The sequence below is a fragment of the Paenibacillus sp. UNC451MF genome (assembly GCF_000686845.1).
Classification (GTDB): Bacteria; Bacillota; Bacilli; order Paenibacillales; family NBRC-103111; genus Paenibacillus_S.
In genome coordinates, this window is record NZ_JMLS01000004.1 from 115344 (window position 1) to 173014 (window position 57671).

Below are 57671 nucleotides of genomic sequence, written 5' to 3' on the forward strand. Positions count from 1 at the left end.
CAGTGTGGGTCGTACTGGAGCTTATATTGAAATGTATGGAGCGATTGGATTCCGAGTATAGCAGCTACGATTAATCGACTTTAAGGAGGTCCACAATCAGATCCGTTTTGGTTATAGACACCGCTTGTTTTCCGGTTGATTTACGCTGTTCAATCGGTGTGTTTTCCGATGAGAAGGACATCCGTTCGCCGCTTTGTAGAACAGCGGTAAGAAGTACTTCCTCTTTTACGGCATAAGCTTTCACCAGTGCTGAACCGTTAGGCTTGACTCGTTTTCCATCCTTGAATTCAAACGTAATGATTCCTTTACCGCCCCTGCCTTGAACCGGATAATCCAAAATCAGTGAACGCTTGGCGTATCCCAGATCGGTGACGACGAGCAATTCGCCCTCTTCCCCATCAATCCACTCAGCGCTGATGACTTCATCATCATCCTTTAACTGAATTCCGCGAACCCCGGCTGCGGCGCGTCCCATCGGGTTCACTTCATCCTCCCGGAACCTTATGGACATTCCCTGCTTAGTCACAAGCATGATGTCTTTATCATTCGTACTGAGTCGAACATCAAGAATGGCATCATTCTCTCCAACCTTGCTCGCTACAATACCAATAGAGCGATTGGTCATGTAATCCTTCAGCTCCGTACGCTTCACTTGCCCTCTTTTGCTGATAAAGACAAGTGATTTACCCGGCTCTTCAAAGTCGCGCACCGGAATGACATTGACAATTCGGTCCTCTTTAGGAGTAGGAATGACGTTAACGATAGCCGTTCCGTTTTCTTTCCACTTGTATTCTGGAACCTGATGAACCGGCAGCAAGTAGTACTGGCCTTTTTGAGTGAAAATAAGCAGATTGTCCAGCGTATTCACTTCAAGAAGGTGACGTACATAATCGCCTTCCTTCAAGCCCGTTTTCTCCAATTCTCCACCTGAGCGGGTAAAAGAAAGCTTGCTTGTCCGTTTAATGTAACCCTCATTGGACAAGGTTACAAATACGTCCTCCGCTGAAACCATGACTTCGAGGTTGACCTTCAGTTCTTCTACCTCATTTTGAATATCCGAACGGCGATTAATGCCGTATTTATTACGAATTTCAGTCATCTCTTCTTTGATGACTGTCATTAGCTTCTTCTCGCTGCCTAAGATGCCGCGCAAATACGCGATTGTCTTTTGGACATCCTTCAATTCCTTCTCGATGGAATGAATCTCCAGATTCGTCAAACGATACAGCTGCAAGGTTAGAATTGAATCAGCTTGACGCTCCGTAAAACCAAACTGTGCCACCAAATTGTTTTGAGCGTCTTGGCGGTTTTTGGATGCTTTAATCGCAGCGATAACTTCATCCAATATATTCAGTGCCTTTGCCAGGCCTTCGAGCACATGGGCCCTGTCCTCTGCCTTGTCAAGCTCATATTGGGAGCGGTGGGTAACGACTTCCTTCTGATGCTCGATGTACGCCTTCAGAATTTCCATTACACCCATTTGTTTCGGCGTTTTATTAACAATGGCTACCATATTGAAATTATAAGTAACCTGCAGATCGGTCTTCTTGAATAAGTAAGCTAAGATGCCCTGAGCATCCGCGTCTTTCTTCAATTCCACAACGATACGCAGACCATTCCGACCGCTCTCGTCTCTTACGACTGAGATGCCCTCGATCTTTTTCTCCAAACGGATATTTTCCATTGCTGTAACTAGACGAGATTTTACCACCTGATATGGGATTTCCGTAATGACGATCTGTTGGACCCCACCACGCATGGTTTCAATCTCTGTACGTGATCTAAGATAAATACGGCCTTTACCTGTTCCAAATGCCTCACGGATTCCTTCAGAGCCCATAATAATGCCGCCTGTAGGGAAGTCCGGTCCTTTCATTATCTGCATCAGATCTTCAAGCTCGATGTCAGGGCGATCCATGGTCGCTATGCATGCGTCGATTACCTCACGAAGGTTGTGTGGAGGAATTTCCGTTGCAAATCCGGATGAAATCCCGCTTACCCCGTTTACGAGTAGATTCGGATAACGTGCGGGGAGCACCACAGGCTCCTTGGTTGTATTATCGAAGTTATCTTTGAACAGCACAGTGCGTTTCTCAATATCTCGCAATAACTCCATCGCGATTTCCGATAGGCGGGCCTCGGTGTAACGCATAGCAGCCGGAGGATCGTCATCGATCGAGCCCCAGTTACCGTGGCCGTCGACCAGCATATGTCCCATTTTCCAATGCTGTGCCATCCGTACCATACCTTCGTAGATTGGTGCGTCACCGTGAGGATGATAATTACCCATCACGTCTCCGACGGTCTTAGCCGACTTCCGGTACGGTTTATCCGGTGTATTGCTGGAATCATACATAGCATACAAAATACGGCGTTGTACCGGCTTCAAGCCGTCCCGCACATCGGGAATCGCGCGGTCCTGAATAATATATTTAGAGTAGCGACCGAATCGGTCGCCAACTACTTCTTCCAAATATGCGGGTAAAAAATTTTCCAATATCGTCACGATTCACCTACTCCTCGAACTCGGTAAAGTTGACATTCTCAACAATCCAACGCTTGCGCGGGTCTACTTTCTCCCCCATCAGCGTTGAAACGCGTCGTTCCGCTTTAGCCGCGTCCTCAATCTGTACCTGCAGCAGTGTGCGGGTAGCCGGGTCCATCGTCGTTTCCCACAATTGATCCGGATTCATTTCACCTAGTCCTTTATAGCGCTGTAGCTCGACGTTCTTACCCAGCTCCTTGGTCAAAGCCTGAAGCTGCTCGTCTGTCCAAGCATAGCGGATTGTCGAATTCTTCCCTGACTTTTTCGTCAGCTTATATAGCGGTGGTTGGGCTATAAATACTTTGCCTGAATCGATCAGCGGCTTCATATACCGATAGAAGAAAGTAAGCAGCAGCACCTGAATATGAGCGCCGTCTGTATCCGCGTCCGTCATTATAATGATCTTCGCGTAATTGCTTTCTGACGCATCGAATTCAGGACCTACTCCCGCTCCGATAGTCGCAATGATCGCTTTATATTCATCGTTCTTCATAATATCCAGAAGCTTGGCCTTTTCCGGATTCATCGGCTTGCCTTTCAAAGGCAATATAGCCTGATGCTTGGAATCGCGTCCCTGCTTAGCGGACCCGCCTGCCGAGTCACCTTCTACGATGAAGAGCTCATTACGGGTATAATCCTTGGATTGCGCAGGGGTAAGCTTACCACCAAGATTCGAGCTTTCGCTTCTGCCTTTCTTGCCGCTTCGGACTTCCTCGCGGGCTTTACGTGCCGCTTCCCTCGCCTTCGCGGATTGAACGGCTTTTCTCATGATCATTTGCGCAATTTGCGGATTTTCCTCCAAGAAAACGGCCATTTTGTCCGAAACGATCGAATCGACTACGCTCCGCGCAGATGCACTGCCTAGCTGATCTTTCGTCTGTCCGACAAATTCCACATCGCTCATCTTAATATTAATAACGGTCATCATACCTTCGCGCAAATCTTGACCGTCGAGGTTTTTATCCTTTTCCTTCAAAATTGCCGTTTTCCTAGCATAATCGTTCATCACACGGGTGTATGCCGTCTTGAAGCCCGTCTCATGCGTCCCACCGCCGCGGGTAGGAATGGAGTTGACGAACGAAACGATCGTTTCCGTATAACCGTCGTTATATTGCAGTGCAACTTCAACTTCAATATCGTCCTTTTCGCCGATAAAATGGACTACTTCATGAAGAACGTTTTTTTCTTCATTCAAAAATTGGACGAACTGGCTGGCTCCGCCTTCATACTGAAATGTTTCTTGCTTATCGAAGCGTTCATCCTTAATATTCACTTGCAGTCCTGAGTTCAAGAAGGCAATCTCTTGTAAGCGCTCCAGCAGCGTGTCATAGTTAACAGCCGTCCCGCCCTGAAACACCCTTTTATCTGGTTTAAACGTAACCTTCGTCCCTGTCTGCCGCGTGTTGCCAATGACCTCTAGTCCAGTCGTCGGCTCTCCGACATGTTCATTGCCCTTGTCGTCCACCCAATATTCAAAGCGTTGACGGTGTGTTTTACCTTCTCGATATATTGTAACTTCCAGCCACTCGGACAAAGCATTGGTTACCGATGCGCCAACGCCGTGCAAACCACCAGATTTCTTATATCCTCCGCCGCCGAATTTACCGCCGGCATGAAGAATGGTAAACACCACTTGTGGTGTAGGAATACCGGTTTTGTGCATCCCAGTGGGAATACCCCGACCATTATCCTGTACAGTAATCGATTGATCTTTATGAATCGTTACATCGATTTTATTGCAATGCTTGGCCAAATGCTCATCGACCGCATTGTCCACGATTTCCCATATCAGATGATGCAGACCCGACGTGCTCGTGCTGCCTATGTACATACCTGGTCTTTTACGGACCGCAACTAGTCCTTCCAGTACTTGTATATCGTCAGCGCCGTAATCCGAACGCTCGGTGGTTGTGTCGGTAAACAAATCTACCTGTTCCGTCATCGCAGCCCCCCCTTTACTCCTGAAGCTCTAGTTCTATTGTGCATTATAACATCTCGTTCCGTTAGTTCAATATATCTTTTTTCGTGAATACCGTAAAGGAGACAATGATAGATACAATGCCCCAAACGGTTAAAACACTTATAGAAAACGGCAAATCCATCCCTTTTATCGGTGGCAAACTGCCCGTCAAATAGTCAGTCAGCCGCAGATTGACCATGAATAAATATTTTGCCGTCTCCCAAGAGGATACCATATTTGTCAAGATGGTACCGGATATCAGCACGGCCAGCATAAGTCCCATTCCTGCAGCGGTGCTGCGGATGAGGACGGATACCATTAGTGACATCACGGCAACTATAATCGCAGCAAACCATACTAAGCCGAATTCCATAATTAAATACAACCATTGCTCAACCGGTCTAACAAACGAAGTATCTACTTCGGAGCCAACAATTTTAAATCCGAAGAACACCGGCATGTCCCAACCGCCATAGCCAAAAACAATACCAGAAATTAAATAACACAGCAGCGCAGTGCAGGTTACGATCAGCGATGTAAATAAGATTAAGCTGATCAGCTTACTCAGCAAGATTTTCCACCTTCCGACGGGCCTTGTCAAGAGCAGCTTTATCGTTCCCGTCGAATGCTCGGAGGAAACCAGGTCCGAAGCAATGACCATAACCATTAGGGGAATGAATAGTCCTACCGCGTTTTTGATGAATTCTCTAGTAAAGGTTACCCCGTTTGGAGCTGCCGGATTCACATCTTTATCCAAGTAGTATTGGGCGAGCATCACTTCAACGCGGCGGAATTGTTTCCACTCTTCCGGTACACGGGCGCTTCCAATGCTTCTTGTATAATCCACGATCTTCTGTCTTTGCTCCGCACGCCAATCCGAAGTACCGAACTGCTTAAGATTGTTTTGGGATACCTTCAATTGGGCATAAGTAAACATCGGAATAAGAGCGGCCAAAATAAGCAGCACGACAAGCAGCCGCTTCTTTTTAATTATTTTGATGCACTCGTTTTTGACTAAAGGATATACACTAACCAATGCGTTTCCCCTCCGTTAAGCCTAGGAATAAATCTTCCAGCGTAGGGCTTTTGGTTTCCACTCCGTACAGCTGCACGCCCGCTTCAACTAATTTTCGCGTCAACGCGGGAATGTCTTCCGGATTTAGCTGAGTAATAATATCATGAATGACAGCATCCTCTCCTGCTATCCCTTCATCCTCTTTCTGAACGACGTCCATCACCTCAATGCCGTCCTTAGCCTTCAGTAACTGGAGAGCTCTCTCTACAGGATCTACCCGCCAAATAACTCGGCTTGCCGAATCATCGATTAGCGATTCCACCGCACCAACTTTAATTACTTCACCATGAGTAATTATCGCTACCCTATTGCACATCTGTTGAATTTCGCTCAGCAAATGACTGGATACGAATAGGCTTAATCCGGTCTTCGCCAGCTTTTGTATAAATTCACGCATTTCTTTGATTCCTTGGGGATCAAGACCATTCGTAGGCTCGTCCAATATAAGCAGCTTCGGTCGATTCAACAACGCTTGCGCAATCCCTAGTCTTTGACGCATCCCAAGCGAATACGTCTTCACTTTATCATGAATTCGCGCATCCATGCCTACTATATCGACTACTTCTTGTATGCGGGTCTCATCGATTCCCGGCAGCATACGGGCAAAGTGCTCCAGGTTCTCCCATCCGCTTAAGTAAGAGTACAGCTCGGGATTTTCAACGATACAACCGACGTATTGAAGTGCTTCATCATGATTTTTGTGTACATCATACCCGCATATTGTGATTGATCCTTCTGTTGGAGTTATCAGGTCAACCAGCATACGAATCGTGGTCGTTTTACCTGAGCCGTTGGGGCCAAGAAACCCAAAAATTTCACCGGCAAACACCTCGAACGATATCCCTTTAATGATCTGCTTCTTCTTGATTGTTTTTTTTACATTTTTCACTGACAGGACGACTTCAGGCTGGCTTTCCATTGATCGCTTCTCTCCCTTACCTTATGGTCCGGTTATTCTCCAAAGTAAGCATTATTTAACTATTTGTGCAATCCGTTCGGCAATTCTCTCATATCCGTCTTGATTCGGGTGGAAATGGTCGGTATATAGATATTTGTTTAAATTCAGCTCGAACAAGTCCGCTGTAGGCACAACCACCATATGAGGGTATCGATTCGTGATTTCAAATGCCGCTTGGTTCCATTTTTGAATCAATAGCGATCCTTCTCTTTTTTCATCCAAGTCTAAGAAAGGATGATACAAGCCAACGTAACAAATCACTGCATTTGGATTTTGCTTGGCTAAGGTATCGAGAATTTGCCCTAAACGCTGTAGGGCCTCTGGCATTCGGTCAAGAGCTGCTTTAGGGTTGAATCCTTCATCTGATTGGCCTGAGAAGATCCCTTGTCCTCCTTCAAACAAATCATTGCCCCCCGCTGTCAACAGAATCAAATCCGCTTGGGCGATTGCACTACCCATATCTTTTTTCGCAGCCATATCCTTCAAGATATCACTTGTTTTAAACCCTGGTATGGCAAAATTATTGAGAATAAAAACCGGCTTGCCGAATTGCTTCTCCAGTTTTTCCTTCGTCTGTCCTACGTAGCCCCTGCCTGATAAGTCACCGGTTCCTGCACTCAATGAATCACCTATTGCGACGATTTGAATCTTATCCTTCGCAGCAAACGATGACTCTTTAGGCTTGACCGTCTCCTGTGGGGCTGCCGCTTCCGTCTGTTCCGTCTTACTCGGAAATATAATCTGGTTTATTGCATAAACAAAGCCAAATACACAAAGCAAAGTGGACAGCAATGCGGCCAAACCGACGGTCCGCCACAAAAATCGAGTGGATAGCAAGACAACTTCTCCCCTTTACCAACATTCGACATTTAAAGTCGCTTTCATTTTAGAGTAGCGGTTTATGAGAAGATTTGCAAATGTATACCGGATAGCCACTGTAGTCTCTTTTTTGAACAGCAAAAAAACCGGAGATTTACTTAACCCCGGCGGTATATTCAAATTATATCCTTTTCCTTTTCAGTTCAAACTTCTCTTAAATCAAGCGTAGCAGATATCAAGCCTATTTTAATCCGACAGCTTTCCTAAAAACTTTAACGGATTTTGCTGCGATTCACCCTTTCGAACTTCGAAATGAAGGTGGATCCCCGTAGCATTGCCTGTGCTACCCATGATTCCAATTTTTTCGCCTTTCTGCACCGTCTCGCCGTTACTGACTCCTATTTTGCTTAAATGACCGTATAACGTGCTGTAGCCATTCTGATGATCTATGATGATACAATTGCCATACCCCGTTTTCCAACCGGCAAACACAACTTTACCGTGGTCCGAGGCCAAGATCCCAGACTGCTCGGATACCATATCCGTGCCAGGATGAAACGATCCCCATCGCTGTCCATAATCGCTTGTCAACTTGGGCCTATATACAGGCCATGCGAAAATACCCGTTCCTTCACCGGGAATAATCTTTGTTCCTTTCTTCACTACAGCCTTCTTTGCTGGTTGAAGGACTTTTTCCTCTGATAAAGCTTCACTCACGAGCTCTCCGTTCATTTTTGTAACTAAGAAGCTTTTTTCCTCCAAACCGTTTTCTCCTGTTGTGATCGTCTCACTGCTTCCGGCCTTCATAGTATTATCGTCGATGTATTCAACACCAAAAGGCAGCTCAGCTGTCTCAATCCGTTTTTCCACCGTCTTAACCGAGAGCAAGGGCTGCTGTACGGTTAAATTCAATACTTCTCCGACGTGAATGACTGTATTTTTGATAAAAGGATTATTATCATAAATCGCTTTCTGACTGATATGAAATTTATATGCAATACAAGATATGCAGTCCCCGCGCTGCACTGTATACAAAAGGGGCTGAACGCCACCTGTTTCGATCGTTTTCAACATATCATCCCGATTTCCCACTTCATCGGGTTTAATCTCAAGCTTAGCAATATCCACTTTCTGAACAAACTCCACAGATTGCAGCTGAGTTTCAGGATTTACAAATTTATTCTTATATTGATCTAAAAGCTCTTTTACCGCCGCCTCATCTTTTAATACGCCAAGCGGTTTGCCATCAATACGGATTTGAACGCCGCTTGTACCAATAGTCGTTCTTTGCTCCAGCCTCTCCAGCACTTGAGCGTTGTCATAGGTGGCTTTATACTCTCTTTCTTGAATGTAATGAATATCTTTAACAAGCAGTTCCGTCTGAACGCCGGGATACTGGAGCTTGGCCTGTTCCTGCTTCCAACGCAGCCAATCCTGGATGACCCCCGTCGTATTGACGGCACCGATTCTTTCCGTTCCAACAAAAACTTGATAACGAGTAACCATATGGTTCATCATATAGACATAAGCAAAGGAAAAAAATACAACGAGTACCGTCATAAAACTCAAACCGACGACCAACCATCTATCCTTTTTCCAGCCTATTATGTAATCCACGTGTACCTCCCGCAATCAGGTTTTTGTAATGTCCACCTCCTTATCCTATTCTTACTGTTCCTCAAATAGCACAAAAAAGGCACCTCGTAAGGTGCCCTTCGAATCTAGCCTACTTCACGCAAAAATCGGTACTGCGCTTGGATTAAGCCGTGGTATATCCCTTTTTGCTTCATCAATTCCTCATGATTTCCCTGCTCCATAATGTTACCGTGATCCAGTACGACGATATGATCTGCATTACGGATTGTTGACAACCTATGGGCGATTATGAAGGAGGTTCTACCCGCGAGAAGCGTCTTCAACGCCTCTTGGATTTTGAGCTCAGTTTCCGTATCAATACTTGCTGTGGCTTCATCCAAGATCAAGACACGTGGATCGGCAAGCAGTGCTCTTGCGAACGAAATTAATTGCCTTTGACCCATTGACAGTACATTGCCTCGCTCCTGTACCTCGGTATCATAGCCTTGTGGCAAATTGACAATGAAATCATGCGCCCGGACCGCCTTGGCAACAAATTCAACTTCTTCATCTGTCGCATCGAGACGTCCGAAGCGAATATTGTCACGTATCGTTCCGGAGAAAATAAACGTATCCTGGAGCACAATACCAACCTGAGATCGGAGACTCGAAATCGCTACATCCCTTATGTCATGGCCATCAATTGTAATGGAACCGCTTGTGATGTCATAAAATCGGCAAAGCAGATTGATGATAGTACTCTTACCCGAGCCTGTGTGACCAACCAGAGCTATGGATTGCCCTGCTTTTACACTGAGATCGATTCCTTTTAATGCAAGTCTGCCCGGTTCATATTCGAATTCGACCTTTTTAAGCTCAATATCCCCTTTAACGCGAGGTAGTTCTTTAGCCTCATGCGCTTCCGCCACATTCGGCTTCTCATCGATGAACTCAAATATTCGCTCGGAGGAAGCCATTGCAATAAGCATCTGGGAATACATCTGTCCAAGTCGATTGATAGGTTCCCAGAAATGCCCGATATAGGTAGCAAAGGCAACCAGCAAACCAACCGTAATCTCACCCTGTTGAATCAAATGCGCGCCGAACCAAAATAAAATGCAATAGCCCACTGCACCCGTTACCTCAATAATCGGATTGAACGATTGGTTTAAAGTGGTCGCCCGATTCCATGACTTATGATTATCAAGGTTCATATTGTCGAAGAATGCGATATTTTCCTTTTCCTGTGTGAAGGCTTGAGTCACCTTGATTCCTTGAATACATTCGTTCAAATGTGCATTGATTCTCGACTGCTTCGTCTGCACTACTTGCCAGGAACGACGGATGTGTACCCGCAGCTTCGTGGAAATGATGAACATAATCGGAACTGTAACGATGATGGCCGTACCTAATTTAAAGTTATAAAATAAGAGAATGAGTATAATTCCGATAAGCTGAACACAGTCAATGAGTAAGTTGACAACCCCGTTAGTAAACAAATCTTGCAGGGAGTTTACATAGTTCGTAATCCTTACCAAGATCGACCCCGCCGGCCATTTATCAAAAAATTTGAACGAAAGCCTCTGTACATGACTGAACAAGTCGTGCCTAAGATCATAGATTACTTTTTGACCGATCATATTGGTGTAGCGGATCCGATAGTTGTTGGCTGCCCATTGAATTAAATATAAGGCGAGCATCCCACCCACGCACATTAGCAAAAGCTTCGTATTGCCTTCACGCAGCGCATGGTCAATCGCATATGCTATAAGAAGCGGATTGAGCAGCTTCGTAAGCGCGCCTACGATCATCATAGTTATAATAACCGGAAGTATTTGCTTGGAATAAGGCTTTATGTACTGACTGAGCCGCTTGATCTGCACCCAGTCGAATTCCTTATCCAGTTGTTCGTCGTCCTGATATACAAAACGTTGACCCTCCTGCCCAGTCGGGCTAGGCTTCCCGGTCGCCGTTTTTGCTGACTGGCTCACTGTGCGTACCCCCTCAACTTGACATGTCCTGCTGCTGCAACTTGATTCGCGGCTTGCTGCGGTTCAGGAGCGGCCTGCATGCCATTAGCTGTTAATGGTTCTTCTGTTTCATTAGGATGATCGGCGAATTGAATATGGTACGTATCCAAATAAGGACCTTCCTGTTGCATTAATTGATCGTGTGACCCTCTTTGAACGATGCGCCCTTGATCGAGAACTAGAATTTCATCCGCATGGCGCAAGGAGGATATACGGTGAGCTATAATGAAGGTCGTACGACCTTTCATCACTTCCTGGAAGCCTTGCTGAATTTCATGCTCTGTCTCCATATCTACCGCACTGGTTGCATCGTCGAGAATAAGAATTTTTGGATTTTTGAGCAGCGCTCGTGCAATAGCAATCCGCTGCTTCTGACCTCCAGAGAGACCTAGCCCGCGTTCTCCTACAATAGTGTCGTAGCCCAGCGGAAGCTCCATAATAAAATCATGGGCTTTCGCCAGCTTGGCGGCATGAATGATCTGATCCATTGATACATCCTTAACCCCGTAAGCAATATTATTGCGAATCGTGGACGAGAACAGGAATGTTTCCTGGAACACAATCGCCATCTGATCACGCAAGCTTTCTAGTGATACGTCACGAATATCATGGCCATCCACCGTAATTCGACCGTCCTTGACGTTATAAGCACGAAGCAGCAATTGAATCACCGTAGATTTACCCGAACCGGTTCCACCCAGCATACCTATAACGGATCCGGCCGGGGCATCCAGCTCAAAATCATACAAGGCAGGCTGCTTATCCGTATAAGCAAACGTTACTTTATCGAAACGAATGTGCCCTCTTACTTGCTCAGAGTGTAATTGAGTGGCATTATCCTTATCCTTTACATGAACATATTGATGTAAAATTTCGAGAATACGTTCCCCGGCTGCCTTGGATTGGGTGAAGTTATTAATATGAAACCCAATCCCCCACATCGGACCGATAATATACCAAATTAAACTGAAGCAAGCGACGAGTTCACCAAGAGATATCGACTTGTTAATAACCATATAACCGCCAATCCCAAGCAGTAGGACGACACTCATATTAGCAAATAACTCCATTAGCGGAAAATAACGCGCCCAAATTCCAGAAGTCGTTACGTTGTTAACCTTATAGTCCTCGTTCCGTTCGGAAAATTTATTGATCTCATGCGGCTCGCGCGCAAAAGATTTAACCGTACGAACACCTGTAATGTTTTCCTGAACCGAAGTCGTCATAGAACTCATCGATTTACGGATCGAACGAAATGCCGGATGAATTTTACTTTCAAACCGAATCGCCGTAAATACAAGGAAAGGCATGAATATCATCGTAATCAGCGTCAGCTTCCAGTTGATTGTCATCATCATGATCGTGCCGAAAGTAAACATCATGAAAACGTTTAATATTTGTACAAAACCGAATCCGATAAAATCCCTCACGGCCTGCAAATCTGCGGTCAGACGAGACATCAGATCCCCTGTACGGGCTTTATCGTAGTACTGAAACGACAAATACTGCAATTTTTTGTACAGCGCATTTCTTAGATTGAATGCAGTTTTGTTACCCAGTTTCCCGCTGCTTATTCCATGCAGGAATTGAAACAGCGCTTTACAGCTAACGACCCCAACCACTAGTAACGCTAAGTACGGCACCACGGAAAAATTTTGTTTCGCAATCACATCATCAATCAAATAGCGCAGCAGATTCGGATACACCAAACCTAATGCCGTTGCGGTCATCAGCGAGAAAATCGATGCGAACAAATACTTTTTCTCTGACCAGTAAAACTCCTTTAACTGCCTAAAGACTTCCATGGTGTCCCCCTCCATTAGCAGCCCAAAAGACCGCTTTAAGCAAAAATTGCTTTCGAAGCAGATGGGACTGCGTTCGAAAGCGTTCGCTTTTTTGAATATTATCATCATCCCTAGGGTGCAGCAACATCCAATGCTGTCATAAATCTCCTTTACGGGAGAAATAAGCGCATTTAATCACAAAATGCCAGCAGAATCCACCTATATCACATGAATAATGGCAAATCTCGCCAAATGAAAACCCTTTCAATAAAACTAATAAAATCGGCTGTCCTGGCTTGGACAACCGACTCTGCAAATAATGTGAAAAAAAGATAAAGTTTGATTAAAACCATATTTTACTTTAGAAATTGCTGCATACGATCTAGCTTCATTTGAAGCTCTCCAATATCGATTTGCATTTCCAATGCAGCCAGCTGACCCTCAGCATACTCTCTTAGCTCCTGCTGAAGCTGTTCGGATAAATCCGTGTACCACCCTTGCAGCTGTTGTCGATAGACAAGCTCCAATCGATCGGATTGCTGCTGCGCATAAACGGTTAACGGATCAATTACCCTCGCCTCAAGCTCGTTCCGCAGTTTCTGTTTACCGTCACCTTCAAAGAAATGTTTAGCGTTTTTATAAAAGCCTGTGAGCCATTTCACGGTAACAGCTTCTTCTGCTTTGAATGGCTCCGTCTCCTGAAGAGGTGTAAACGCATGCGGCTCATAGGAAGCCGGTTGGAAATCCGCTAGATCCGCGCCAAAAGACTGCATCCATTGCTCTCTTCGTTTTTTGGCCGTCTTATTGATCGAATTCTCCACTCGTAAAGTGGTTGCGAGTATTTCCTGAGATAAGTCAAAGGAAATCATTCGTCGCAAATCATCCCAAGCCGATTGTATCAAGCTTTTTACATCTTTCCCCTCTTCGGCAAAGACGGATGGATTGAATGCCAAGTTGAACAGCTCGCCGAACCGGTACACTTCACGCTGTTTTACATAATAGAGCAGCTCATCAATCTCCTTGCGCAGCTCCCGCTCCTCAGGCTCAGTTGAGATGCCTTTTAACAACTGGATTGCCTCGTCTAAAGCTTGACGAATGGCACGAGCCTTATTTTGACGCTCCGATTCGTCTGATTGCGCACTAGTTATCCACTGTTTGAGTACATCGGCCGCGCGCGTTAGATCGCTATGACCGGAGCGTATCGCAATCTCGGTAAGCTCTTCTAAGGAAAAGCGTACAAAATCCGTTTCAAATGAAGCGATCCCCGATGCCTGAATGGTTTCACCATCGTCTGCTAGCTTACCTTCCAGAGCGTAATAACTGGATAATGGATAAATACGCGGGTGTCGTATTCCGTGATGCTGTAAATTGGTTTCTACATGGCTGACGACGCCCTCCAGCTCCTCGGCTGACGATGCCAAGTCAGCAGCATTGACGATAAAAAACATTTTATCCAGCTCAAAGCTGTCCTTCACACGTCCCAGTTGGAGTAAGAACTCTTTATCCGCATGGGAAAATGCATGATTGTAGTAAGTAACGAACAATATAGCATCTGCGTTCTTAATATAGTTAAAGGCCACGCCCGTATGACGAGCATTAATAGAATCCGCTCCCGGCGTGTCAACCAGTACGATTCCTTGATCGGTTAATGGGTTGGAATAGTACAGCTCTATGAGATCAACGAAGCAGGATTTTGCTTCATCCGCAGCATATAGCCCGAATTGCTCAGCATTGACTCGCAGCTCACCTCCGATATCGTGCTCTACAGCTGACCAGCCGCGTTCTACGGCTTTCAGAAATGTATAGTGAGGCTTTCCCTTAGCAGATACTTGTTCAGCCGACAAACGGCGTATAGCGCTTAGTCCTTCTTGAAAATTGGCTGCGGCAATACCGAGTACTTCAAGCGAATAAAGGACATCATCGGTCAATCGCTCCATCGATTTCATTTTTACTTTGGCTGTACCATGCGGCCATCCGTTTTCCGGCTCCGGCGGCATAATCTTGTTAATCGCTGCCGTAGTAGGATTTGGGGAAACCGGTAAGATCCGCTCACCTATCAGCGCATTGGCAAACGATGATTTACCTGCGCTAAACGCGCCAAACAACGCAATGGTGAAGCGGTTGTTCTCCAGCCGTTCCGCTTTCTCCTGCAAGGAGCGGCAAATGCTTTGCAGCTGTGCAAGGCCCGCAAGCTCGCTTGCACCAGCGGCGAGCTTGCCTGCAGCATCGCGCAGGCGGGCGCGATGCCCGCCTTGCGCCAGCGGCGCTGCGCCTGTGCGCGCGGTGCGGCTCGCAGCGGCGGATACCGCCGCGAGAGCTTCACGCGCAGCATCGCCGGCGGTGCTTGCGCTAGCCTGCGGTGCTGTGCTGCTGGCTGCACCGCCAGCTACGGCTGCGGGATCCGGCAGCACCGGCGCAGTCACGTGCAGCGCGGCTAGAGGCGCCTGCAGCTGAGAGGCGTAAGCCGCCTCCGCTGCTGCGAGCCGCTCCAGCTCCCGCAGGCTGCCGAGCTGTCCCTCGAGCTGCGCAAGCTGCTCTTTTAGACTGCTGATCCGCGGCTCCAACACCTTAGCAACTGCTTCGCTAAGCTCATCAATGAGCTCGAAAGCGCGTTTGCGGTAAAGAAGCTTCACTTCAGCAGCAACCTGCTTAGTGTAATTCAATGTGTAGTCGCCTCCAAAACCAGCCGACTCGTTTACTTGCTCTGCAAGCCATTCAGGTTCAACAGCGATATGCAATCGTTCGACGGTTTCCCTGACAAGATCAGCATGGAGCAAGGCTGTTTCATCCAACGATTTGGACACTGTTTGCTGTAAATGTCGTTCTATCTGTGTAGCCACCTGTCCAGCAAAATCACTATGAAATGCAGCCAAACGCCGTTCCACTTCTTTTGCGGTTTTTGCAGCTCCAGCAAAAAATCCGACTTTAAAACCAGGTTTACGGCTTTGTAAGTATTCATGTGCCAAATCACGTGTTACAGCTGGAGTAATATTGGCATTATCCAGTATCGCCCCAGTCTCTTTGCGCAGTGCCGTACGAAGCACTTCAGACTTGGCTTGCGCATCTGCAAACGCTTTGCTTGTCTCCGCCCATTGAAGCTTCGCCGTTTCGGACTCCTCATCGGCAGCCAATTGTGCCCTCAGCTGCTCCTTGATGGGCTCATTGCGCTCAGCTAACTTATTGGCATGTGCAGCTGCTAGATGCTTAGCCGATTTCTCTAGGCTTAAAGCTGATAGCGGCTCACGACCTTCAATCAGCTTGCCGAGCAGCCAATCTAGCTTCCCCCACTCGCTATGAGGATGGTTAGGAACCTTGACAGAAGTATACAAGATCCCATCCGGCTGGATATGCCAGTTCGCGAACGCTTCCTTCACTCCTGCCTTATACGTCTCAAACGACAACTCCTGATCCCTATGCTTATCTACTTGATTAATGAGTAAATAGAGCGGCTTACCCCACTCTTTCATTTTCTTGGTAAAGGCAAAATTAATTTCTGATTGTACATGATTGTAATCCATAACGTAGAATACGACATCTGCCAAATGAAGTGCGGATTCCGTAGCAAGCTGATGAGCATCGTCCGTAGAGTCAATTCCGGGAGTATCGAGCAAAGCAGCATGCTCTCCTAGAAAAGGTATCGGATAACGGAGGTTTACCGTTTCAATAGCTTCTCCATTTTTACAATAAGCGGCCAGCTCCTCTAAGGGTACGGTTTGAACTTTCGGCTCAGCCATATCACCCTCCACACGGTGAACCACTCTTGCACCAGATTCCCCATTGCTGATGCTCACAATATTTGCGCTAGTTGGAATCGGACTCGAAGGAAGAAGCTGATGACCGCACAGCTTATTAATCAGACTTGATTTGCCAGCTGAGAAATGACCACAAAATGCAATATAAAAACTGCCGCTTTGCGCTTTTTGCAGCAGCTGTTTGATTTTCTTCCCGTTTTCTCCATCTTTTTCTTTCTCCACTTGTTCAAGCAATGAATGAATAGTGCTTTCCATCGTTTCCCCAAGAACCGTCAAGTTGCTCATCCCAATCTCCCCGTATCTCTATAATGATATCTTCACAGGATATTTCAATTTTCTGGCTAAGGTTCGCCGGAAAACAATCCCGTTCAACAAAAAAAACCGAATTTCTTCGGTTTTTAGTGTACCACACTTTCATTAACAGGGATAAAAATTTCGAACAAATTGCGATGCTGTAAAATCGTAATATCTTTATCTTTTACTTTCATAACGACAACTTCAGGCTTTGTTTTCATACGGTCTAAATAATTGTCAGGCACATCTCCGGATTCCATGACCGTTACACCTTCTACTTGCTTTTCTTCATTTTCAGCCAACGGCGTTTTCAAAATTTCTTCATAAATATCTGAGAACACTTCGAAGTTGCTGGTATAAACCGATATACATTTCATAATAATCCCATCCTTATTGTTTGCTGTGGTAAAGTTTGCTACTGTATAGGTTTCCTACGACTACCGGATTTCATACGTTTTTTTCCTTCACGGCACGATTCAGCCAGCGGACAGCTTTCGCATTGCGGGTTCTGGGCTTTGCAGTGATAACGCCCGAAGAAAATGAGCCTGTGATGCGTCAGTGTCCATTCCTCTTTAGGAACAAGCTTCATCAGCTTCTTCTCCACTTCGAGAACGCTATCTTTCCAATTCGTCATGCCTAATCGCTTAGAGACACGTTCAACATGTGTATCAACTGCAATTGCTGGAACACCAAAAGCATTGGAAACAACGACGTTAGCTGTTTTACGGCCGACGCCAGGAAGCTCGACTAATTGTTCATGCTGCTCGGGTATTTCCCCGCCGTACTTGTCCAATAAAATGGCGCACAACGCCTGAATGTTTTTCGCCTTATTTCGGAACAACCCGATTCTGCGAATATCCTGCTCAAGTTCCTCCAATGGAACGGCAAGATAGTCTTCGGGCCGCTTGTACTTTTGAAACAACGAAGCAGTCACTTTATTTACGGTTTCATCCGTACATTGCGCCGACAACAACACGGCGATAGTCAGCTCAAATGGATTGGAGTGATTCAGCTCGCAATGGGCATCCGGGAACATCTCTCCGATCGTATCAAGAATGCTGCGAACCTGCTTCTTGTTCATAGGCACAAGCTACCTCTTTCTAGTAGTATAAAAATCAGTTTAACGAATCATGACAAAGGAATCAATGACTTCATCCGACAAAATGCGAACTTTTCTAGAAATTTTTCAAAAAAAATATTTTATAAGATGAAAAAACCGTCTAAAGGAAGATAAAAATCCTCTTCTCATTAGACGGTGTTCACTTATTCAATGTTTCTTGATCTCAAAAATAAAATTTTATTTTTCCATCTCATAAATTTTATCGTCAAGAACAAAGATCGTTACATCGTCGTTTTCAGTAAAAGCACCTGGTGCAATGGTTGTCGCTCCTTGATGTAAATAAGCTTTTGCATAAAAATTAAATGTTGTTTTATCGGCAGATCCACCTGGCTTTAACTGCATGATATTAAGAACTGAATCATATGAGGCAACTTTACGTTTGGTTGCAGTTGCTTTCGAAATAATCAACTGCTCATTGGCATCCTTAATGATCTCTACCCGATCATCAACCTTAAGCGAATTCAAATCGGCCGAAGTTGTTCCATTTTGCTTAATGACAAATTTCTTGCCGACTGGCAATACTTGTACACCGGTATAATAGTCTTGGACAGTGATAGTCCCTGCTCCAGAATCTACCCCAGTTACTTTTCCGCGAACCGTGTTCAACATTTCAACACTTTCCAACTTCTTACCAGTATAGGCTACTTTAATATACTCATCAACTAGGATATCTTCGAAACTATGTGTTGCTTTACCTGGATTTACGATTTTATCATTGTTATCAATCTCGAATACGAGCAATCCGCCGCTTTCGTCTTTAACACTCAATTGCCGTTCTGTTGTATTGGATATGAGTGTTTTGTAAACTGACGTTCTCTTTACTTGAATAAGGGTAATGAGATCCTGATCACGGTTTAACGTACCCACGATATTGTCGCCAATCTTTAAGTCACTTAAAGTCGCTCCTGGTTTAGCCAAGGTATCTACGCCAATGGAAGTCATCAAGCCAAAGGTAACATTTTGACCTCCAGGAGCACGAAGCGTAATTTGGTTGGCTGGAGCGTTGATTTGTGTCACAGTACCCTCTGCATTCATCGCATACTTGATGCTTACAACTTTATCCTTGGAAACTTTGATATCGACTTTTGTACCTTTAGTCTTAACGAATTTGTCTGCAAAATCGGTCAAATTCATAGGTGCATCCCAATAGCTGATTCCTGTTGCTTCCGTCATTTTATAGGCGTAGGGGGAACCGTTATCGTCCGTGACCGTCAGAAGCTTTGATTCTGCATCGTAGTTAACAATCTTGGCAAATGCCAGCTGTTTGATTGAACGACTAGTTACGGAAACTTTAACGATTTTCTCATTCACCATATCAATTTTCAGTTGATCGCCTACTTCGAGATCGAAGAAACCTGCATTACCTAACCCGTCTATCGCTACGATCGCGTTATCCGCAATATAATAGGCACCCAGTGTATTATCCGCTTTATTGATGGTTAATATTTTCTTATCGTCGCTTACACTCGTTAATGTGCCTTCAACCGAGCTTCCTACATCCGCTTGTTGGCTAACTTTGATACCAACGACCTCATTATTTTTAATTTCATAGGATACTACGTCACCGACACGTACCTTGGACAAATCTCCTGCTGCTCCACTGGCTAAAGTGATGGCAAGCTTAACTCCAAAAGGAAACGACTCGTTTTGACCTGTCTTTTTATCCATGAAAGTTATGGTGTTCGCATTCTTGTCAATACTCACTACCGCTCCTTCAGCCGTTTTGCTAATCGGAACTTGTTTCACTATGATTTTCGAGTATTTGGCATTAGGAATAAGAAGATTGCGTTTAAGCTCTACAATACTTCCGATTGGAATAGAGCCCAGGCTGAGACCACCGCCGTCTTTATCGGTAACCGTTACATTTTGTTCTAACTCTTTTAGGTCTTTATTGCCGCCTTGAGCTACGGATACCATCATTTTTGGAACATAGATTTGATCCAAAATGCCTTCATATGATTCCATTTGCTCAGCATCATTGGTTAACTCAACATATCCAGCTGTACCAGCGGATTGAATAACATATACTTCGTTCGTCTCTTTCAACTGAGTTGAAGGAATTCGACTGTCATCCTTCGCGTTATAGAAAGCAGTGTCAGAGGTAACTGTATATTCTGTCGTTTTACCTTGTTTATCGAGAATCGTCATTTTACGATCCTTTAATCCCATCATATATCCAATAACAACACGTTCAGATCGAGTAGTCAGCTCTTTATCCGCTCTGCTCAGGAAGGTTGCCATTTGAGCGCGGGTGACATTCCCTTTAGGCTGGAAGTTATTATCGTCCACACCATTAACAATATTCAAGCTCACTGCCGCATTAATATAACCAACTGCCCAAGAGGACATATCTTTCGCGTCGCTGAAAATGGAAGGATCAGCATTTTTTTGTTTCGCTAAGTCTTGTTTGTTAATAGCACGAATAACTAGCTTGGCAACCCACTCACGGGTTGCAGGACGAGAGCCCCAAGCGGTTTTTGAATTAGCGCTTGATGCGTCCGTTTCTTCTTTCACATCCAGTAAATCTTTATCGAAAGCGTAGGCTATGTATTGTTTGGCATAACTTTGATCAAGTGTAACAGGCAAGATGGTCTCAGTCTTATTTTTCAAAGCTTCATTTTCAAGTCCCATCATACGAATTGCCATGATGACAACATCTTGTTGGGATACTTGTGTGTCAGGGCTGAATTTACCTTTCTCCACCCCTTGAATAATTCCTAACGCAGCCAACTTCGTAATATGCTTAATGGCCCAATGGTCGTTGCTAACGTCCGTGAAGCCTGAGCTTGCATTGTTGGTAACCGTTGTTCCGTTCGTTTTCACAGTCTCGGCAGCGTACACAGGACTACTGACTAGTACGGATAGTGCTATTAATCCAGCGGCCATTTTTTTAGTATGTTTTTGCTTGTTGCTCATTTCATTGCCCCTCCCGGTTAACTGATATTGCGAAGCCCCCAAAAAAGCGCGGTTAACCGCGCTTGATCGGATGAGGGAGCTCCATATGTCCCATTAAACTATCAACGGCTTTGCCATCCAGCAAAATATTTAAATTTTGAATCTCTGAAAATTGAAATACTGTTTTTTTCATAGCCTGAAGCATCAAGTCTTCTCCACCGGCACCTAATCTGGATTCAGGGGCCATCGACAAATCTACGGTTAAAGTTTGATCTTTTAGCGTCACGGTATTGAAAGTAAACCCTTTTAGCAATGCTATTCTTTTGCTATCAGGACTTGTTGTCAGAGCCTTCAACGCCGAAGCATATTTCTCATTATCTTCTTTATAGGAGATCGTGCTTTCCTGTTCAACTAATCTCTCACCGTTTTCGTCTCCGAAATAGACTTTAATCTTCAATTGCTTATTCTCGGCCCCGGCTGCCGGAGTCTGCGCAACTGTGCCAGGTTTTGGCTCTCCTGATGCATTTGGGGCTTGTTTGGCCTGTCCGCAGCCTGTTGCTAGTACGACAAGTGTAAGACCGATTATTGCGCCGTTAATGAGCCGTCTTTGCATCGCTATCCTCTCCTTAGTCGATATTCAACTGCTGTTTGATAGCAGCAACGATAGACGCGGCAACTTGATCCTGAAATGAATCCTGAAACATAGCTGCTTCTTCGGATCGATTCGTCAAAAATCCGATTTCCAGCAAAAGCGAAGGCATTGTCGTATTTTTGACGACGTAGAAATTATTTTGTTTCACTTTGCGGTCCGGAAATTGTGTAGATTTCAACAATTGCTCGTGCATAATTTGTGCAAACGGTAAGCTTTGCTCGGTATAATAATAGGTTTCCACACCTGCAACAGACTCTTTTCCCGTAGAATTGCCATGAATAGCAACGAATAAGTCAGCCTTCATCTCATTGGCAAAAGATGCCCGATCGGCAAGCTCCACGAACGTATCATCATCTCGTGTCATGACCGGCTCGATTCTAGGCTCCTTCTCCAACAGCTTATACACCTTCGTTCCAAGAGCTAATACGAAGTCTTTCTCATAACGTTTCGTTATGGACACAGCTCCGGTATCCTTACCTCCATGTCCAGGATCAATGACGACCTTGAACTGCTCCTTAGCAGGAGAGAACGTCCATATCAACTGGTTCGGCGTCTTAGCAGAAGACAGTTTGAAATCTACTTTTTTAGATAAATCTATTATTATTCTAACGATAGACGATTCTTTTGAAAATAGCAAATATCGTATTTGAGAGACATTATTCTGATTACCCTTCACTGTACCTTCACCTTTATCGTTCACTTTCAAGGAAGGATCCAATTGACTATATGGAATATCGATTACAATCCGATTCGCTTCGGATAGCTTAGATACATTCGGCTTGCTCTCGGCACCTGTAGTTTTAACTATCAACTGCTCCCCTTCAAGGGAAATAGAGCGGATAGTCGTAACCGGCTCTTTCACTTTATCTCCTGGCTTCGTCTGCTGACCTTTTTGGTCTCCCCCTGCTTCGGTTTTCCCTGGTGTCGTGCTTGTTGAGCCTGTTTCTTTATTTGGAGATGTAGTGTCGTTCTTATCTTTATCCGGTTTATCAGCAGGCTTATCTGTACTTGCTCCATTTGAATCTGATGGTTTAACCGATGGTTTATCTGTTGGAGTCGTAGGCTGTTTACCTGAAGACGTGTTGTCTTCTTTCGAAGTCTCCGAAGCTGCTGCTCCTGTATTTCCCTCCTGCTTGCCCTCTTCCCCTGCGATCGGGGATGACACGTCTTCCTTGACATCTCCGTCTGTCTGAAACAAGAATACCGAACGTGTCAGCTCGTCCCAAGTCACTTTTACTCCCAACTGCTCACTGACAAAGCGCAATGGCAGCATGGTATTGCCATCTATAATTGCTGGTGCCGTTTCAAGTTTAACGCTCTTATTGTTGACTAGAGCATCCTGCTTGTCGATAAACAGCTGAATGCTCATCCCTGACTTGTCTACGGTGACTTTGCGATTTTTCCCGTCCCACTGAACTTTGGCTCCTGTGGATTCCGCAATGATCCGTACAGGTACAACAGTATTTTCTTTAATGATTCTGGGGGCCACCTCGGCAGCCAATTGCTTGCCGTTTAAATAAAGCTGGATTTGCGGCACCGCGGCAAAAGCCATCATCGGAAATACTAACAGTGAAACCAGCAAAAAAGAAATCAACGTAGTAACAACTCTCATTTTACACCTCAGATTATGTATTTGAATTTTGTAATGATGAATACTATTATGACATAAACTATCTCTTAATGGCGAAACTTACCAATATAATAGACTCAAAAAATACGAAAAAGTTGCGAAAAATGATAAGTTTCCCTCTCATCCGCCTCCATTTTCATAGATTATGCACCCTTTTTGAAAGCGTTTCAATTTTTAAGCAAAAAAAGCTCAAAGCGACAGGCTGACACCTGCTTGCTTCAAGCTCTTAAGTTTCAACTTATACGGGTTGTAATCGAGAATTCTCCAACAGCTCGCGGAATTGATCGCCCGATAGAACCTCTTCTTTGACCAAAATGTAGAGCGATTGTTCAAATACAATGCGATGCTGTTCAAGCAATTCGCGGGTTCTCAACGTTAGTTGTTCGAGAATAACCGCGTTTTCTCTCATCAGCTCTTCCTTCGTAACCATTTGTCGATCCATAATTCCTAAGCTAGTCAAGCCAGAATCCATCATCGTACGGACCAAATGCAGCGCCTGTTCGAAATCGTTACGCGAACCGGTACTGCGGCCGCCGTAGAACATTTCCTCTGCTACAGCTCCGCCCAGAGCAATAATAATCTGTTCTTCGAGCTGTTCTTTCGTATACAAATACTGATCCTGCTGCGGATTATGACGTACATAACCAAGAGCTTTCCCCCGTGGGCTTAAAGCTACTTGGGATACCGAGCCAGGACGAACCACTTCGGCTGCTATAGCATGTCCTAATTCATGGAGCGCAACACGATCACGTTCTTCTTTTGTGGACTCGCGATCTGTTTTTTCACCGATCATTACTTTATCCACTGCTTGGGACAAATGACTTTGACCGATAAGGAGCGCTTCCTCACGCATAGCGTAAATCGCCGCCTCATTCATCACACTTTCAAGCTGGGCTCCAGAAAATTGGAACGTTTCCTCTGCAACCAGCTCCAAATTCACTTCGGGTGCCAAAGGTTTATTTTTGCTGTGGATGTTCAAAATATGCATGCGGCCTTTTTTGTCTGGTAAATCCACTTCGATATGGCGATCAAACCGACCAGGACGAAGCAGGGCGCTATCAAGCATTTCTTTACGGTTTGTTGCTGCCATAATTAGAATACGTGGGCTTTCAGATGTGTGAATCCCATCCATTTCAGTTAACAACTGATTCAATGTCTGATCATATTCCCGATGCTGTCCCCCGTCCCTTTTGCCGCCTATAACATCAATTTCATCAATAAATACAATAGCACTATCTTTGTTTTCCTTTACTGCACGATTGCGTGCTTCTTTGAACATATCGCGGATTCGGCTAGCACCGACACCAACATACATCTCTACAAATTCACTACCAGCAGCAGCCATAAAAACAGAATTCGTATAATGTGCAGCTGCTTTTGCCAACAAAGTTTTACCTGTTCCAGGAGGTCCTTCGAGCAAAATCCCTTTTAAAGGACGAATACCAAGCTTCCGAATTTCTTCATGTTTAATAAGAAAATCCAGCGCTTCCTTCAACTCGGTCTTTGCACGCTGCTGACCACCGATATCGTCAAAGGTCAAATAGCTTGGAGCCTGCTGTCTACGCGATTTACCAGACCCGCCAAAGCCGGCACTGGCACTGCGCATTTGGTTCATATAGAAAATAGTACCTAAAATTACTGCCATGAACACTAACGGTAACGCATTAACACCGATAAAGAATAGAAAAATAATAACTACAGGTATGACACCTATAAATATTTCTTTATAAATTTTACTCATTCGGCCACACCCCCATTTTCTCTGGAGTACGAGGCAGCATCACAAATTTACTTTTGTCACCATCTGTCATCGTGATAAAGACAAACTTATCATTCATCTCGGTAGAAATCTTCATATTCGACGAGTTCTCAACACGCGATTGGAGTGTAGCAGGGATTTGTGCATAGTGCTTCGTTTCCATTGCCTGAGCCACATCAAACAAGGCAGATGACCACCATTGATCCAACTGCTGTGACGAATCATTCACTACTTTAAGCTTCAATTCTTTTTTTCCTAAAATGGCGGAGCCTTTGCTTTCGATATTGTCATATACCTCACGCAAGCTGGTAGATGGTTGAAGCTTCAGCTCGATTTCGGCATCATTAGTATTTATTCGAGTATTCACCAGTTCCACACCTGGCGTAGTTTCAACGATACTTGCCAACGGATTCTCCATTGCAAAGCTTTGATATGCAAACCAACCGCCAAATAACACGGTAGCAGAAATAGCAACACTCAATACTACTGGTAAGAGACGCAACTTCATAAGCCGACGTCCCCCTTTCTAAGTTGATATATCAAAAAGTATACGTTGAGTATATCACATGATATATCAAATAGTCCGATGTAATGTGTGGTAATGCTCCCTAAATTATTAAGTGAATGAAAAAAGAGGCCTCCGCTGGCTCATGGATTTGCTCCAAAAACCAGCGTCAGCCCCGCTTTTATTGAATACTTAAACGCCATGTATCCAAATAAGTACCTTCATTGAAAGAATAATAGTCGTAATAATACTTTTCACTTCCGGTTTCATCTGCCGGTAGCTTGTATAATACTTCCCATATCAACTTGCCGCCCAGAACTCCGGGCATCGTCCTTAATATATCTGCGTTCGCTTGTTTGGTGTGTACAAGGGTATTTACCTTATCTGCCGATACACCGTCCGCAGCCATTTGAGAATAAATTTCATCATCCCCAACCCAAACAATTACCTGTTGGCCGATCTTATCTTCTCCATAAATCACTGTATAAGATTTATCTCCAACGTACCGCTCCACTTTCACGGCTTTTGTTAACAACGTTTTTTGATAAGCCGTTTGTACTGCGCTTCGTTGAATTTTCCATTCATCCTCTTGTACCGCATTTATGAATCGGCCACCAAAAAACAAAATAAGGGCAACTGCAGCTATCGCAACAATTGTTATTTTGATTTTCATGGGGGAATCCTCCTACAAGCTCATACTAACTAAAGCTAATGGCATGAGCGTTACGTTATTCGCTAGTGAGTCGCTCAAAGCAGCGCTGCGCTTCGAACAGTACTTTTTCTTCATCCAATGTAAGACACTCACCATTCTTCACGATCAAATTTCCATCAACCCACACATCGGCCACGTCCTTAGCAGATGCAGAATAAACAACGTGTGAAATATAGTTGGTTTTCGGGAAAAAGTGTGGTTGATTCAAGTCCAAAGCAATGAAGTCAGCCTTCATTCCAGGTTGAAGTGCACCCACATCGTCAAGCCATATCGATTGAGCTCCATCTAGAGTTCCCATTCGAATAGCGGCTTCCGCTGGTACAGCAACCGGGTCGCCGGATACAGCTTTGTGAATCAGTGCCGCCAAGCGCATTTCCTCGAACATATCCAAGTTGTTATTGCTTGCTGCACCATCTGTACCAAGGGATACTTTTACACCTTGCTTCAATAATTCTGGTACTCGCGCTACTCCGCTAGCCAGCTTCAGGTTACTTCCCGGATTATGAGAAACACGGACATCGTATTTTTTCAATATTTGTATTTCATCATCTGTTAAGTGAACCGCATGTGCCACTAGAGCAGGTCTTGAAAATAAACCGAGTTTCTCCAAATGTGCAACAGGCCTTGCCCCATATTGATCCACGTTGTCTTGTACTTCTCGTGCAGTCTCTGACATATGAGTATGCAATGGAAGATTCAAATCATGAGCAGCTTGAACGATGCGTTCAATATAATCTGGAGGACAAGTATAAGGAGCATGAGGTGACATCATGGTTGTGATACGGCCTCCAGCTTTGCCATGCCAATCACGGGCGAATTGGGTTGCTTCCTGCAATTTGGCGTCCTGCACTTCCGGAGGACATAGTCCAATAACACCGCGAGTCAGACAAGCCCGCATGCCGCTCTCTTCAACAGCCAATGCAACTTCATTCATATGATCGTACATATCAACGAAAGTTGTCGTACCTCCTTTGAGCATTTCCAGGATCGACAGTTGAGTACCCCATTTTACATCGTGTGCTGTAAATTTTCCTTCAATTGGCCACATTTTTTCCTGAAGCCAGACTTGAAGAGCCAGATCGTCTCCATAGCCGCGAAGAAGGGACATGGCCGCGTGACAATGAGTATTAACAAGACCAGGCATATACAGCTTGTCCTTGCCATTGATTTGTTCGTCGTAGGTTTCGAGCGGTTGTGGTGCTTCTTCACCAATATATGTAATTTGATTGCCTTCCAAAACCATGCAACCTTGGATTACAGGCTTCTGATCGTTCATTGTTATAAATGTTCCGTTTGTAATAATCGTTTTTTTCATTATCACCGTATCCTTTCGAACAAATAGCATCAATCTTCACTGTACAACTTCACGGTATATAAATCAAGCTACCTTGTCCTTCCAGCTTAATGTGTCAACATAATAACAGATTCATGAACATATTCTGATTTGGATAAACTATGATTGCAAAGCATTAGTGTGTTGTGTTATTTTTATTTTTGTGTGAATTTTGTCGCTTTTTTCTACATAATTTGCGTTTTTTATATGAAGATTTCATTAAGATACATTTGAGGGAGGCTCTTTCATGCTTTTTGCTAAAAAGAACGACATCGATTTTTTGCTCTTGCTGATTAAAGCATCGGAGAACACACTACACGCGGCGCAAATATTCCGCAATGCCGTCATGGGAGATCAACCGCCAGCAGCATTCTGTCCTCAATTGAAAGACTTGGAGAACAAAGGGGATCAGATTACTCATCAAATCTTCAAAGGTTTGAACAAAGTATTTATTACTCCCTTGGAACGTGAAGATATCATGGAACTCGCTTCCAAAGTAGATGATGTTGTCGATGGTATTGAAGCGAGTATCGCCAGATTTGATTATTTGAACATAACAACTAGCGATAATTATATGAGGGAATTTTCCGCTGTACTTGTTGCTAGCTGCCAGCACATACTCGATGCCTTCAAGTTGCTATCCAAGAAGAAATACATGCAAATTACTGAACATACCGTACAAATCAACAGCTTGGAGAATGAAGCTGACCGTCTGATGCGAGAAGGCATTCGTGAAATTTTCATGAACCCGAAGGATCCTTACCATGATTTCAAATTGAAGGAGCTGTACGAGCGGCTCGAACAAACAACGGATGCCTGTGAGGACGTAGCGAATATTTTGGAAAGCGTCGTATTGCGTTATTCGTAAGCTGTTCGAACTCGGTAGGAGGTAATTATGTTAACCCTATTAATCATCATTGTTGCGCTAGCCCTTCTGTTTGACTTCATTAACGGCTTTCACGATACTGCCAACGCTATCGCAACGTCCATTTCAACCAAAGCGTTGTCACCTAAATTTGCTATATTTTATGCTGCTACTTTGAATTTCGTTGGAGCCATTTATTCTTCTGAAGTTGCCAAAACCGTTGGTGGTAAGGTAGCCAATCCTGCAACTATCGATAATGGAGTTCAAATTGTTATTGCAGCATTAATAACAGCCATCATTTGGAATCTTATTACATGGTATTATGCCATCCCTTCATCATCCTCCCATACGTTAATCGGTGCTTTGGCGGGTGCAGTCATTGCAGGAGCTGGTGCATCTTCCGTCAATTGGGCTGGTTTCAAAGAAATTATTATTATTTTAGTTGCCTCTCCTATCGTTGCGTTTGCAACTGGCTTCATCATTATGTGGATCATCCGACAGCTCATTTTTGCCAGTGGGAACCACTCCAGATCTAAACTGAATCGAATGTTCCGGATTTTTCAAATCTTTTCAGCAGGACTGCTGTCCTTATCCCACGGCGGTAATGATGCTCAAAAAGCAATGGGTATCATCGTATTCGGTATGGTTGCTTTAGGGTATCAAACGACCCTTGACGTTCCGTTATGGGTTAAATTATGTGCAGCAACAGCAATGGGATTAGGGACATCAATCGGCGGTTGGAAAATTATTAAAACGATGAGTAAAAAGCTTATCAAGATTGAACCTATTAACGGCTTTGCTTCCGACTTAAACTCATCTATCGTAATTCAAGTATCTACAGCCATGGGAATGCCTTTATCCACTACACATGTTATCTCCTCTTCCATTATCGGTACGGGTGCCGTCATGAGGTTTTATGATGTTAAGTGGGCAACCGTTACGAAAATGGTTATGACTTGGATTATTACCATTCCAATCAGTATGGTGCTATCCTTCTTAATTTACAAAATCGTATTTCATCTGACTACATAATAAAAAAAGCTACAAAAAAAGCCTACAGCTATGTAGGCTTTTTTAATTTCCGTTGTGATTATTAATCCAAATAATAGGCCAAGCTTTGAAGCTCCGTCGTAAAATCAGCATGATGTACGCGGATTTCATTCGGAACTTTAATAATTATCGGAGCAAAATTCAGGATAGCTTCCACACCAGCCTCCACGAATTTATTCGCGACATTCTGTGCTTCTGTTGCTGGCACTGTGATAATGCCTATACGAACATGCAGTGCTTGTATAGTCTCTTGCAGCTCATCCATAGGCTTAACCTTCAGATTGTTAATGGATTCGCCTATTTTTGACGTATGTGCGTCAAACACCGCAACGATTTTCATGTTGTCTTTTAAATAAGCATTATAATTGCACAGAGCTCGTCCCAAATTACCTGCACCTACAAGTGCTACGGGAATCACTTTATCGAGCTTTAAAATTTGACGTATTTTTTCGATTAAATATGCGACATCATATCCAATTCCCTTTTTACCGAACTCTCCGAAATAAGCGAGATCCTTACGGATCTGAGCAGGATTTAAATCAAGCTTTTGGCCCAAATCCTGCGAGGATACCGTATGAACACTTTTTTTACTCAATTCATTAAGAAACCGCAAATAAATCGGCAATCTACGAACTACCGCTTCAGATATTTTTAAAGTTTTCATGCACCGTTTTCCCCCATCCACTGCTTAATTCTTGAAACCAATTGATTGGTCGGCATGTGCTCGATTTTGGGGCCGGGCAGCGAGTACAAAAAGTACTTTCCATACGTCGTATCAATGACGCGAGTGTCATAAATGATAACAATGCCTTTATCATTGGCTGTACGAACCAATCTTCCAAAGCCTTGTTTGAAACGAATTACAGCCTGCGGTACAGATAGCTTCATGAAAGGATTTTGATTCAGCTTTTTTAGATTCTCCGTTTTCGCTTCCACTAGAGGATGATTAGGCGGTTGAAAAGGCAACCGGACTATCGCCAAACAAGTCAGCGCATCTCCAGGGATATCGACACCTTCCCAAAAGCTGCTCGTACCGAGCAATACGCTGGCCGGGTTATTTTGAAATAAACGTGTCAATTTACTGCGATTGCTGCTGTCCACACCTTGTCCCAGCACTTGAATGCCAAACGGGCTCAGAACGTCCTTCAAAGCGGCGTGAGTGAGCTTCAACATTCGGTTCGAGGTAAACAAGACAAGCATTCTTCCCTTAGTTTCCAATGCAACCTCAGCTAAAGATTGGGTCAAATGTTCTAGAAACTGCTTCTCACCCGAATTGCCGCGAATACTCGGAAAGTCTCTCGGTATCGCAACTAATGCCTGCTGCCGGTAATTGAACGGGGAAGGAAGCTGAACGGTTTTCAGCTTACTGTCGACTTCTTTAGTATCTAGTCCTAGCTGCTCGCAAGTATAATCAAAGGATTTGCCTACAGACAACGTGGCAGAAGTCAAAATAACGCTATCCTTCACATCAAAAAAATGCTGCTGAAGCATGGGACTTACATCTATTGGAACACACACCAATTGGAGCGACTTGCTTTTGTTAAATTGGCCTGCTTCTAACCAATATACATAATTATCATCCTTCATCGTCATGAAGAAATGCAGATTATCACGGTGTCTATACAGTTCTTTGACCGTCCCTGAAATATCGGTAACCATGCCTTGAAGGTCCAGCTCTTCCTGCATTTCTTTCATTTCCGAAAGCAATTTATCCAGTTTTTTAAGAACCTCAGTTGCGTTTAGAAATATGTTTTCCTCATGTACAAGCAGCTTGTCCCATACCGCAGGAGTATCGTCTTTCTTAATACGGTAGACTAGCTGGCCGCCTTCCATCTGGGAAGGATCTGAACGAGCAGCTAGCAGTTGATACAGCAGCTCTGCAAGCTCATCCCAATCTTCTTTAATCTTGACCAAAGTAGGAGTGATGCTGTCAATCGTCTCACACCAAGCCTGTGCTTTTTCCGAGGGCTCTCTTTGAAGTTTAGCATGAAGAGAAGACAGTTGTCCGCTTCGGCCATCTTTATATAGCCACCATAACGTATTCAAGAAAGAACCATAAAACAATTCTATGCCAAGATGCTTGCTGGCTACCTCTTCAAAGTGATGTGCTTCATCAATGACAAGGTGCTTATAACTTGGTAAAAGACGGTTTTCTGCTTTGGTATCTGTAAATAACATGGAGTGGTTTGTTATGATAACATCTGCCGTATTTGCTTCATGTTTGGCCCGATGATAAAAGCACTTCTTAAACCATGGACATGCTCTGTTTAAGCAAGAATCTGAATCGCTAGCTACCGAATGCCAGAACTGAACGCCTTTGTTGGCAAAATGAAGCTCTTCCTCATCCCCATTTTTCGTTTCACTTAGCCAAACCAGCATCTGTCCCGCGTTGATCCGATCTTCTTTTCCATTTTCAAAGTCCATCAGATTCATTTTATGTTCAAATTTGCGCAAGCACAAATAATGACTTCTGCCTTTCAAAACTGCCGCTCGAAAGCCTACAGGAAATAAACTGTGGAGCAAAGGAATATCCCTCTCGCGGATCTGCTCCTGCAAGTTAATTGTATGCGTGCTGACCAATACTTTCTTGTCCTTCTTTACTCCGTAGTACAAGGAGGGTATTAAGTAGCCGAGCGATTTACCGGTTCCCGTACCCGCTTCAACCATCAGATGCATGCCCTGTTCAAAAGCCAGCTCAACTTCTTCCAGCATTTTAACCTGCGCTTCTCTATCTTCATAAGACTCGAAACGGAGACGCAGCTGCTGCTTTAATTGCTCATAGAACTCAGAAAAATCATCAGGAATAGATAATAGTTCATCTTCTTCCCGAACAGGCTCTTCATCTCCCCAATCATTTACGTTAATTGCAAATTGGCGGAAATAACGTGCTGAATCTGTATCAACGGGAGAGAAGGTTTCTTTAAACATTCTCATCTCTTGAATAAACCAACCAAAATCCGTTGTTACTTCGTCAAAAATCATGGATAAACGCTGAAGTGCGAGTAACGGTAGTCCTTGAAAGCGCTCAATACAGCGCAGCCAAATAAGAGCCGTCACTTCCGCATCGCTATCTGCTTGATGAGGCCTCTCATGTACGATATTGAACGCATGGCATACCATCGAAAGCTGCAAGCTGGCTAACGAAGGAAACAGTACTCTCAGAGAGTCCATCGTGTCTAATACTTTACCGTCAAACGGAAAATAACCGTGCTCATCCAAAGCTCTTTGGAGAAAAGCCAGATCAAAAGCAATATTATGTCCGACAAGAACGGATTCTTGAAGTAAAGGTACTAGATGACTGATGACTGCATCGAGCTCAGGCGCATCCTTAACCATTTCATCGTCAATGCCCGTTAATGTTGTTATAGAAGAAGGTATACCTATCCCGGGATTAACCAGTGAAGTATACCTGTCCGTTATATGATCGTCTTGTATGATGACGAGACCTACCTGAATGATACGATCCGCAGGCTGACTCCCGGTCGTTTCAAAATCCAAAACCGCGAATTTCATTTACTTTATGTCAATCCCTTCATTCCCACTCTCTTCTTAGCATACCAATACTCTTGGGAAAAGGGAATAGTAAACTTATTCTCAGCTATCGATTTGGGTGTTGATAAAAATGGAGATGTCCTTTTCTTTCACTGCAAAGTCCCATCTCCACTAAAGGCTGCACGCTGGTCGGATCCGTCTGAAATGCGAGGTTAAAATATTCAAACGCTTTGTCCAAGTTTCGATGTTGTGCTTGAATACAACCCATCGCATTATAAGAAATAGCACGTATCTGGTTATTCTCTGTTAATTGAGAAGTGAATTGAAAATGGCTGTAGCTTTCAACAATATCTCCCTTACGCAAATAACTCATCGCCAAATAAATTCGAGCCAATGTAAAATCTGGATACTTGTTTACCATGCCGGAAAACTCTTGGATAGCCTCGTCATACATCAGGAGCTTATAGAAGCCTTGACCCCTCATAAATTCATCAGTACGCTTGCCACCTAATTCAGGATCCATGGTTTTAGATACTGCAGCTGCAGCAGCCTGATGATGCTGCTGGTGAAACAAGGCCAGCTTTTCCTCGAACAGCAGCCATTCTTCAATGAAAGTATCACTCATTGCCTTTAACACCCTTAGCTTCTCTTGAAGCTCTTTTTTCCTCGAACCTGTTGCGGCTGGGAACTGTGCTGTAATTTCATCAAGCATCTCATTCATGGAGGCAAATAAATGTTTGAACATGTACGCATCCCACCTTAAGCTGAGCATACCCTCATTTTTTGCCCCCACAGCGCTTTTCATTCGTTACATTACAGTGGAATGAATTTCTTCTTTAATAACGCTGATAACCTTATTATTTTCTCCCATTATTGCCACTTGAGGTTTATGATTGCGTGCTTCTTCATCTGTCAGCATAACGTAAGAAAGAATAATTACCGTATCTCCAACTTGAACCAATCTTGCAGCGGCTCCATTCAAACAGATGACGCCAGAGCCTCTAGGACCTGGAATAATGTATGTTTCAAGGCGCGCCCCATTGTTATTGTTGACGATTTGCACCTTTTCATTTGGCAGCATATCGATTAAATCGAGCAAATCTTCATCGATGGTGATACTTCCCACATAATTAAGATTGGCTTCTGTTACCGTAGCACGGTGAATTTTGGATTTAAGCATAGTTCTGAACATGGATGTGACCTCCTAAGAGTTTTGCGAAGCAAAACTGTCTTCATAAGCATAGACCTTGTTTCGCAATGCGAAACTGTCATCGTAAGCGTAAACTTTGTTTCGCGAAGCAAAACTGTCTTCGTAAGCATAGATTACCAGCGAATGATTGTATTATCAATGAGACGAGTTTTTCCAAATTTAACTGCAAGGGCAATAATAAATGCAGGAACGGACCGCAAATCGGTTACCTGCTCCAGCGAAGGATACGCTAAAATATCCGCATAATCAATTTCCGCTATAGAAGATTGAGCAATATGCCGCTTTACCGCTTCCTGAAGCTCTGCTGCTTGAAGGGAGCCCTCGTGCTCTTGAACAAACTTCTCAGCCATCTTCAATGCGGAAGACAACACCAAAGCCTGCTCCCGTTCCTCAGGCTGCAAGTAAACATTTCGGGAGCTTAAAGCAAGCCCGTCTTCTTCCCTAACAATTTTACATGGAACAATTTCTACTGGGTTATTCAAATCGTCCACCATTTGTTGAATAACAGCGATTTGTTGGGCATCCTTCATACCGAAGAACGCAAAATCTGGCTGAACGATATTAAATAATTTAGTAACCACTGTAGCAACTCCGTCAAAATGTCCGGGACGCGACGTACCACATAGACGTTCAGTTACTCCACTTACAGATACAATGGTTTTGGTCGGATTTGGATACATCTCTTGAACAGTGGGGAAAAATACGATATCCGTGCCAGTTGCTTTGGCAACAGCCAGGTCTCTCTCTTCATCCCTAGGATACCGAGACAAATCCTCATTAGGACCAAATTGAAGCGGATTGACGAAGATACTTAGTATAACCAGATCACATTGCTTACGAGCAGCTTCCAGCAAGCTGGCATGTCCTTGATGCAAATACCCCATAGTTGGAACGAAGCCTACTCGAAGCTCGCCGCGGGCATTTCTGGCTTCCTTAATTACTTGTCTAAGGTCTTTTATATGATGAATGATTTGCATAGGTTTACCCCCGTCTTATTTCTTGCTTCCATACAGAAATTCCGCTACTTCATCTTCCATTTGAAAAGAGTGTTCTTTTAAAGGAAATTGACGCTGTTTGACTTCATCCACATACTGCTTGATACCGTCTCGAATGATATTGCCAATGTTGGCGTATTCTTTAACAAATCGCTTTGGTACAATATCCGAACCATATCCTAACGCATCGTGGAACACCAATACCTGCCCATCACAGTGGGATCCTGCACCGATACCGATAGTGGGAATGGAGAGCTCTTTGCTAATATGAGCGGACAACTGATCCGTTACTAGCTCCAAGACAATGGCAAAAGCACCTGCTTGCTCTAAAGCCTTTGCATCTTCCAGCAGCTTTTGAGCTTGCGCTGAATTTTTGCCTTGAATTTTGTAGCCTCCGATTTGATGAATCGATTGTGGCGTTAATCCAATATGCCCCATGACTGGGATCCCCGATTGAGTTAATGTAGCGACAGCCTCGGCAATTTCCGCTCCACCTTCCATTTTCACCGCTTTGGCCGCTCCCTCTTGCATTAAACGAGCCGCGTTCCGGATGGTTTGGTCTATACTTCCATGATAAGTCATGAAGGACAAATCCGTAACGACAAAAGATGATTGAGCTGCTCTTGCTACTGCTCGAGAATGATAAATCATATCCTCAAGGGTGACCGGGATCGTCGAATCATAGCCCAATACTACATTACCCAAAGAATCTCCGACCAAAATAACATCAACGCCTGCTTCCTCCGCTAATTTGGCAGAAGGATAATCATACGCCGTGAGCATTGAGATCGGTACGCCATCATCTTTCATTTTTCTTAATTTTGCCGTTGTAATTGGTCTCCGTTTATCCATTTAAACCACACACCTTCCTTCAGCTTTTCGTGGATTACATTAGTATGAACAAAAAAACCTTTTAGCCTACGGGAGCTAAAAGGTTCACATGGCAAAAAAAATCATATGATCCTTCTGTCTCGGTCCATAAGGCTCAGAGCAGAATCCGACATATTCCAGATAAAGCTATGAAGTTGTAGCCTTGCCATTGTTCAATACAAGTGCAATTCACATGGATATCGCCTTGCATTAACATTATACCAGACTTTTCATATTTAGAATACACTTATTCGTCACATTTAATCAGCTACCGGGTTAGCGAATTGAATATCTCCAGAATACCACTGAGTCATACTTCCGTCTGGCAGACGAACAGTTAGAGCTCCAGAATCATCGATGCCCACTGCATATCCTTCTGAGACTCCCCGAGGTGTCTGGCATGTAATGGATCGATGCAGCGAGACGCTCAACGCTTCCCAGAGAAGCTTGATTGGCCCAAACCCTTGTTCGTGATACAAGGTATATACCAGCTCCAGCTCCCTTAGAAACTGGCATAAGATATCGGTTCTGTCCAGTTTTTTGCCTGCTTCAATCGACAAAGAAGTAGCTTTTGAACGCAATTCATCATCCGGGTAATCGTCTTGAGCTAAGTTTACACTTATTCCTATACCAGCAACGACATATTGTAAATTCTCATCTTCAGCGCTGGATTCTAACAAAATACCGCTAATCTTTTTTCCTTCAATTAAGAGATCGTTAGGCCATTTGATTCCGATGGATAACGAAGTTATCTGTCTAAGCGCGCGACATAACGCAACTGCTATAAGCAGTGTGAGTTGAGGTGTAAACTGTACTGGAATGCGTGGCTTCAATACCAGGCTCATCCAGAGACCTTTTCCTTTAGGAGAATGCCATCTCCGTCCCAAACGACCTCGGCCGGCAGTTTGAAGTTCAGCTATGACAAGTGTACCTTCCTCTGCTCCTTGTGTAATCAGTTCGCGAGCCACCGTTTGAGTGGAGTCCACTTCATCATAATAATGAATGCTTTTTCCCAGTGTGCTGGTCTCAAGACGCTGTAAAATTTCTTGTATATTCAGCTTCTCAGGTTTGGACATGAGCCGGTATCCTTTTCGTGAAACAGCTTCGAACTCGTAGCCCTCTTGCCTCAATCGCTCGATATGCTTCCAAATTGCCGTTCTGCTGCAGTTAAGCTTAGTGCTAAGCTCTTCACCTGAAAGGAATTGCTGTGGCCGTTCCTCAAACATTTGAATCAGTTGTTCGTTGATTGTCATTATTATCACATTCCTGCAGAGTAGTGGTCTTTATAGTAGTTCACAGCCCTATCAAGCAGTACTTCCTTTTCGTTGATAAGCATCCCTAGAGACGCTTCTCGCAGCAATTGCTGCAGTATGTTAGCAACCCAAGGACCCGCGGGTACTCCAATTCTGGCAATTAGCTCTCCGCCGCTGACATGAAGACCTGCGACCTTATCCACTGGCATTTCCTCTAACCATCGCAGCCCTTCTTTTGCATATAAAGCACCTACCTGAACCGACAGTCCTCTAAGCAGTGCAGCCCCAGGATCAAGTGATAAGATATGTGCCAATGCAAGCATTGACACTTTACCAAACTGAATTGCAGCAAGCTTCCATTGACGCTGCAGTTCAGACTCATCGATTTCGGTCAAATTATGGAGATTGCTTCCTATAATTGCTGCTGCAGCTATAGGAAGCCTCACTTCATCAATCTGCTGCTTGGAGAAAGTCAATACACGCAATTCTTCTTCAACTGCCCCAGCTTCGATTCCTAAAATGAAGTAAAGATATGCCCAGCGTTCCATCGGATGACTAAGCAGAGAAATATCATGAAGTTCCGTTATGCTTTCCATTCCTGCAATTTGCAAAGGAAACTTACTGTGCTGCAGTACTTTACTCGATGCTAACAGTTCTATAGCACGGTTAGGCGAAGCCCCTGCGATCATGCGTTCCAGTTCCATTCTAACGCGTTCCATTGCGATATGCTTAAGTAACGGGGCATGATCGCACAAAGCTATCCAGGTCTGCTCTTCCACGACTAGCTGATATTCAGCTGCAAAACGAACACAGCGCAGCATACGCAGCGCATCCTCCTGGAACCGCTCGCTAGCCTCACCCACGCATCGTAAAATAGCTTTTTGGATGTCTTCAGTACCATGAAACGGATCCAACAGCTTACCCTCATGGTCTAAGGCCATAGCATTCATTGTGAAATCTCTTCTGCGCAAATCCTCATACAAACTATCTATGTATTGAACCTCTGTAGGTCTTCTGTGATTTTCATAAATGTCTTCTTTACGGAAAGTAGTTACTTCATATGGCTGCCCATCGATTACAACGGTTACAGTGCCATGCTGAAGTCCTGTAGGTATTGTTCTCGCAAACAAACGCTCTACTCTCTCAGGAATAGCTGAAGTAGCAATATCGTAGTCCTTTACCGGTCTCTTCAACTGCTTATCTCGAACGCAGCCTCCGACCAAGTAAGCTTCATACCCGTTACCCATAAGCGTTTCAATAATCCTGAGAGCACCTTGCTCCAGCGAATCCTTCATGACGACCCCCGTCTTAACAATTCAATGGTTTCATCTTCAAATCATCCGGCAGCGGACGCTCTAACACTCGATAATAGATTTCCTCATACTGACGTGTAATGATATCGTTACAGAACGTGTAACGTGCTCTGTGAAGACACGCTTCTTTCATTCTTTCATATAAAGCTTGATCCGTTAACAAGGTCTTAATGTACTGGGACATCTGCTCGACATCCCCTATATCCGCCAGATATCCTGTTTCTCCGTGGGTAATCAATTCCGGAATGCCGCCTGCGTTGGATGCAACTGTGGGAACACCACATGCCATGGCTTCCAAAGCAACCAAACCGAAGCTTTCCTTCTCCGATGGAAGAAGCATGACATCCGATAAGGAGAGCAGCTGGGCTACATCATCTTGCTTGCCACAAAATGTAACTCGGTCCAACAATCCCCGTTCTTTTACTTTACAGAGAACTTTGGATAACTCTGGACCTTCACCAACGAAAAGCAGCCTTGACGGAACATCTCTGCTTACACGATCAAAGATTTCCACAACATCAGTTACCCGTTTGACAGGCCGGAAATTAGAAATATGTATTAATATTTTCTCATCTGGATGAGCAAACTCCTTACGGAGTGAGGCTACTTCACGTGGATAGTATACTCTTTTATCCACAAAATTGTATGCCAAATCAATCGGTTTATCGATTGAAAGTAGTTTTCGTGTTTCTTGAATCAGGTCTTGGGAAACGGCAGTTACAGCATCGCTTCTATTAATGGCATACCGTATCAGATCACTTAAGGACTCGTCTTGTGCTAAAACTGTAATATCAGTACCGTGCAATGTCGTTACTACTTTAATCCGATCATTAACCATTTGCTTGGCTAACAGAGCACAAACAGCGTGAGGAATCGCGTAATGCACATGCAGCAAATCGAGTTCTTGATGTTGGATGACCTGGGCCAGCTTGCTGGCCAAAGACAAATCGTATGGAGGATATTTGAATACGTAATAATCGTTTACTTCTACTTCATGATAAAATATATTTTTATCAAACTTCCCTAAACGGAAAGGCATACTATGAGTAATAAAATGAACCTCGTGGCCCTTTTCGGCAAGAAGCTTGCCGAGTTCGGTTGCAACAACACCGGAACCGCCCAGCGTAGGATAACAGGTTATGCCTATTTTTAACCGTTCTTTCACACGGCTCCCTCCCTTGCCTCTTCGTATTAAAATAGATTAACCATATAAGGTAACTTGGTAACAAAGCCTTCTGCATATGGGATCATTTTCTTTTGACCTAGCATACGATCCTTCGCTTCCACTCTTTCCAAATAGCCTTGATTTAACGGAGTTTGAACAAAGTCATTATTCACTCCAACTGCCTCGAATTGAGTGCGATATGCTCTTAATGCCTCCATCTTCTGCTCATGACAATCTGTAATGTCTACCAATAGGTCGGATTCCGCAACATCATTTATAAAATAAAAATAACATTGTTCCACCGTATGCGCAGGGGTATCTGTCTCATACCTCCGAAGCTTCGCGTTAAAAACTGCTTCCTGAACCAGTTTACTGCAAGCAATATGGTCAGGATGACGGTCTTCCCAATAAGGAGCAAATACGATTTTGGGCTTATGCTTACGTATTTCTCGGGTAATGGCCGCAATATTCTCAGGCCCGATCCACAAACCGCGATCCGGAAGTCCCAAATTGCTTCTCATAGAAAGCTTTAATACGTCCGACGCAGCGTTTGCCTCCTGTTGACGAAGTTCCACCGTACCGTTAGAGGACATCTCAGCATAGGTTAGATCGCAAATACCGACACGGTAGCCTGCAGCTGAATGCTTGTAGATTGTTCCGCCCATGCCAATCTCAGCATCGTCCGGATGTGCACCAAATATTAAAATATCCAATGGTTTTGTCATTCGTCGATACCCGGTTTATATTTATGTACGAGCTCTCTCCAGGCAAAGTCGCCGCGGTCGACCGCCTTCACTAATATTTCTGCGGTTGCGATATTCGTCGCCACAGGAATACCTTGAACATCACACAAGCGAAGTAAAGCAATAATATCCGGTTCATGAGGTTGTGCCATTAACGGATCTCGCAAGAAAATGATCAAGTCCATTTCGTTGGTTGCAACCATGGCTCCAATCTGTTGATCACCGCCAAGAGGACCTGACATGAAACGATGCACCTGCAGTTGCGTATTATCCATAATGCGAGTTCCCGTTGTTCCTGTTGCAAACAGCTCATGATGCTCGAATACCGCCTCATAAGCTGTAACAAAATTAACCATTTCATCTTTTTTTCTATCATGTGCAATCAAAGCAATTTTCAACGACATCTTTACCTGCTCCTTCGGATTACTTACAAAACAAGGACGTAGAACCCGCTTCCAAGCGGATTCCAAAGTCCTTTGTCCGTTCGTTTAATCTATAAAATGTTCAAAGCCATAAACCAAGCCTGTAAATTCCATTACTTTTTTAACCGCTACATTAACTCCCGGCATGTAACCAGCTCGATCATAAGAATCATGACGAATTTTCAATGTTTGGCCGAAGGCTCCGAATATAACCTCCTGCTGAGCGAATACACCTGGCAACCGCACACTATGTATTCTGAAGCCATTGTATAATCCGCCGCGTGCACCTTCAATGGTCTCTTCTTCTTTTGGATTCCCTTGACGAAGCTCCTGGCGATTTTGGGAAATCAGTTCAGCTGTTTTGACTGCGGTCCCTGAAGGAGCGTCCAGCTTCTGATCGCCATGATATTCAATTATTTCCAAATGAGGCATATATTTTGCAGCCTGTGCGGCAAATTTCATCATTAAAATAGCACCAATAGAGAAATTAGGTGCAATGATGCCCCCTATTCCTTGCTGCTTGCATTGCTCGTCCAAGTTTGCGATATCTTCAGGGGTAAATCCGGTAGTTCCCATGACAGGACGAACCTTATGGCGGATTGCCATCGCTGTATGCTGTGCTGCCGATTGAGGCGCCGTAAAGTCAACCAATACATCCGGTTTACCTTCAACTAATGCCAGCTCCAGATCATTACTCATGAAGATACCACATGGATCAAGACCTACTAGACGCCCTGCGTCCAATTGAGGATCTGAGGTTCTGCTTACAGCAGCTACCAGCTCCAATTCTGGATCCTGCAATACCATCTTTACAACCTCACGGCCCATTCTGCCGCTCGCTCCTGCTACTGCTACTCGAATTCGACTCATATCTGAATCTTTCCTTTCATTCACCGATGATAAATTTGCTGCTAAGATTGCATATAGTGTTTAAGTTTATTTCTGTATTGCTCCAAAAGCTCGATTCCAGCCTCATGCTGCGGGTCCAGCTTAAGCAGTTCCCTGATTGACTGTATAGCTTGGCTATATTCCTTCACTTGTGAATAAGCAATACCCAGCATTAAATAGGCCTCTGATGATAAGGAGTCCAAGGCCACGGCTTGCTTCAAGAGCGCTATCGCCATCCAAGTCTGAGCCCCGGAGTCATCTATATAATTCTCTGCTTTCAGAATGATTTCCTTTGCCCTCAAGTGTTGAAGGTGGTAATGAAAATGATCTTCCTCAGGATCCAATCTAATTGCCTGTGAAGCGTGCTCGATCGCTTTACTTAACTTATTGTTCCTTGCATAAGTAATAGACAATCTATAATGATAAGAGGCATTGTCCGGCTCCATTGCAATCGCCTGTTCAAACCATTCTACGGCAAGCTCAAAATCATGGTTTAGAATTGCCTCGTACGCTTTCTTGATCAGCTCTTTCCCATTCAACTGCCCCATCCTCCTTTTATTCAAAAGGTGATGGTACAGCATATGACTTTTACTCGCTATCTGTGTTAATTTTCGTCCATCTGTTCGCATCTCTTGTTTGGAATTTATGCATGATCTTATCGTGAGCTTCTGTAAGATCAATTCCAAGTGAATTAGCAAAACAAATGGTTATAAACATAATATCGCCGAGCTCCAATTCAATCGAATTGTCCTCTTCCGACAGTTTTTTCGGCTTTTCGCCAAATTGATGATTAACCTCACGTGCAAGTTCTCCTACTTCCTCACTCATACGGGCAAGCATGGAGAGAGGGCTGAAGTATCCTTCCTTGAATTGCGATATGTATTGATCTACTTCCTGCTGCAGCTCTTTCAATGAACGCTCTGCCATGTTCTCATCTTCACCAGCCTTGTCCTTGTAACTATAAACATACTACATATTGATCTCAATTACCATGTTATCGCAAAGATGTAGGGATGACAAATTTTTTTTTGCCAAAAGATAAGGTATACTAGATAAAATCTAACATTACGATAAAGAATTTTTATTTATTCTTTTTAAGGAGGCTGAATTTCGTAGTGTCAAACAATCTGTATGAAAAGCTAAAGAGCTTCTTGCTCATTATGCTGGGTACCGCGATATATGCATTTGGCTTACATTATTTCGTCATAGCCAATGAATTGATGGAAGGTGGCATCACAGGAATCGCGCTGCTCTTAAATTACATATTTCATTTCCCTCCTTCATTAACCACCCTGGTTATAAACATCCCCTTATTCTACTTAGGTTTAAAAGTACTCGGCAAACAAACAATGATCAATACAATAGTCGGAACCGTCTCCCTTTCCTTTTTTTTATGGATTATGGAGCAGCTGATTCATAGCGGATGGCTCGTTCCCTTTCGTTCCGAGCATGACTACTTTTTGGCTACTGCCTATGCTGGCCTAACATTGGGTGTTGGACTTGGGTTAGTATTTCGTTACGGAGGAACTACAGGGGGCTCAGATATTATCGCAACCATAGGGCGCAGGTATCTTGGGTGGAGTATGGGACAAGTGGTTCTAGCCTTCGACTGTTTAGTCATAGGATCAGCTTTCTTCTTCATTCCGAAAGAAAAAATATTGTACACCTTTGTGGTTGTTTTTATTACATCTAAGGTGATCGACATTATTATAGAAGGAGCATATGCCGCAAGATCTTTTACCATTATTACAGACCAGGCGGAGGAAATTGCAGCGAAAATAACGGAAACCATGGATCGCGGGGCAACTCTGATACCAGCAGTTGGAGCATTTTCCAAAACACATAAAAATATGGTCTACTGCGTTGTGTCTCGGCAAGAAATGAAAAGACTTAAAGACCTCGCCCGTTCTATCGATCCTCGCGCATTTATCATTATCAACGAGGTACACGATGTAGTTGGTGAAGGCTTTAAGCCGGAATAAATCGTTATAATTCATCTTTTTTTCTTACAAGTACCATGCCATTGTCCTTCTTGGCAAGACGCCAACCTGCGAAGCCAAGAGCGACAAGTATAACCGAACCTATGGCAAACGTCCACAAAATAGGATTTTTATCATCCACTACCGGGAGAAACGCTGTTGTATCCTTCTTTAAAAACAGCTTGTCAATAATCTGATGAAGCGATGGCAGCAAATTAGCGATAGGTTGGTAAGGTGCCTTCTCCGACTTGGCTTGTCCTGTTACAAAAGTGACCAGAGAATCCAGCTTCTCTACATCGGTTGGATCGCGGCTAATTAATAGACTGGGATGAATGATAGTAATATGCCGTTCAAATACTCCAACTGACTTTTGAATATCCGGCAGTTTTTCGTTTTTTGCAGCCTGCTCGATTCCGTTCAAGTCATCCTGCAGCAGCTTATAATACTGCAGCCACATAGGCTGTTCTGGATGCGATAATGCATCTGCAGCTAAACGTATTTGTGCAGCGGCCACTTGTCCTTCGTCAGGCGAATAGCGTACAGCATTAAACAGCCTTTTCCCTTGAGTTACCGATTCGGTCAGGGCATTTAAGCCTTCAAGCGTTGTAAGCCCTTCATAACGGATGGTCGTCACTAGATCGCTCAGCTGTTGTAGAACAGCTCGTCCACCTGTAATATCCCCCTGCATCACCTTTTTGTACATATCGTCTGCCGTTTGATTTAGCAGATCAACCCTTTCTAGTTGCTCCGCAGATGGTTTAGGATCGGAAGCTTCTTGCTTTGGCTTGTCCGCCTTAGCACATCCTGCCAGCAATTGAATACATAAGAACATAACTAGCATGAGGCCAATGCCTTTCCATGCACGTTTAAACAACATTGGACATCCCTCCTACCATCATCCTATGGAGGGATGTCCACATTTAGACCTCTCGTCTAGACAAAACTTGTCTAATCTTATACATAACAAATGCTACAATGATGCTTACAAAGCTAAGCTCAATCGTAAACGAAGCAACAGCTGAAAGATCATCCATCAACGTCTCAGGTAGCCAAGGAAAAACACCGACAACATAGTCCATATAATCATTCCACAGAACCCAACCGCCCACAAAAACAAGCGGCCATACTCGATAAGTGTACAACCGTAAATACAACAATGCTTCCGCTGCCATCCCAAGATGAGATATCGTAAGCATCCAATCCTGCCAGTTCACTTCACTCCCTTGGTACACACCCGCCCAGATCATAGAGACAGCCCAGATCCCGTATTTAAAGGAAGTAACAACTGCAAACGCTTCAACAAAACTGCGAAATGCACTGCGCTCAGGCTGTAAACTCCTACCCTTATATGAATCGACAAGTAGATAGACGAGAGTGCCTGTAAAAAACAAGCTTGCTGTAGGACTATCAGGTACAAATGGAATGTATGCTGCAGACATATTCTCAAGAGTAAAAGTCATCTGTTTCCAGTACCATTCATAACCGTAGACAGTACCCAAAAAATTGATCCAGAACAACGCCCAGAGCATGATTCGGCTTCCTAAGAAAGCCTTTGAAAAATAAGTGCGAATCGACAAGCTAAGCATTTCAGTTACCTCCCGCACGAGTACATTCATCTAAAAAGACCTGACCGCAAGCAACGGTCAGGTCTCTTTAACTATTCTTTCTTCTGCTTAGCTAACCATTCAGCCATTTTGTTGATGTCTGCGTCAGTCAAGCCTTTCTTGATGTTCTCATCATATTGAGCGGACATGTTGCCTTGCCCTTTTTTAATGATGTTCATAATCTCATCCTTGCTATGCTTGTCGCCGACACCGCGCAAAGCCGGAATTCCGGAGGAAGGCATACCTTTCAGTTCGCCTCCATGACAAGCTACGCAAGTTGCTTTTTTGTATATTTCAGCAGCTGGATCATCAGCAGCTACTACAGCTGCTGCAGCAGCAGGCTTCTTAGCTGCGCCTCCACCGCTCTCACCTTTGCCGGCATGCATTTCCTCTTCACGCTTAATGTGCTCAGGAACCATATTCTTTTCCTTCATTTCATGCTCATAGTGCGTCCAAGAAACAACCGTCAAATAAGTACAAGCAATTAAGGTTAAGATCATCAAAGAAGAAGCGATTGGACGTCTGTAGAAACGTCTCTCTTTACCCGTGTCCAAGAAAGGAGCTATCATCAAGCCACCGAACATGATAGCCGGAACAACGAGCGTACCCATAACAACGAATTGATCCGAAGTATACGGATATTTCAGCAATTGGTACATGAATAAGAAGTACCAGTCAGGCATTGGGATAAATTGTGTATTAGTCGGATCTGCCGGATAACCAAGCGGAGCCGGATCGGAAACAACTAACACCAAAATTCCAACCAGAACGACTACCCCTACCATCCACTCTTTCAATAGGAAGTTCGGGATGAACACTTCGGATTTTCCAGGAAATGAAGAGTAATCCGGTTGAACCAAATGGGAAGATTTTGCGCGTACGCGAGAATCTCCAACATAAACGATTTTTTCGTCAGACTTATGGCCGTGTGCCAATTTCGCCCCTCCTTACTTACTTCTTTTAGTGTCAGAAAGCCGTGCTGCACAAGATGCTACGTACTATGCTCCAGCTTTCCGCACGCAAGAAAAACCACCATGACAGCACAAGTGACCGACCTAAACGGACGATCTATGTACTGCGATATCTCATTAAAGCGGACCAGAAATCCCTTGCTTACGAATCATGAAGAAGTGTCCTGCCAACAATGCTAACAACACGCCTGGCAAGAAGAACACGTGCAATGCAAAGAATCTTGTCAAGGTCTGCGCTCCGACAATCTCGCCACCTTGTAAGAAGGTTTTGATATAATCGCCGATATAAGGTGCAGAAGCGGCAATTTTGATACCTACTTGTGTTGCGAAGTATGCTTTATTATCCCAAGGCAGCAGGTATCCAGTGAAGCCAAGACCCAACATAACAAAGAAGATAAGCACACCAACAACCCAGTTCATTTCGCGAGGCGCCTTATAGGAGCCTGTAAAGAACACGCGAAGCGTATGTAAGAACATCATTACGATAACCAAACTCGCTCCCCAGTGATGCATACCGCGCACAATAACGCCGAATGCTACTTTGTGCTGGAGATAGTCAACACTCGCATAAGCGTTGATAATATCCGGAACATAGTACATCGTCAAGAACATCCCGGACAATATTTGAATAACCGTAATAAAAAACGTCAATCCACCAAAGCAATAAACAAATGCGGAAAAATGGTGCGCCGGGTTTACGTGTTCAGGAACCTCGTGATCGGCCACATCTCTCCACATCGGCGTGATATCAAGACGTTCATCAATCCAGTTATACATAGTTTTAAACATCCGATGTTACGCCTCCTTATTTCACCCTTTTGTTAGGACCGAGTTGTCCTAAATAAACAAAGCCGTTCTCTACCTTGAGATCGTACTGATCCAAAGGCAATGGCGCAACAGCGAGGTTTTTACCATCTACTGTATAGTGTGCGCCGTGGCATGGACAAAAGTACTGATCCTTGTACTCCGGATTTGCGTTCCAGTTAACCGTACATCCAAGATGCTTACAGGTCGGATTCAATGCGAAGATATTGCCATCTTTATCCTTCGAAATCCAAGCTTCCAGTTCAACGTCGCTCTCATACCAGCCGTCAACCTGATGCACTTTGAATTTGAAGGATTTAGGTTCGTTCGCAACCTTAGAATCTTCAACTACTTTAACCCAAGCCGCTTGCGTTTTCGGTTGAAGGACCGGATCGACAGCAAATCGAAGCATAGGAACAATCATTCCGGCGCCCATGAAAGCCGAAGCACCACCAAGGGTATAGGACAGAAACTGTCTGCGGGACATCTCGCGACGTTTCACTGGTCTCTCTCCCTGATGTTGCGCATCATGGCTATTGTGCTCACTCATTCTCGTTCTACCCCCTTTTGCAACATATATCACGTCGTTCGACATAACTTTACACCACATACTAGGACATTACTAATAATAGCCTACGACTCTAGGTGCGTCAAGAATGTTAACTTCCATTTCGAGCCATCAATTCTTGTCCCAGCAGTAACATTTAACGAAATTGTCACATCTGTTCACAAAGCTCATTTCTTCGTCCCATTACTTAGAATTAGCAAAAATGTTATCAATCATACACGTCCCGCAAACCTTACCTCTTCGACCATAACGCTTGCAGCCGATCTGCTATTTTCTGCTTGATACCTGGCAATGATTCCGCTAATTGCTTCGGTGTAATTACAAATACCAAGTCACACTTTATTAAGTTCTCAAGTTCATGGAGCTCATCCGAAGCTGATACAAGAATGACGTACGGGAAGCTTTGTTTCAATCGTTCACATACTTGCTCTAGAAGAAACCGTCCTTCTTCTCCTTCTATATAATGAAGTGCCGGGTAGGTTAATACGCGCCCCTTATAAGGAATCTCAAAACAATCCAACACATCCCTTAGCATTTCCAGCGCCTTAGTTGCCTCCCACGGCTGTTCACTTCCTGTCAAGCCGGTTACAGGCAGCAGGCAGGTGTCGACATAAGGACGAAGTTCCTCCCATGATGTACTTTCCACATCGCTAAATTTCATTGCTTTCGCCTCCACGTTCAATTAAGTCCTCAATCACCATAACACAAAAAAAAGACATATGAAGGATCTTCACATGCCTTTCAAAAAAATGTCATAATTTAGGCCTAGGTGCTTCGTCTTATTTGCCATGTGTATTGAGCGATTTCAGTTCTGTTGTGAGGGCTAGAAACGAAACTTCGTCTCCCTTTGCCAAAGCCAAATCAATCTCTCTGTACAAATACTGCTCCTTGTATTTGCGCAAGGCTTCATCGAGAACCATTTCCGCAAACAAGCTTAGCATCATATCATTGGAAACATTCATTTTGCCCATAGAACCTACCTCCAAACCGGTCTCGCATTTCAACTATTTTTACGCTTATGGCCTCGCTTGTTGTCGGTATTCACTACCTTTTTTCACATAACTCTCCATAGTTCGTCGCATACGTTGTAAATCCGACTCCTGCAACTCTCTTACTGCTTTTGCGGGTGATCCTAGTGAAAGGGTGTAGGAGGAGATTTGCTTATTCTCCGTTACTATTGAACCTGCCCCTACTAAAGCATATTCACCAACGTCAGCTCCGTTGAGTACAATAGCCCCCATACCGATTAATGTGCCTTTACCTATGCGGCATCCATGAATGATAGCACCATGTCCTACAGAGACTTCATCTTCAACAATCAATGGTTGATCTGTATTGACGTGACCGATGCACCCATCTTGGATGTTACTATTACGTCCAATTCGAATAGGAGCTAAATCTCCTCTTAGTACCGCATTGTACCAAATGCTAGCGCCCTCTTCGATCGTTACGTCTCCAATGATTTGAACTCCCGGCGCTATGAAAACAGACGGATGAATCTTTGGCGATATTCCATTGTAGCTATGCAGCATGTTCAATTCTCTCCCTTTGTTTTTTGATGTGGAGTGAGTTTAGCAATGATCTCCACCATTGTCAAACGGAAGGGTGATCTTATCCTCTTCACTTACATAGATACCTTGTACAACGCCGCTTCCTAGCTTAGACATTTGAATGACAGTTCCTTCCTCTTCAGTTTCACCTATGCGGATAAGCCCCATGTGCATCATCATTTGCAAAATCCTCTGCTCAAGAACGGAATCCGCTGAATCATAATAGAACGGACGAACCAAAGGTAGCAACGCTGTTTTTACAGAAGCCAAAGTAACCCATGGTTGTGCAAGCTTTTCGAGCCAAAATACAAGGGATTGTAGATTGGGGATCGCATTTTTGTATAAGCGAAGCCAGAACTTGTACAACTTCATTACGTCTTCCCTTTGCCCGAGATCGACTCTAGACTTACCCTTCTCACTTAACGCAAGTACCTGGTTGTGCTCTGTAATAAGCTCAGCATAGTAGCAGTAGTCATAAATGAGAGAGAATCGATTCGGATAGTCCTTGAAAAATCGTCCATAACCAAAGCGCCAAGCTGTTTTGCCCACAGGTTCTTCCTTTACGGAAAATCGGTCCAGAACCTGCTGGAGCTGTCTTTTGTACATCGTATTATCTGACGTCAAAACCGCTTCATTATGCTGAACAAAATGCAGGAAGTGATAGATGTCGTCAATGAGCAGCTTTTGTTCGTCACGATATACGACGGGTTCATTGGACATGATCAGCTGTTGTCGGAACTGCTTAGAAAGAGCATCGCTGAATCTTCGTTTAAGATCTGCTGGTACTTGGAATAAATAACGAGTGTTCTGGGAATAGCCGTTGAACAGCCAACCTCGTTGTTTAAATCGTGAAATCATATCCCTTGGATTCCACAATTCATTCTCTTCTTTAACAAATCGGCTTTGCTGCACTCTGGCAATAAGCTCTTCCAGACTGAAGGATCCTCGTGGATCGAATATTAGAGAATTCAAGAATCGTACGTCTTCAATGGAGAGATCGACAACCTGACGCTCAAATATTTCTCTTCGATTCACGGTCGATAAGATCGACTGGATAAGCTCATTTTTGGAGTGGCCGTTGCATTCACAGTTGTACGTATTAGCGATTCGGCTCAAGTCGTGAATATCCGCATAACTCAACATATCTGCTAAATTCATGGCACCGCACCTCCAAAATAGGCTTAGTACCATTATGGGAAGATGTTCCGGTTTTAAAACGCTATTTTCCGAGAAAAATTCATTTCATTTCCTTAATGTCCCCTAAAATTAGCTCACAGCTTCTCAACCACTCGTACAAGAACATCTTCCATCTGGCTATGCCCTACTAATGGAACCGGATAGCCGCGGTACAATTCCTCCTTCTTCCTGTATTAACCTAACAAAGACAAAAAAATAACGTTTTCTACTGAAAACGTTATCCGGATTAATCCTTTAAATTTGTACTTCATCAAGATGTATGGTGCAATTCAACAGTTTACAGTTCCAACCCTCTGGATTACCTTCTACAATCGTGAGGGAAGTGTTATTTAAGTGCTCTTCTATCGGTCTACCTAGCATCTTCTCGATGACAGGAGCAATATATCCTCCATGACTCACCAGAAGAATTCGTTTGCCATGATGCTCAGATATCAATTCTTCAACAAGGTTATGCCATCTCTTTAACAATGCCTCGTCACTCTCCATGCCCAGGTCAGCCTCTCTCCAGCCTTCACCCCAACGAGATAATCTTTCCTCCAGCGTCGTTCCCTCCACTTGTCCGAAGGAACGTTCCCTTAATCGGATGTCACTCCCTATCAACGGGGTTCCTGTAACCTGTGCTATCATCTGAGCCGTTTGCGATGCTCGAATTAGATCACTCGTTATAATGCCGTCCCAAGTTTCACTCTTCAATCTTTCAGCTAATCTTTTAGCTTGAATAACGCCTACTTCTGCCAATGCCGTGTCCATTTGTCCTTGCATTCTACCAGCTATATTCCATTCGGTAGTCCCATGACGAATAAATCCTAATGTGATCAACTGAGCTCACTCACTTTCTCTTTTATCTCTATAGATGAAAAATGCCCCTTTACGGGGCGAATTGCAATCGATCTAAGATTTCGTTCTAGATAACCAATTCATAATAAGAAGTGTGCAGGTTAATCCCAGTAACGATACAAAGATTAAGTAGTCCTTGAACGTATGAATCGGGCCCACCTGGTACATAAAGGGTTCGCTAAATCCCTTTAAGCTAGCAACCGCCGAAGGCATTGTATGTACGTTCATCGACTCTGATTTACTACCGGCTACAACGACAGGGTCTCCAATACGTCCGAATACCGAGGAACCGCCGGATGAAGCTACAGTTTCAGGTGCAGGCTGATGAGTAATCGAGTACACGAAAGAGAAAATAAATAATGCAAGGCAGAAAGCAATAACCGCCGTTATATTTCTACGAAATTTAAACGAAAAGGCATACATCCGATCCGCAACAGGAACTCTCCATGATTCGTCCTCATAAATACGGCTCATTACACTGCGAGAAATTGGCGTAGACATCTCTCTCAAGTCTTCAGGGTCAGCCATGGATTTGATTAATTCCGTACTCTCTCGCCATATTTCAAACTCATCCGCGCAGGAGCTGCAGTGCTTAATATGCTCATCTACACGTTGTCTTCTCAGGTCCTGCTCCGGCAAATCCCAATAAACACCCAGCAGCTCTTGTATATCTTCACATTTCATCATCGTTTCATCCCTTCATACTCCTCAAAAATCGGATCAAGAAAGTATGGTTCCAACTGGAGCTTCACACTGGCTCTGGCCCTGAACAATAAGGATTTAACCGAACTTACGGTTTGCCCAAGGATATTCGCAATTTCCTGATAATCCAATTGATCGTACTCGCGTAATATTAGAGCTGATCTTTGCTTCTCAGGCAAATTATTGATCGCTTCTCGAACCATCGTCACTTTCTCATTCCGAAGAACCGTCAATTCGGGCATCACATCCGACCCAGCATGAGGCTCATGTCCGCTTTGTTCCAAAGATACTTTATTATTTTTATTTTTACGCAGCTCGCTAAGCACCGTATTCCTAGCTATCGTATACAACCATGTGGAAAAAGTAGCTTCAACCTCGCGAAACGAGTTTAAGCTTCTGTACGCTTTATAAAAAGTCTCGTTGCATAGGTCTTCTGCGAACGACTCCATTTGAGCGCTTTTTAACATGTGATAGATAAAGGCCAGGATCTTACGTTCGTAGCGACGCATTAATTCATCATAAAGTTGGACGTTGCCGTCCTTGATCTCTCTGATCAACTGGGAATCGGTCATTTAGTACGACCCTCCTTGTGATTCCTAGCTTACTCCCAGTGATACTACTTGTTTTACTGTATTGGGAGTAAAAAGTTGCGGTATATTTTAAAAAATATTTAGGAATATCCATTATATCTTTATTTTATTCGGTAAACTTGGTCAAAAATCCTGCTTTATCGACAGCTTTCATACAACTTTCAGAATAACTTCCAAAAAAAGGTGTATATTCCCACTAACTATTCTATTACTTATACTAGAAAAAATGGTTACAAACATAAAAATAAAAAAAAGAACCACCTACATGAGGTGGCTGCACATAGTGCCATTATTCGGATAGGAGTGGAGAGAAACCATACTGTACTTTTATTATATGTATACGTTTTCAAAATGTCAACACTTTTTTGAAAACGTTTTATTTTTAGAAAAAAAAAGAAAACTATGCGTGAATCGCATAGTTTTCCTTCTTCAATAATTCAGTAGCTTTATCCATTTGGTATTCGTCACGGAAAGAAAGACGCAGAACTCCCGGAATATCCTCACGGCTTTCAATAATTTGAATATTACTTAAGTTAACCCGATGGCTGCCCAATAGAGTTGTAATTTGTCCAATGATTCCAGGGTGATCAGGTACATCTACATAGACTTCATAGACGGACGTCAGCACACCCTTTCTCCGCTCCGGTAGTGAAGAACGGAACTCATTAGCCCGACGAAACTGTTCTTCGATCCCGTCACGGTCGTTTTGCTTCAACAGCTCTATAAACCGTGCGATCTCTAAGTTCCAGTCCTCAAGCAGGTGTAGCATCACACCCCGATTGTCACTTAAAATATCGCGCCATACAATCGGCTCGCTTGAAGCTATTCGGGTAATGTCCCGGAATCCCCCTGCGGCCAAATTTTGATAATACTCATTCGTCTCATTATACCCGGCAATCTGATTAACCAATGCCACAGCGATAATATGAGGCAAATGACTGATGGCCCCCACTACTTCATCATGCAGCTTAGGGTTCAGCTTAACCAAGTGCGCCCGGGTCCAGTGAAGCAGCCCCGCAAGCCGATTATATACCTCATCAGGTATCGTTTCATCCGGAGTGAGGACATAGAATGCATTCTCATATAAATGTGAGGTTGCAGCCTCTGCTCCTGACTTCTCCTTGCCTGCCATCGGATGTCCTCCGATAAAGTACGCATTCTTCAGCTCTAGTGTAGAGGCAAAAGCTGAGATGGAAGCCTTAGTGCTCCCGACATCCGTTATAATGCAGCCAGGCTTTAGAGGAAGCTCTGCTATTTTAGCCAAGTACTGTTCTAAATTACCTACAGGCACACAAAGGAAAATAAAATCGGCATCCTGAACTGCCTCTTCCATAGAGGTGGTCGCATGATCAACCACTTGGCGTTTCAAATATCTTTCAACTGATTGTTCGCTTGGGGAATGACCCACAACCGTGAACCCCGGCTTGCCTTTAAAGCAAAGCCCCAAGGATCCGCCGATGAGCCCCACGCCAAAAATAGCAATTTTAGTCATGAACAGTTTCCTTCTTTGAATTTACTAACGGACACTAAAGCAGTGCAGTGTAACCGTATTACGCGTTAACAGCAACTTCTTCAAGCGTCTTTTGCAGTGCGCTGATAAACTTCTCATTTTGCTCTTGGCTTCCTACGGTAACACGAAGCATGGTAGGCATCCCCCAACCTGGATCGTGGCGAACAATAATACCTTTGCGAAGCATGGAGTCGAACACCTGACCTCCAGGACGTTCTACATCAACCATGATAAAGTTGCCGTGTGCAGGGTAGTAGTTCAGCTTCATTTGCTCAAATTGAGCTGATAAATATTTAATGCCAGTAGCATTGGCTTGACGGCAATCCTCAATAAACTGCTCATCAGCAAGAGCGGCCAAAGCTGCTTTCTGGGCAAAACCTGTTGTGTTGAACGGTTCACGAACTTGATTGATCGATTTGATCACATCTGGATGACCGATGCCATATCCGATACGAAGCGATGCCAATCCGTAAATTTTTGAGAACGTACGGAGACTAATGACATTTTTGTATTGTTTCACAAGCCCAATGCTATCAGGATATTCGCCGCTAACATTGTACTCGGCATAAGCTTCATCCAACACGATTAGCACATGAGGAGGGACGGCTTTAATAAAGTCAACCACCTCTTGGTGTGTGTGCATCGTTCCCGTTGGGTTGTTTGGATTGCAGAGCCAAATAATTTTGGTGCGTTCATTCACTTTGTCAAGCATTCCTTGAAGATCCTGGAATCCGTTGATGCAAGGCACTTCTACGCACACTGCCCCCTCAATTTCCGCGTTATGCTTATATTGTGGGAAAGTAGGAGTTGCCATGATCGTTTCGTCCCCTGGAACAAAGAAAGCACGAGCCAGCATCAGAATGATTTCATCGGAGCCCGCTCCAAAAATCACTTGATTCGTTTCCACGCCAAAATACTCAGCTACCGCCTTCGTCAAGTCTACAGCGCCGCCGTCCGGATAGATACTTGTTTGCTCTAGAAGCGACATAATCGCTTCTTTCACTTTCGGAGAAGAACCGAATGGATTCTCGTTGGATGCCAATTTAATGACTTCCGTCAAGCCCAGCTCACGTTTTACTTCTTCCATAGGCTTGCCCGGTTTATAGACCGGCAAGTGGACAATGTTTTTCTTAGGTTGCACTTAGGGTCACCTCGTTCAAAATTAAAGTTCTAATTATGGCAAGTGCGTGTTCCATAAGAACACGCTCTCTATTAGTTTCCTATTAATTTTCTCACAAATTCATGAATTTGCAATAGTGCTTGTGAACGCGTCACATCCTGTTCAAATAAAGGAAGCACTTCCTCCACTTGACGGACCAATGCGCTGCCTACAACGATACCATCACAAGTCTCTGCAAATCTAGCAAATTGTTCGTGCGTAGAGACGCCGAACCCGATAGCAATAGGCAAGGAAGTGGATTCCTTCACCGTATTCAAGAACTCGTCAATGCCACTGTGAAACTCGGTTCTTGTACCCGTAACGCCCAATGACGATACACAATACACGAAGCCTGAAGCACGAGACACGATTCGTTTGATCCGATCGTTGGACGTAGGTGCAACCAAAGGAATTAAGTGAATACCGTGCTCATCACAAAGCTTGCGAATCTCTGCATCTTCTTCCATCGGCAAGTCAGGGATAATAAGTCCACTAATATCACTTTCTTGAAGTATAGAAAAAATCCGATCCAAACCGAATTGCAGTACTGGATTATAGTAAGTAAATAAGATAAATGGCAGCTCGCAGCCTTCATTGCGAGCTTGTCTTGCCACATCCATAACGTCTTTAATGGATACCTGATGCCTCTTCAATGCCCGCATAGAGGAGCGTTGAATCACAGGGCCGTCGGCCAAAGGGTCGGAGTAAGGTACTCCAAGTTCTACCATGCTGGCACCGGATTGCTCCAATTGCTTAATAATATCGACAGACGTCTTCAGATCCGGATCTCCAATCGATAAAAAAGGAATAAAGGCCGGCTGTTTTTTTTCTTTTAGCTCAACGAACTTACGATCAATGCGATTCATGAACAGCACCTCCCAAATAGCCCATAATCGCCTCTACGTCTTTATCACCGCGCCCGGACAAGCTAACGACAATGATCTCATCTTTGCCCATGGTTGGAGCAACCTTCATTGCTTGTGCGATCGCATGAGCACTTTCAAGGGCAGGTATAATCCCTTCTGTCCGGCTGAGCAACTGTAGAGCATCCAGAGCTTCTTTATCAGTAATTGGGAAGTATTCAGCACGTTTTGAATCTTTCAAATAAGCATGCTCTGGCCCGATACCCGGGTAATCCAGACCTGCAGAAATCGAATGCGCTTCTTGGACTTGTCCGTATTGATCCTGCAGCAAATAGCTCATGGAACCTTGGAATACGCCGTGGCTTCCCATGGTCATCGTTGCCGCATGCTCCTTCGTATCAATACCGCGTCCAGCTGCTTCAGCACCAATTAAACGTACGCCTTCATCCTGCACAAACGGATAGAATATGCCAATTGCGTTGCTTCCTCCGCCGACTGCCGCGATAACAGCATCTGGAAGTTTGCCTTCAAGCTCCAAAATTTGCTTACGGGATTCATCCCCGATAATGCGTTGAAAATCACGAACCATCATCGGATAAGGATGAGGACCAGTTGCTGAGCCTAGAATATAGAACGTGTCTTCAACATGGCTAACCCAGTAACGAAGCGTTTCGTTACAAGCGTCTTTTAGCGTACGAGTACCTGATGATACTGGTACGACTTCCGTACCAAGAAGGTTCATGCGGAACACGTTGAGCTGCTGACGCTTCATGTCCTCTTCGCCCATGAACACCTTGCATTCATATCCAAGGAGCGCAGCAACTGTTGCTGTCGCTACACCATGCTGGCCTGCCCCAGTCTCAGCGATCAGCTTCTTCTTGCCCATCCATTTAGCCAACAAACCTTGTCCCAATGAATTGTTAATCTTATGCGCGCCGGTATGGTTCAAATCTTCACGCTTCAAGTATACTTTGGCTCCACCTAAATGGGCAGACAAACGCTCTGCATAATAAAGCGAAGTCGGTCTTCCAGAATACCTATGAAGTAAATACTTCAGTTCTTGCTGAAATTTGTCTTCCTTCACATATTTCTTATAGGCATCTTCCAATTCAATCAATGCGTTCATCAAAGTTTCAGGAACATAGCGGCCCCCGAACTTACCGAACCGACCTTGGTCATCTGGTACGTTATACACGATGCTTCACCCTTTCGACAAAGCTGCTTATTTTTGCGATATCCTTAATGCCTTCCGTTTCTACACTGCTGGACACATCCACGCCATCGGGCTCATAGGCATCCAACAGTTCCCCTACATTATCCACTTGAAGTCCCCCAGCGACAAGCAGAGGAATTCCCGCAGCACGACTCCACGCTTGATAAGGCGGAATCGTTTCCCAAGAAAAGGTTTTCCCGGACCCGCCGCCATATACAGGATCAAATGTATCCAACAAAATGGCATCCACTACATCCTTGTAGGGATCTAATTGTAATGCGATGGCTTCGGGTAAGCCGTGTGCCTCATCTTGAGACTCCTCCTGCTTCGTCTGTGTCACCGAAACCACTCTCCAAAGCTGAACCCCTGGGAATGCAGTTTTAATCCAACGGCACTCTTCTGGAGTCTCGTGTCCATGCAGCTGCAATACATCAAGCGGTGCATCTTTGAGGACAGCGGT

General features: G+C 44.2%; 53 protein-coding genes (2 of these 53 cut by a window edge). 4 read left to right on the forward strand and 49 right to left on the reverse strand.

Going from position 1 to position 57671, the window contains the following annotated elements:
• Positions 1-74, forward strand: partial view of a hypothetical protein gene (locus BP97_RS40645; protein WP_197035427.1) — the 3' portion only. The gene continues 94 nt to the left of window position 1, outside the view; 74 of the gene's 168 nt are visible here — the last part of the coding sequence; its start codon lies beyond the left edge, outside the window; the stop codon is at positions 72-74.
• Here the strand turns inward: BP97_RS40645 and gyrA are convergent.
• The 18 genes from gyrA to BP97_RS0107985 form a co-directional block, all read right to left on the reverse strand.
• A complete protein-coding gene (gyrA, locus tag BP97_RS0107895; RefSeq protein WP_028548607.1) occupies positions 71-2506 on the reverse strand; it encodes a DNA gyrase subunit A in 2436 nt (811 codons plus the stop codon). The two genes, BP97_RS40645 and gyrA, sit on opposite strands and share 4 nt — an antisense overlap.
• A gap of 7 nt (positions 2507-2513) precedes the next feature.
• On the reverse strand, positions 2514-4487 hold the full coding sequence (parE, locus tag BP97_RS0107900) for a DNA topoisomerase IV subunit B (protein ID WP_028548608.1): 1974 nt from the start codon (positions 4485-4487) through the stop codon (positions 2514-2516).
• Positions 4488-4548: 61 nt separating this feature from the next.
• Positions 4549-5541, reverse strand: a complete 993-nt coding sequence (locus tag BP97_RS0107905) for an ABC transporter permease (RefSeq protein ID WP_028548609.1) — start codon at positions 5539-5541, stop codon at positions 4549-4551.
• Positions 5534-6499 (reverse strand): ABC transporter ATP-binding protein, encoded by a 966-nt coding sequence (locus BP97_RS0107910; RefSeq protein WP_028548610.1) that lies wholly within the window; start codon positions 6497-6499, stop codon positions 5534-5536. The genes BP97_RS0107905 and BP97_RS0107910 overlap by 8 nt, the downstream gene beginning before the upstream one ends.
• A gap of 51 nt (positions 6500-6550) precedes the next feature.
• Positions 6551-7375 (reverse strand): GDSL-type esterase/lipase family protein, encoded by an 825-nt coding sequence (locus BP97_RS0107915; protein WP_028548611.1) that lies wholly within the window; start codon positions 7373-7375, stop codon positions 6551-6553.
• 228 nt (positions 7376-7603) lie between these two features.
• Entirely contained in the window at positions 7604-8974 is a 1371-nt protein-coding gene (locus BP97_RS35655) for a M23 family metallopeptidase (protein WP_051620450.1), read from the reverse strand.
• A 104-nt stretch (positions 8975-9078) separates the two neighbouring features.
• Positions 9079-10923 (reverse strand): ABC transporter ATP-binding protein, encoded by a 1845-nt coding sequence (locus tag BP97_RS0107925; RefSeq protein WP_028548612.1) that lies wholly within the window; start codon positions 10921-10923, stop codon positions 9079-9081.
• Positions 10920-12767 carry an ABC transporter ATP-binding protein gene (locus BP97_RS0107930; protein ID WP_028548613.1) on the reverse strand — a complete coding sequence of 616 codons (1848 nt, stop codon included), beginning with the start codon at positions 12765-12767 and terminating at the stop codon, positions 10920-10922. Before BP97_RS0107930 ends, BP97_RS0107925 begins: the two co-directional genes overlap by 4 nt.
• A gap of 335 nt (positions 12768-13102) precedes the next feature.
• A complete protein-coding gene (locus BP97_RS0107940; protein WP_051620451.1) occupies positions 13103-16783 on the reverse strand; it encodes a dynamin family protein in 3681 nt (1226 codons plus the stop codon).
• Between the two features lie 113 nt (positions 16784-16896).
• Positions 16897-17169, reverse strand: coding sequence for a hypothetical protein (locus BP97_RS0107945; protein ID WP_028548615.1), 273 nt, complete (start codon positions 17167-17169; stop codon positions 16897-16899).
• Between the two features lie 38 nt (positions 17170-17207).
• Complete coding sequence (nth, locus tag BP97_RS0107950; RefSeq protein ID WP_028548616.1) at positions 17208-17873, reverse strand: endonuclease III; 666 nt, start codon at positions 17871-17873, stop codon at positions 17208-17210.
• A 216-nt stretch (positions 17874-18089) separates the two neighbouring features.
• Positions 18090-20828 (reverse strand): S-layer homology domain-containing protein, encoded by a 2739-nt coding sequence (locus tag BP97_RS0107955; protein ID WP_028548617.1) that lies wholly within the window; start codon positions 20826-20828, stop codon positions 18090-18092.
• Positions 20829-20880: 52 nt separating this feature from the next.
• Positions 20881-21420: a GerMN domain-containing protein gene (locus BP97_RS0107960; RefSeq protein WP_028548618.1), complete on the reverse strand. Its 540-nt coding sequence runs from the start codon at positions 21418-21420 to the stop codon at positions 20881-20883.
• Positions 21421-21433: 13 nt separating this feature from the next.
• Entirely contained in the window at positions 21434-23071 is a 1638-nt protein-coding gene (locus BP97_RS0107965) for an N-acetylmuramoyl-L-alanine amidase family protein (RefSeq protein WP_028548619.1), read from the reverse strand.
• A 256-nt stretch (positions 23072-23327) separates the two neighbouring features.
• Positions 23328-24830 carry an AAA family ATPase gene (locus BP97_RS0107970; RefSeq protein WP_028548620.1) on the reverse strand — a complete coding sequence of 501 codons (1503 nt, stop codon included), beginning with the start codon at positions 24828-24830 and terminating at the stop codon, positions 23328-23330.
• Positions 24823-25356, reverse strand: coding sequence for a ubiquitin family protein (locus BP97_RS0107975; RefSeq protein ID WP_028548621.1), 534 nt, complete (start codon positions 25354-25356; stop codon positions 24823-24825). Before BP97_RS0107975 ends, BP97_RS0107970 begins: the two co-directional genes overlap by 8 nt.
• 178 nt (positions 25357-25534) lie before the next feature.
• Positions 25535-26026 (reverse strand): cell wall elongation regulator TseB-like domain-containing protein, encoded by a 492-nt coding sequence (locus BP97_RS0107980; protein ID WP_036745641.1) that lies wholly within the window; start codon positions 26024-26026, stop codon positions 25535-25537.
• A 55-nt stretch (positions 26027-26081) separates the two neighbouring features.
• Positions 26082-27380, reverse strand: a complete 1299-nt coding sequence (locus BP97_RS0107985) for an amidohydrolase (RefSeq protein WP_028548623.1) — start codon at positions 27378-27380, stop codon at positions 26082-26084.
• A 265-nt stretch (positions 27381-27645) separates the two neighbouring features.
• Between BP97_RS0107985 and BP97_RS0107990 the strand changes: the two genes are divergently transcribed.
• Positions 27646-28266, forward strand: a complete 621-nt coding sequence (locus BP97_RS0107990; protein ID WP_028548624.1) for a DUF47 domain-containing protein — start codon at positions 27646-27648, stop codon at positions 28264-28266.
• A gap of 27 nt (positions 28267-28293) precedes the next feature.
• The gene (locus tag BP97_RS0107995; protein ID WP_028548625.1) at positions 28294-29295 is read left to right on the forward strand and encodes an inorganic phosphate transporter; all 1002 of its coding nucleotides are present in this window, start codon (positions 28294-28296) and stop codon (positions 29293-29295) included.
• 61 nt (positions 29296-29356) lie between these two features.
• Here the strand turns inward: BP97_RS0107995 and BP97_RS0108000 are convergent, their stop codons facing one another.
• The 14 genes from BP97_RS0108000 to BP97_RS0108065 all read right to left on the reverse strand — a co-directional run bounded on the left by BP97_RS0108000 (position 29357) and on the right by BP97_RS0108065 (position 42591).
• A complete protein-coding gene (locus tag BP97_RS0108000) occupies positions 29357-29977 on the reverse strand; it encodes a redox-sensing transcriptional repressor Rex (RefSeq protein WP_028548626.1) in 621 nt (206 codons plus the stop codon).
• The gene (gene dinG, locus BP97_RS0108005) at positions 29974-32826 is read right to left on the reverse strand and encodes an ATP-dependent DNA helicase DinG (RefSeq protein WP_028548627.1); all 2853 of its coding nucleotides are present in this window, start codon (positions 32824-32826) and stop codon (positions 29974-29976) included. The genes BP97_RS0108000 and dinG overlap by 4 nt, the downstream gene beginning before the upstream one ends.
• Before the next feature lie 85 nt (positions 32827-32911).
• The gene (locus BP97_RS0108010) at positions 32912-33550 is read right to left on the reverse strand and encodes a tetratricopeptide repeat protein (RefSeq protein ID WP_028548628.1); all 639 of its coding nucleotides are present in this window, start codon (positions 33548-33550) and stop codon (positions 32912-32914) included.
• Between the two features lie 63 nt (positions 33551-33613).
• Positions 33614-33997, reverse strand: coding sequence for an aspartate 1-decarboxylase (gene panD, locus BP97_RS0108015; protein WP_028548629.1), 384 nt, complete (start codon positions 33995-33997; stop codon positions 33614-33616).
• 131 nt (positions 33998-34128) lie between these two features.
• Complete coding sequence (gene panC, locus BP97_RS0108020; RefSeq protein ID WP_028548630.1) at positions 34129-34992, reverse strand: pantoate--beta-alanine ligase; 864 nt, start codon at positions 34990-34992, stop codon at positions 34129-34131.
• 15 nt (positions 34993-35007) lie between these two features.
• On the reverse strand, positions 35008-35862 hold the full coding sequence (panB, locus tag BP97_RS0108025) for a 3-methyl-2-oxobutanoate hydroxymethyltransferase (RefSeq protein ID WP_028548631.1): 855 nt from the start codon (positions 35860-35862) through the stop codon (positions 35008-35010).
• A gap of 278 nt (positions 35863-36140) precedes the next feature.
• Positions 36141-37133, reverse strand: a complete 993-nt coding sequence (locus tag BP97_RS0108030; RefSeq protein ID WP_036745642.1) for a bifunctional biotin--[acetyl-CoA-carboxylase] synthetase/biotin operon repressor — start codon at positions 37131-37133, stop codon at positions 36141-36143.
• 5 nt (positions 37134-37138) lie between these two features.
• Positions 37139-38428 carry a CCA tRNA nucleotidyltransferase gene (locus tag BP97_RS0108035; protein ID WP_028548633.1) on the reverse strand — a complete coding sequence of 430 codons (1290 nt, stop codon included), beginning with the start codon at positions 38426-38428 and terminating at the stop codon, positions 37139-37141.
• A 13-nt stretch (positions 38429-38441) separates the two neighbouring features.
• On the reverse strand, positions 38442-39611 hold the full coding sequence (bshA, locus tag BP97_RS0108040; RefSeq protein ID WP_028548634.1) for an N-acetyl-alpha-D-glucosaminyl L-malate synthase BshA: 1170 nt from the start codon (positions 39609-39611) through the stop codon (positions 38442-38444).
• 26 nt (positions 39612-39637) lie between these two features.
• Positions 39638-40336 carry a bacillithiol biosynthesis deacetylase BshB1 gene (gene bshB1, locus BP97_RS0108045; RefSeq protein ID WP_028548635.1) on the reverse strand — a complete coding sequence of 233 codons (699 nt, stop codon included), beginning with the start codon at positions 40334-40336 and terminating at the stop codon, positions 39638-39640.
• On the reverse strand, positions 40333-40758 hold the full coding sequence (mgsA, locus tag BP97_RS0108050) for a methylglyoxal synthase (protein ID WP_028548636.1): 426 nt from the start codon (positions 40756-40758) through the stop codon (positions 40333-40335). The genes bshB1 and mgsA overlap by 4 nt, the downstream gene beginning before the upstream one ends.
• 84 nt (positions 40759-40842) lie before the next feature.
• Positions 40843-41646 carry a 4-hydroxy-tetrahydrodipicolinate reductase gene (gene dapB, locus BP97_RS0108055; protein WP_028548637.1) on the reverse strand — a complete coding sequence of 268 codons (804 nt, stop codon included), beginning with the start codon at positions 41644-41646 and terminating at the stop codon, positions 40843-40845.
• 41 nt (positions 41647-41687) lie between these two features.
• Positions 41688-42212 carry a tetratricopeptide repeat protein gene (locus BP97_RS0108060; protein WP_442952354.1) on the reverse strand — a complete coding sequence of 175 codons (525 nt, stop codon included), beginning with the start codon at positions 42210-42212 and terminating at the stop codon, positions 41688-41690.
• 40 nt (positions 42213-42252) lie between these two features.
• The gene (locus tag BP97_RS0108065; protein ID WP_028548639.1) at positions 42253-42591 is read right to left on the reverse strand and encodes a nucleotide pyrophosphohydrolase; all 339 of its coding nucleotides are present in this window, start codon (positions 42589-42591) and stop codon (positions 42253-42255) included.
• A 233-nt stretch (positions 42592-42824) separates the two neighbouring features.
• On the opposite strand from BP97_RS0108065, the gene BP97_RS0108070 reads away from it, so the two are divergent.
• Positions 42825-43646: a YitT family protein gene (locus tag BP97_RS0108070; RefSeq protein WP_051620470.1), complete on the forward strand. Its 822-nt coding sequence runs from the start codon at positions 42825-42827 to the stop codon at positions 43644-43646.
• Between the two features lie 4 nt (positions 43647-43650).
• Here the strand turns inward: BP97_RS0108070 and BP97_RS0108075 are convergent, their stop codons facing one another.
• The 17 genes from BP97_RS0108075 to BP97_RS0108155 form a co-directional block, all read right to left on the reverse strand.
• On the reverse strand, positions 43651-44520 hold the full coding sequence (locus BP97_RS0108075; protein ID WP_028548641.1) for a sporulation protein YpjB: 870 nt from the start codon (positions 44518-44520) through the stop codon (positions 43651-43653).
• Between the two features lie 43 nt (positions 44521-44563).
• Positions 44564-45229 (reverse strand): DUF1405 domain-containing protein, encoded by a 666-nt coding sequence (locus tag BP97_RS0108080; RefSeq protein WP_051620452.1) that lies wholly within the window; start codon positions 45227-45229, stop codon positions 44564-44566.
• Between the two features lie 71 nt (positions 45230-45300).
• On the reverse strand, positions 45301-46182 hold the full coding sequence (locus BP97_RS0108085) for a c-type cytochrome (protein ID WP_028548643.1): 882 nt from the start codon (positions 46180-46182) through the stop codon (positions 45301-45303).
• 153 nt (positions 46183-46335) lie between these two features.
• Entirely contained in the window at positions 46336-47007 is a 672-nt protein-coding gene (gene qcrB / locus BP97_RS0108090; protein WP_028548644.1) for a menaquinol-cytochrome c reductase cytochrome b subunit, read from the reverse strand.
• A gap of 16 nt (positions 47008-47023) precedes the next feature.
• Positions 47024-47572, reverse strand: a complete 549-nt coding sequence (locus tag BP97_RS0108095; RefSeq protein WP_028548645.1) for a Rieske (2Fe-2S) protein — start codon at positions 47570-47572, stop codon at positions 47024-47026.
• 250 nt (positions 47573-47822) lie between these two features.
• Positions 47823-48251, reverse strand: a complete 429-nt coding sequence (locus BP97_RS0108100) for a DUF2487 family protein (RefSeq protein ID WP_028548646.1) — start codon at positions 48249-48251, stop codon at positions 47823-47825.
• Between the two features lie 118 nt (positions 48252-48369).
• Entirely contained in the window at positions 48370-48561 is a 192-nt protein-coding gene (locus BP97_RS0108105; RefSeq protein WP_028548647.1) for an IDEAL domain-containing protein, read from the reverse strand.
• 45 nt (positions 48562-48606) lie between these two features.
• Positions 48607-49122, reverse strand: a complete 516-nt coding sequence (locus BP97_RS0108110; protein WP_028548648.1) for a gamma carbonic anhydrase family protein — start codon at positions 49120-49122, stop codon at positions 48607-48609.
• A 39-nt stretch (positions 49123-49161) separates the two neighbouring features.
• Positions 49162-50298 carry a hypothetical protein gene (locus tag BP97_RS0108115; RefSeq protein WP_028548649.1) on the reverse strand — a complete coding sequence of 379 codons (1137 nt, stop codon included), beginning with the start codon at positions 50296-50298 and terminating at the stop codon, positions 49162-49164.
• 273 nt (positions 50299-50571) lie between these two features.
• Positions 50572-51156: a histidine phosphatase family protein gene (locus tag BP97_RS0108120; protein ID WP_028548650.1), complete on the reverse strand. Its 585-nt coding sequence runs from the start codon at positions 51154-51156 to the stop codon at positions 50572-50574.
• A gap of 72 nt (positions 51157-51228) precedes the next feature.
• Entirely contained in the window at positions 51229-51861 is a 633-nt protein-coding gene (locus tag BP97_RS0108125; RefSeq protein WP_231506249.1) for an anti-sigma factor family protein, read from the reverse strand.
• Positions 51858-52448, reverse strand: a complete 591-nt coding sequence (locus tag BP97_RS0108130; RefSeq protein ID WP_028548652.1) for an RNA polymerase sigma factor — start codon at positions 52446-52448, stop codon at positions 51858-51860. The genes BP97_RS0108125 and BP97_RS0108130 overlap by 4 nt, the downstream gene beginning before the upstream one ends.
• Positions 52449-52866: 418 nt before the next feature.
• The gene (locus BP97_RS0108135) at positions 52867-53958 is read right to left on the reverse strand and encodes a prephenate dehydrogenase (RefSeq protein WP_028548653.1); all 1092 of its coding nucleotides are present in this window, start codon (positions 53956-53958) and stop codon (positions 52867-52869) included.
• 58 nt (positions 53959-54016) lie between these two features.
• On the reverse strand, positions 54017-55117 hold the full coding sequence (gene hisC, locus BP97_RS0108140) for a histidinol-phosphate transaminase (protein WP_028548654.1): 1101 nt from the start codon (positions 55115-55117) through the stop codon (positions 54017-54019).
• Between the two features lie 71 nt (positions 55118-55188).
• Positions 55189-56001, reverse strand: coding sequence for a tryptophan synthase subunit alpha (gene trpA, locus BP97_RS0108145; protein ID WP_028548655.1), 813 nt, complete (start codon positions 55999-56001; stop codon positions 55189-55191).
• Entirely contained in the window at positions 55988-57193 is a 1206-nt protein-coding gene (trpB, locus tag BP97_RS0108150) for a tryptophan synthase subunit beta (protein WP_028548656.1), read from the reverse strand. The genes trpA and trpB overlap by 14 nt, the downstream gene beginning before the upstream one ends.
• A protein-coding gene (locus BP97_RS0108155; RefSeq protein ID WP_028548657.1) for a phosphoribosylanthranilate isomerase crosses the window boundary here: on the reverse strand, positions 57186-57671 show its 3' portion. The gene runs 222 nt beyond the window's last position; the window shows 486 of its 708 coding nt (coding positions 223-708); its start codon lies off the right edge, out of view — the gene reads right to left on this strand; it ends in the stop codon at positions 57186-57188. Before BP97_RS0108155 ends, trpB begins: the two co-directional genes overlap by 8 nt.

Coding starts and splice junctions, on each gene's coding strand:
- parE (WP_028548608.1), bottom strand. CDS start 4,487: ATGACGGAACAGGTAGATTTGTTTACCGACACAACCACCGAGCGTTCG.
- BP97_RS0107910 (WP_028548610.1), bottom strand. CDS start 6,499: ATGGAAAGCCAGCCTGAAGTCGTCCTGTCAGTGAAAAATGTAAAAAAA.
- BP97_RS0107930 (WP_028548613.1), bottom strand. CDS start 12,767: ATGGAAGTCTTTAGGCAGTTAAAGGAGTTTTACTGGTCAGAGAAAAAG.
- BP97_RS0107940 (WP_051620451.1), bottom strand. CDS start 16,783: ATGAGCAACTTGACGGTTCTTGGGGAAACGATGGAAAGCACTATTCAT.
- BP97_RS0107945 (WP_028548615.1), bottom strand. CDS start 17,169: ATGAAATGTATATCGGTTTATACCAGCAACTTCGAAGTGTTCTCAGAT.
- nth (WP_028548616.1), bottom strand. CDS start 17,873: ATGAACAAGAAGCAGGTTCGCAGCATTCTTGATACGATCGGAGAGATG.
- BP97_RS0107955 (WP_028548617.1), bottom strand. CDS start 20,828: ATGAGCAACAAGCAAAAACATACTAAAAAAATGGCCGCTGGATTAATA.
- BP97_RS0107960 (WP_028548618.1), bottom strand. CDS start 21,420: ATGCAAAGACGGCTCATTAACGGCGCAATAATCGGTCTTACACTTGTC.
- BP97_RS0107965 (WP_028548619.1), bottom strand. CDS start 23,071: ATGAGAGTTGTTACTACGTTGATTTCTTTTTTGCTGGTTTCACTGTTA.
- BP97_RS0107970 (WP_028548620.1), bottom strand. CDS start 24,830: ATGAGTAAAATTTATAAAGAAATATTTATAGGTGTCATACCTGTAGTT.
- BP97_RS0107975 (WP_028548621.1), bottom strand. CDS start 25,356: ATGAAGTTGCGTCTCTTACCAGTAGTATTGAGTGTTGCTATTTCTGCT.
- BP97_RS0107980 (WP_036745641.1), bottom strand. CDS start 26,026: ATGAAAATCAAAATAACAATTGTTGCGATAGCTGCAGTTGCCCTTATT.
- BP97_RS0107985 (WP_028548623.1), bottom strand. CDS start 27,380: ATGAAAAAAACGATTATTACAAACGGAACATTTATAACAATGAACGAT.
- BP97_RS0107990 (WP_028548624.1), top strand. CDS start 27,646: ATGCTTTTTGCTAAAAAGAACGACATCGATTTTTTGCTCTTGCTGATT.
- BP97_RS0107995 (WP_028548625.1), top strand. CDS start 28,294: ATGTTAACCCTATTAATCATCATTGTTGCGCTAGCCCTTCTGTTTGAC.
- BP97_RS0108000 (WP_028548626.1), bottom strand. CDS start 29,977: ATGAAAACTTTAAAAATATCTGAAGCGGTAGTTCGTAGATTGCCGATT.
- dinG (WP_028548627.1), bottom strand. CDS start 32,826: ATGAAATTCGCGGTTTTGGATTTTGAAACGACCGGGAGTCAGCCTGCG.
- BP97_RS0108010 (WP_028548628.1), bottom strand. CDS start 33,550: ATGTTCAAACATTTATTTGCCTCCATGAATGAGATGCTTGATGAAATT.
- panD (WP_028548629.1), bottom strand. CDS start 33,997: ATGTTCAGAACTATGCTTAAATCCAAAATTCACCGTGCTACGGTAACA.
- panC (WP_028548630.1), bottom strand. CDS start 34,992: ATGCAAATCATTCATCATATAAAAGACCTTAGACAAGTAATTAAGGAA.
- panB (WP_028548631.1), bottom strand. CDS start 35,862: ATGGATAAACGGAGACCAATTACAACGGCAAAATTAAGAAAAATGAAA.
- BP97_RS0108030 (WP_036745642.1), bottom strand. CDS start 37,133: ATGACAATCAACGAACAACTGATTCAAATGTTTGAGGAACGGCCACAG.
- BP97_RS0108035 (WP_028548633.1), bottom strand. CDS start 38,428: ATGAAGGATTCGCTGGAGCAAGGTGCTCTCAGGATTATTGAAACGCTT.
- bshB1 (WP_028548635.1), bottom strand. CDS start 40,336: ATGACAAAACCATTGGATATTTTAATATTTGGTGCACATCCGGACGAT.
- mgsA (WP_028548636.1), bottom strand. CDS start 40,758: ATGTCGTTGAAAATTGCTTTGATTGCACATGATAGAAAAAAAGATGAA.
- dapB (WP_028548637.1), bottom strand. CDS start 41,646: ATGAGTCGAATTCGAGTAGCAGTAGCAGGAGCGAGCGGCAGAATGGGC.
- BP97_RS0108060 (WP_442952354.1), bottom strand. CDS start 42,212: ATGGGGCAGTTGAATGGGAAAGAGCTGATCAAGAAAGCGTACGAGGCA.
- BP97_RS0108065 (WP_028548639.1), bottom strand. CDS start 42,591: ATGGCAGAGCGTTCATTGAAAGAGCTGCAGCAGGAAGTAGATCAATAC.
- BP97_RS0108070 (WP_051620470.1), top strand. CDS start 42,825: ATGCTGGGTACCGCGATATATGCATTTGGCTTACATTATTTCGTCATA.
- BP97_RS0108075 (WP_028548641.1), bottom strand. CDS start 44,520: ATGTTGTTTAAACGTGCATGGAAAGGCATTGGCCTCATGCTAGTTATG.
- BP97_RS0108080 (WP_051620452.1), bottom strand. CDS start 45,229: ATGCTTAGCTTGTCGATTCGCACTTATTTTTCAAAGGCTTTCTTAGGA.
- qcrB (WP_028548644.1), bottom strand. CDS start 47,007: ATGTTTAAAACTATGTATAACTGGATTGATGAACGTCTTGATATCACG.
- BP97_RS0108095 (WP_028548645.1), bottom strand. CDS start 47,572: ATGAGTGAGCACAATAGCCATGATGCGCAACATCAGGGAGAGAGACCA.
- BP97_RS0108100 (WP_028548646.1), bottom strand. CDS start 48,251: ATGAAATTTAGCGATGTGGAAAGTACATCATGGGAGGAACTTCGTCCT.
- BP97_RS0108105 (WP_028548647.1), bottom strand. CDS start 48,561: ATGGGCAAAATGAATGTTTCCAATGATATGATGCTAAGCTTGTTTGCG.
- BP97_RS0108110 (WP_028548648.1), bottom strand. CDS start 49,122: ATGCTGCATAGCTACAATGGAATATCGCCAAAGATTCATCCGTCTGTT.
- BP97_RS0108115 (WP_028548649.1), bottom strand. CDS start 50,298: ATGAATTTAGCAGATATGTTGAGTTATGCGGATATTCACGACTTGAGC.
- BP97_RS0108125 (WP_231506249.1), bottom strand. CDS start 51,861: ATGATGAAATGTGAAGATATACAAGAGCTGCTGGGTGTTTATTGGGAT.
- BP97_RS0108130 (WP_028548652.1), bottom strand. CDS start 52,448: ATGACCGATTCCCAGTTGATCAGAGAGATCAAGGACGGCAACGTCCAA.
- BP97_RS0108135 (WP_028548653.1), bottom strand. CDS start 53,958: ATGACTAAAATTGCTATTTTTGGCGTGGGGCTCATCGGCGGATCCTTG.
- trpA (WP_028548655.1), bottom strand. CDS start 56,001: ATGAATCGCATTGATCGTAAGTTCGTTGAGCTAAAAGAAAAAAAACAG.